This window comes from Thermobifida fusca YX (genome assembly GCF_000012405.1).
GTDB lineage: Bacteria > Actinomycetota > Actinomycetes > Streptosporangiales > Streptosporangiaceae > Thermobifida > Thermobifida fusca.
Window position 1 is genome coordinate 687329 of the sequence record NC_007333.1, and the last position, 57671, is coordinate 744999.

At 67.2% G+C, this 57671-nt stretch carries 44 protein-coding genes and 3 tRNA genes (2 of these 47 running past the window's edge); 33 read left to right on the forward strand and 14 right to left on the reverse strand.

Going from position 1 to position 57671, the window contains the following annotated elements; translation table 11 throughout:
- The 10 genes from mnmA to gatA form a co-directional block, all read left to right on the forward strand.
- A protein-coding gene (gene mnmA / locus TFU_RS02980; RefSeq protein WP_011291044.1) for a tRNA 2-thiouridine(34) synthase MnmA crosses the window boundary here: on the forward strand, positions 1-148 show its end. Its footprint begins 944 nt before the window's first position; the window shows 148 of its 1092 coding nt (coding positions 945-1092); the start codon falls outside the window, past its left edge; its stop codon occupies positions 146-148.
- 100 nt (positions 149-248) lie between these two features.
- Positions 249-806 (forward strand): DedA family protein, encoded by a 558-nt coding sequence (locus TFU_RS02985; protein WP_011291045.1) that lies wholly within the window; start codon positions 249-251, stop codon positions 804-806.
- Positions 807-1045: 239 nt separating this feature from the next.
- Entirely contained in the window at positions 1046-1723 is a 678-nt protein-coding gene (locus TFU_RS02990) for a vWA domain-containing protein (protein ID WP_041427670.1), read from the forward strand.
- 16 nt (positions 1724-1739) lie between these two features.
- Positions 1740-2786 (forward strand): hypothetical protein, encoded by a 1047-nt coding sequence (locus TFU_RS16015; RefSeq protein ID WP_011291047.1) that lies wholly within the window; start codon positions 1740-1742, stop codon positions 2784-2786.
- The gene (locus TFU_RS15705; RefSeq protein WP_011291048.1) at positions 2783-3865 is read left to right on the forward strand and encodes a serine/threonine protein kinase; all 1083 of its coding nucleotides are present in this window, start codon (positions 2783-2785) and stop codon (positions 3863-3865) included. The genes TFU_RS16015 and TFU_RS15705 overlap by 4 nt, the downstream gene beginning before the upstream one ends.
- A gap of 438 nt (positions 3866-4303) precedes the next feature.
- On the forward strand, positions 4304-5332 hold the full coding sequence (locus TFU_RS03005) for a methionine synthase (protein WP_011291049.1): 1029 nt from the start codon (positions 4304-4306) through the stop codon (positions 5330-5332).
- Positions 5333-5348: 16 nt separating this feature from the next.
- On the forward strand, positions 5349-7544 hold the full coding sequence (ligA, locus tag TFU_RS03010; RefSeq protein WP_011291050.1) for an NAD-dependent DNA ligase LigA: 2196 nt from the start codon (positions 5349-5351) through the stop codon (positions 7542-7544).
- Between the two features lie 334 nt (positions 7545-7878).
- Positions 7879-9981: a putative bifunctional diguanylate cyclase/phosphodiesterase gene (locus TFU_RS03015; RefSeq protein ID WP_011291051.1), complete on the forward strand. Its 2103-nt coding sequence runs from the start codon at positions 7879-7881 to the stop codon at positions 9979-9981.
- Positions 9982-10023: 42 nt separating this feature from the next.
- The gene (gene gatC, locus TFU_RS03020) at positions 10024-10323 is read left to right on the forward strand and encodes an Asp-tRNA(Asn)/Glu-tRNA(Gln) amidotransferase subunit GatC (RefSeq protein WP_011291052.1); all 300 of its coding nucleotides are present in this window, start codon (positions 10024-10026) and stop codon (positions 10321-10323) included.
- Complete coding sequence (gatA, locus tag TFU_RS03025) at positions 10320-11816, forward strand: Asp-tRNA(Asn)/Glu-tRNA(Gln) amidotransferase subunit GatA (protein ID WP_011291053.1); 1497 nt, start codon at positions 10320-10322, stop codon at positions 11814-11816. The genes gatC and gatA overlap by 4 nt, the downstream gene beginning before the upstream one ends.
- 158 nt (positions 11817-11974) lie before the next feature.
- Here the strand turns inward: gatA and TFU_RS03030 are convergent, their stop codons facing one another.
- Together TFU_RS03030 and TFU_RS03035 are read right to left on the reverse strand one after the other, a co-directional pair.
- A complete protein-coding gene (locus tag TFU_RS03030; RefSeq protein WP_011291054.1) occupies positions 11975-13219 on the reverse strand; it encodes a thioester domain-containing protein in 1245 nt (414 codons plus the stop codon).
- Positions 13220-13772: 553 nt separating this feature from the next.
- Positions 13773-14939, reverse strand: a complete 1167-nt coding sequence (locus TFU_RS03035; RefSeq protein WP_011291055.1) for a thioester domain-containing protein — start codon at positions 14937-14939, stop codon at positions 13773-13775.
- A gap of 361 nt (positions 14940-15300) precedes the next feature.
- On the opposite strand from TFU_RS03035, the gene gatB reads away from it, so the two are divergent.
- The 9 genes from gatB to cimA all read left to right on the forward strand — a co-directional run bounded on the left by gatB (position 15301) and on the right by cimA (position 30540).
- Positions 15301-16854 carry an Asp-tRNA(Asn)/Glu-tRNA(Gln) amidotransferase subunit GatB gene (gene gatB / locus TFU_RS03040; protein ID WP_011291056.1) on the forward strand — a complete coding sequence of 518 codons (1554 nt, stop codon included), beginning with the start codon at positions 15301-15303 and terminating at the stop codon, positions 16852-16854.
- A gap of 412 nt (positions 16855-17266) precedes the next feature.
- Positions 17267-19972: a putative bifunctional diguanylate cyclase/phosphodiesterase gene (locus TFU_RS03045; protein WP_011291057.1), complete on the forward strand. Its 2706-nt coding sequence runs from the start codon at positions 17267-17269 to the stop codon at positions 19970-19972.
- Positions 19973-20314: 342 nt separating this feature from the next.
- A complete protein-coding gene (locus tag TFU_RS03050; protein ID WP_011291058.1) occupies positions 20315-22084 on the forward strand; it encodes an acetolactate synthase large subunit in 1770 nt (589 codons plus the stop codon).
- Positions 22085-22097: 13 nt separating this feature from the next.
- Positions 22098-22622: an acetolactate synthase small subunit gene (ilvN, locus tag TFU_RS03055; RefSeq protein ID WP_011291059.1), complete on the forward strand. Its 525-nt coding sequence runs from the start codon at positions 22098-22100 to the stop codon at positions 22620-22622.
- Positions 22623-22741: 119 nt separating this feature from the next.
- Positions 22742-23737, forward strand: coding sequence for a ketol-acid reductoisomerase (ilvC, locus tag TFU_RS03060; protein ID WP_011291060.1), 996 nt, complete (start codon positions 22742-22744; stop codon positions 23735-23737).
- A 239-nt stretch (positions 23738-23976) separates the two neighbouring features.
- Positions 23977-25563 (forward strand): phosphoglycerate dehydrogenase, encoded by a 1587-nt coding sequence (serA, locus tag TFU_RS03065; RefSeq protein WP_011291061.1) that lies wholly within the window; start codon positions 23977-23979, stop codon positions 25561-25563.
- A gap of 703 nt (positions 25564-26266) precedes the next feature.
- A complete protein-coding gene (locus TFU_RS03070) occupies positions 26267-27331 on the forward strand; it encodes a 3-isopropylmalate dehydrogenase (protein ID WP_011291062.1) in 1065 nt (354 codons plus the stop codon).
- 209 nt (positions 27332-27540) lie between these two features.
- Complete coding sequence (locus TFU_RS03075; protein WP_011291063.1) at positions 27541-28662, forward strand: branched-chain amino acid aminotransferase; 1122 nt, start codon at positions 27541-27543, stop codon at positions 28660-28662.
- A gap of 294 nt (positions 28663-28956) precedes the next feature.
- Positions 28957-30540: a citramalate synthase gene (cimA, locus tag TFU_RS03080; RefSeq protein WP_011291064.1), complete on the forward strand. Its 1584-nt coding sequence runs from the start codon at positions 28957-28959 to the stop codon at positions 30538-30540.
- 67 nt (positions 30541-30607) lie between these two features.
- On the opposite strand, the gene TFU_RS03085 is transcribed toward cimA, so the two are convergent.
- The 3 genes from TFU_RS03085 to TFU_RS03095 all read right to left on the reverse strand — a co-directional run bounded on the left by TFU_RS03085 (position 30608) and on the right by TFU_RS03095 (position 33937).
- A complete protein-coding gene (locus tag TFU_RS03085) occupies positions 30608-31381 on the reverse strand; it encodes a DUF3152 domain-containing protein (protein ID WP_011291065.1) in 774 nt (257 codons plus the stop codon).
- Positions 31382-31507: 126 nt separating this feature from the next.
- Positions 31508-31846, reverse strand: coding sequence for an antibiotic biosynthesis monooxygenase family protein (locus TFU_RS03090; RefSeq protein ID WP_011291066.1), 339 nt, complete (start codon positions 31844-31846; stop codon positions 31508-31510).
- 300 nt (positions 31847-32146) lie between these two features.
- A complete protein-coding gene (locus TFU_RS03095) occupies positions 32147-33937 on the reverse strand; it encodes a glycoside hydrolase family 6 protein (protein ID WP_011291067.1) in 1791 nt (596 codons plus the stop codon).
- A 574-nt stretch (positions 33938-34511) separates the two neighbouring features.
- Here TFU_RS03095 and TFU_RS03100 point away from each other — a divergent pair.
- The gene (locus TFU_RS03100) at positions 34512-35315 is read left to right on the forward strand and encodes a fumarylacetoacetate hydrolase family protein (protein ID WP_011291068.1); all 804 of its coding nucleotides are present in this window, start codon (positions 34512-34514) and stop codon (positions 35313-35315) included.
- A gap of 212 nt (positions 35316-35527) precedes the next feature.
- Here the strand turns inward: TFU_RS03100 and TFU_RS03105 are convergent, their stop codons facing one another.
- Complete coding sequence (locus TFU_RS03105; protein WP_011291069.1) at positions 35528-36847, reverse strand: DUF418 domain-containing protein; 1320 nt, start codon at positions 36845-36847, stop codon at positions 35528-35530.
- Between the two features lie 502 nt (positions 36848-37349).
- Between TFU_RS03105 and gltX the strand changes: the two genes are divergently transcribed.
- The 5 genes from gltX to TFU_RS03130 all read left to right on the forward strand — a co-directional run bounded on the left by gltX (position 37350) and on the right by TFU_RS03130 (position 40603).
- Positions 37350-38783, forward strand: coding sequence for a glutamate--tRNA ligase (gene gltX / locus TFU_RS03110; protein WP_011291070.1), 1434 nt, complete (start codon positions 37350-37352; stop codon positions 38781-38783).
- 132 nt (positions 38784-38915) lie between these two features.
- Positions 38916-38987, forward strand: a tRNA-Gln gene (locus tag TFU_RS03115).
- A gap of 62 nt (positions 38988-39049) precedes the next feature.
- Positions 39050-39122, forward strand: a tRNA-Glu gene (locus TFU_RS03120).
- 120 nt (positions 39123-39242) lie between these two features.
- Positions 39243-39318, forward strand: a tRNA-Glu gene (locus TFU_RS03125).
- A gap of 175 nt (positions 39319-39493) precedes the next feature.
- Positions 39494-40603 carry a PQQ-dependent sugar dehydrogenase gene (locus TFU_RS03130; protein WP_011291071.1) on the forward strand — a complete coding sequence of 370 codons (1110 nt, stop codon included), beginning with the start codon at positions 39494-39496 and terminating at the stop codon, positions 40601-40603.
- A gap of 32 nt (positions 40604-40635) precedes the next feature.
- On the opposite strand, the gene TFU_RS03135 is transcribed toward TFU_RS03130, so the two are convergent.
- Complete coding sequence (locus TFU_RS03135) at positions 40636-41310, reverse strand: IclR family transcriptional regulator (protein ID WP_038043346.1); 675 nt, start codon at positions 41308-41310, stop codon at positions 40636-40638.
- Positions 41311-41509: 199 nt separating this feature from the next.
- Here TFU_RS03135 and leuC point away from each other — a divergent pair, with 199 nt between their 5' ends.
- The 3 genes from leuC (at position 41510) to TFU_RS03150 (ending at position 44132) form a co-directional block, all read left to right on the forward strand.
- Positions 41510-42907: a 3-isopropylmalate dehydratase large subunit gene (gene leuC / locus TFU_RS03140; RefSeq protein ID WP_011291073.1), complete on the forward strand. Its 1398-nt coding sequence runs from the start codon at positions 41510-41512 to the stop codon at positions 42905-42907.
- Between the two features lie 30 nt (positions 42908-42937).
- Positions 42938-43525, forward strand: a complete 588-nt coding sequence (leuD, locus tag TFU_RS03145) for a 3-isopropylmalate dehydratase small subunit (RefSeq protein ID WP_011291074.1) — start codon at positions 42938-42940, stop codon at positions 43523-43525.
- Between the two features lie 325 nt (positions 43526-43850).
- Positions 43851-44132 carry an HU family DNA-binding protein gene (locus TFU_RS03150; RefSeq protein WP_011291075.1) on the forward strand — a complete coding sequence of 94 codons (282 nt, stop codon included), beginning with the start codon at positions 43851-43853 and terminating at the stop codon, positions 44130-44132.
- A 75-nt stretch (positions 44133-44207) separates the two neighbouring features.
- Here the strand turns inward: TFU_RS03150 and cofC are convergent, their stop codons facing one another.
- Entirely contained in the window at positions 44208-44861 is a 654-nt protein-coding gene (gene cofC, locus TFU_RS03155; RefSeq protein WP_081430389.1) for a 2-phospho-L-lactate guanylyltransferase, read from the reverse strand.
- Between the two features lie 171 nt (positions 44862-45032).
- Here cofC and TFU_RS03160 point away from each other — a divergent pair, with 171 nt between their 5' ends.
- The 4 genes from TFU_RS03160 (at position 45033) to TFU_RS03175 (ending at position 49372) form a co-directional block, all read left to right on the forward strand.
- A complete protein-coding gene (locus tag TFU_RS03160; RefSeq protein WP_011291077.1) occupies positions 45033-45785 on the forward strand; it encodes a lysophospholipid acyltransferase family protein in 753 nt (250 codons plus the stop codon).
- A complete protein-coding gene (locus TFU_RS03165; protein WP_011291078.1) occupies positions 45782-46792 on the forward strand; it encodes an NAD(P)H-dependent glycerol-3-phosphate dehydrogenase in 1011 nt (336 codons plus the stop codon). Before TFU_RS03160 ends, TFU_RS03165 begins: the two co-directional genes overlap by 4 nt.
- Positions 46793-46966: 174 nt before the next feature.
- Complete coding sequence (locus TFU_RS03170) at positions 46967-48187, forward strand: trans-sulfuration enzyme family protein (protein ID WP_011291079.1); 1221 nt, start codon at positions 46967-46969, stop codon at positions 48185-48187.
- A 69-nt stretch (positions 48188-48256) separates the two neighbouring features.
- Positions 48257-49372 (forward strand): D-alanine--D-alanine ligase family protein, encoded by a 1116-nt coding sequence (locus tag TFU_RS03175; RefSeq protein ID WP_011291080.1) that lies wholly within the window; start codon positions 48257-48259, stop codon positions 49370-49372.
- Positions 49373-49441: 69 nt separating this feature from the next.
- Here TFU_RS03175 and TFU_RS03180 read toward each other — a convergent pair whose 3' ends face one another.
- The 6 genes from TFU_RS03180 to TFU_RS03205 all read right to left on the reverse strand — a co-directional run bounded on the left by TFU_RS03180 (position 49442) and on the right by TFU_RS03205 (position 57299).
- Positions 49442-50251, reverse strand: a complete 810-nt coding sequence (locus TFU_RS03180) for an EI24 domain-containing protein (RefSeq protein ID WP_011291081.1) — start codon at positions 50249-50251, stop codon at positions 49442-49444.
- Between the two features lie 176 nt (positions 50252-50427).
- Positions 50428-52209: a thiol reductant ABC exporter subunit CydC gene (gene cydC / locus TFU_RS03185; RefSeq protein WP_011291082.1), complete on the reverse strand. Its 1782-nt coding sequence runs from the start codon at positions 52207-52209 to the stop codon at positions 50428-50430.
- Positions 52206-54020: a thiol reductant ABC exporter subunit CydD gene (gene cydD, locus TFU_RS03190; RefSeq protein ID WP_011291083.1), complete on the reverse strand. Its 1815-nt coding sequence runs from the start codon at positions 54018-54020 to the stop codon at positions 52206-52208. Before cydD ends, cydC begins: the two co-directional genes overlap by 4 nt.
- 23 nt (positions 54021-54043) lie before the next feature.
- Entirely contained in the window at positions 54044-55072 is a 1029-nt protein-coding gene (gene cydB, locus TFU_RS03195; RefSeq protein WP_011291084.1) for a cytochrome d ubiquinol oxidase subunit II, read from the reverse strand.
- Between the two features lie 9 nt (positions 55073-55081).
- The gene (locus TFU_RS03200) at positions 55082-56533 is read right to left on the reverse strand and encodes a cytochrome ubiquinol oxidase subunit I (RefSeq protein ID WP_011291085.1); all 1452 of its coding nucleotides are present in this window, start codon (positions 56531-56533) and stop codon (positions 55082-55084) included.
- Positions 56534-56723: 190 nt separating this feature from the next.
- The gene (locus TFU_RS03205; RefSeq protein WP_011291086.1) at positions 56724-57299 is read right to left on the reverse strand and encodes a DUF305 domain-containing protein; all 576 of its coding nucleotides are present in this window, start codon (positions 57297-57299) and stop codon (positions 56724-56726) included.
- 197 nt (positions 57300-57496) lie between these two features.
- Here TFU_RS03205 and TFU_RS03210 point away from each other — a divergent pair, with 197 nt between their 5' ends.
- Positions 57497-57671, forward strand: the 5' end (the start) of a protein-coding gene (locus TFU_RS03210; protein ID WP_011291087.1) for a DUF3105 domain-containing protein. The gene runs 506 nt beyond the window's last position; the window shows 175 of its 681 coding nt (coding positions 1-175); its start codon is at positions 57497-57499; the stop codon falls past the right edge of the window.

The following is a 57671-nucleotide window of genomic DNA, read 5'->3' on the forward strand; positions in this document are numbered from 1 at the left end:
GCGGGTCGAGATCCTGCTGGACGAGCCAGCGCTCGGCGTGGCGAAGGGGCAGGCAGCGGTGTTGTACGACGGCGACGTAGTGATGGGCTCGTCGACGATCGCTGAAACCTCCCGGGTGGAGCAGGCGGCAGCGAACCACGCCGAATGAGCGGGGCGAAAGTCCTAAAAGTTCTTTTCGTCCGACTCTGTCGCTTTAAGTTAGGTAAGGCATAGCATAGTTCTCCCTGGGAGTGTTGGGAGGGCTTTGCATGCCGTACGAGTTCCTGGAGGGCCGTCCCTTCTGGGTGGTCTACCTCTCCCTGCTCGGCATCGTCTTCGCGAGGGCACAGGCCACCTATTGGCTCGGTCGCGGGCTCGGCGCCGGAGTGCACCGCTCCCGCCTCGGCCAGCGCATCGGACCCCGTCTGGAGCATGCCGAAAACCTCATCAACCGGTACGGCCCTCCCGCGGTCACCCTCTCCTTCCTCACCATAGGAATCCAGACCGCGGTCAACCTCACCTCCGGGGCGATGCGCATGCGCTTCGTCCGCTACCTGATCGCGATGTTCGTGGGCTGCCTGGCCTGGGCCGCGATCTACAGCCTCGGCGGAATGGCAGTCCTCGCTGCCTGGTGGGGACTGTTCCTCCACTCGCCGTGGGCGGCCACAGCGGCGGCAGCAGCCGTCATCGCCGCGGTAGTGGGCGTGAAAACCTGGCGGAAGCGGCGCAGCGCGGCGGCGTTAAAAGAAGCCCTAGCGGCTCCCGTGGCGGACCGGAAGCGCGCCACCAGTCCGACTCTGGCTGTGGACAGGGAAGCGGATGTGTAGAGCTTGCCGCCATGTCCTTAATGTCCCATAGATTTCTCTATGGGAAGAAAAGTTCCGCGAGTTGTGCCTCATTCGTAGGTAAAAGTTCTCAAAACCGGGAATACTGATTCCGTAGGTCAGTGACAAAGGCACGACCCGGTCCTACGGTGACACCCTGCCGTATGTGTCCGTGGGGCCGACTCCTCACACCGAGGCTTTCCGTAACGGTTTCCGCATCACTGGAAGGGGTCGCACCACCCATGCAGGGTTTGACCTACGGCGTCGACATCGTCCTGTGCATTGATGCCACCGGAAGCATGAGCCCCATCATCGACCGGGTAAAAGAAAGTGCCTTGCGCTTTCATGAAGACTTGCGCAAGGTTATGGCGGCTAAGAGCAAGAACATTGACTCCCTACGGGTCCGCGTCATCGCCTACCGCGACTACTACTGCGACGCTCCAGAAGAGGCGATGGTCACGTCAGAGTTCTTCTCTCTTCCCCAGCAGGCCGCGGAATTTTCCCGGTTTGTTAACGGCATCGAAGCTAGAGGTGGCGGAGACGAACCGGAGACCGGTTTGGAAGCTCTCGCGTTGGCGATGCGGTCAGACTGGGATACCAAGAGTCGCAAACGCCGCCAGATCATTGTGGTCTGGACCGATGCGAGCGTCCACCCGCTTGAGAAGAACGCCGGAGACAAACCGGATGGCTATCCCCAGGATATCCCGGAGGACTTCGATGAACTGACCGACATGTGGGAAGGACAGGAGTACATGGATGCCAGCGCCAAGCGGCTCATCCTCTACGCCCCCGATGCTCTGGGATGGACTGAAATCGCTAATCACTGGGAAAACGTCATTCACTTCCCTTCTCAAGGCGGTAATGGGCTGGAAGAAGTGGACTACTCAACGATCCTCGACACCATTGCCAACAGCATCTGAGGTACGACCTGCACCAATGAAGACACCCCGGCTCTACTTGTCGTTTCAGATCGACAAAGAAGGGTCGGCCGAGGATGCGCCGCCGCTATGCGAGACTGTCGGAGAAATATCGTGCCTTGGTGTTTTCGATGGTCTCGGGGGTTCGGGTGCGGCGAGCTATCAGACACCCAACGGCAGGGTCAGTGGGGCTTACCTGGCGTCGCGGAAGGTCCGACAGGTCGTCCGGGACTGGATGCGACAGAACTGCACGACAGGTCTTCCAGCCGAGGGCAAGACTGTTGATCTCGAACAATACATCAAGAAAGAGCTGAGCGATTACGCTCACTCATTGTCCTCCTCTGGCGGTCGACTGCGTAGTTCCATGCTGCGTACGCTGCCCACCACGCTGGCGGTGCTCGCTGTGTCCGTGCGGGAAGAACCGCCGCTGCCAGATGGGACCCCCTCCAACTTAAAGCTCTCCTGCCGGTACTACTGGGCGGGTGACTCCCGGTGTTATCTGCTGACTCCAGAAAATGGGGTTCAGCAGTTGACGCGCGATAACCTCAAGGGCTCCCCGGACGCCCTGGAGAACCTCTCTACAGACGCACCCGTATCAAACTGCATCAGTGCCAATAAGCCTTTCCAAATTTTCAGCTCCGTGGTCAACGGGGTTGCCCCTGCGGTGTTCTTCACCGCGACCGATGGCTGTTTCGGCTACCTACCCAGCCCTCTCTTCTTCGAAGAAATGCTTCTGGAGACCATGGCTCAGGCCGCCACGGAGCAAGAGTGGGAAAGCCTGCTGCGAGACAGGGTGAAGCAGGTGACAGGCGATGATGCCACTTTTGCTGCGGTCTGCGTGGGGTTCGATGGATTCCTGCACATGCGGGAGAGATTCGCTTATCGACGGAAATTTATCGCGGACCTCGTCGCTCCGCTGCGCGCCTACCAGAACCGCTGCGAACAGCTGCGGAAAGAATTGGAAAAAGCAGAACAGGACTATGCTGCAAAACTCCACAGCTCATGGAGTTTCTACAAGACGGGATATGAGAGGATCCTTCCTCATCTTCCAGGGGGCGGGGCGTGAGCGAATTTATCGGGAAATACCGTATTATTACTGATTTCACCACGTCTGGTGGGGGGCAGTGCCGCTGGGCGTTCGCTGTTCATGGCGGAAAAGAGTATTTCATCAAGGAATTTCTCTCCCCTACCTATCCGCTGCCTGACTCGCCCGGTTCTAAAGCAACGAAAGAGCGTAAGCTCCGTAAATGTGAACAGTTTGAAAAACACCACCGAGAAATTACTAAGACCCTGAAGAGGCTCTCCAAGCCGGGGGGGAACCTGGTGATCACCCAGGACTTCTTCCGGCATGGCGCCAAGTATTACAAGGTGACGGAGAAGATCGACACCAGTGCGCTTAGCCTAGAAGAGATCGCCGCAGAGCCGATGGAGCGCCGTCTCCTGATGCTGATCACCGTCACCCACTCCCTGAAGATCCTGCACCAGGCGGGACTGGTTCACGGGGATATCAAACCTGAGAATATCCTCATCAAGGGCACAGTCAAAAACTACCACACCGCTAAACTCATCGACTTCGACAACGCCTTTTTTTCTGGAAAACCGGTACCCCCGGACGATATGGTGGGTGATCTCAACTATTACTCTCCCGAAACATTCGGTTACCTCAACGGAACAGTTATGGGAGAGCAGCTCACCACAGCCTCTGACATCTTTGCGCTCGGCCTTGTCGCCGTCCAGTTCCTCACCGGATCACTGGTGTCTTTCATTCCAGTGGAAGGAGCAGGACGTTATCCAGGAGAGTTGTGTGCGGCAGGAGCGTCCTACACCACTGGCTTGGAAGAAATATTCCCTCAAGCAGATTCCTTTGTCCGTAAAATGCTCTCGGCGGAACCAAGTAAAAGGCCGACTGTAGACCAAGTTTTCGATCATGTTAAAGAGCTGCGTTCGGAGGTGAAAAAGAGAGAAGACTTCATAACTACAACGATTGTCCCGAGGGCCTCGAGTGCGAAAAAATCTCGCTTGAAAGGCACTCTTCTCAAGAAGAGTGCCTCAACTTCTCGGGAAGCGGAACCTACCCCACGGAATGAGAAAAGAAGTCGACTGCGTGGCACACTTCTCGAGAAACGGGATTCGCCGCCAGCATGAGCACACTCTGCCCAGTCTGTGAAACGGTTAATGAACCGGGAGCTCAGCGCTGCATAGTCTGTGACGAATCGATAGAGCCGGTAGTGCAGAGGAGTGCAGAGCCTCCCTCTTCCGTGTTCGAGTTCTCCAAGAATACAGGGAAGGCGGTCGATTACGAGCCTCAGATTCGAGAGCGTGCCGCTCAGATCCTGGTCGGGATCAAAACGATTGCAACATTCTTGCGACAGACGTTGCAATTTCTTTATAAATTCTGGATGTGGATTTCTGTTTTATTTCTTATATTGTATGTGATTGCCTTTTTTATTGAGTTGCTGGGCATAGTGGCCAGTTTCCTCTTCTAGTGAGGCAGGACTCGGTGAGCAATCCTGCGGCTGAACTGCGACGGCGGGCAGCGCTTGACCCCAAAGACACGAAGCGAGTCGTCTACTCTGATGCCTCGTGAATGAGGAGCAGCGCCATCCCTGGCAACCGGAGGCCTACACCGGTATCGGATCCTGGCCCGGCACCGATCCGGGCGAAGCCATACGCACCATCCTCGGAGAGCTTCCCCACCTGCCGCACCTCCCGGAACTCCCGGGACGCGGCCCGGGAGCCGACATGATCGGCCGCACCGGGGCCCTGCTGGTGGAACTGCCGATCGAGGTGCAGCCCTCAGGGTGGCGGGTCACCCAGCGGGCAGGCCGCGACCTGACACGGGCCCGCAGCTTCCTCTCCTGGGACCTCGACGCCCTCGAAGAGCACACCTCCGGCTATACGGGTCCGCTGAAAATCCAGGCGACCGGGCCGTGGACCATGGCGGCCTCGGTAGAGCTCCGCAACGGCGAGAAGATGATCGCCGACCTCGGAGCAGTCGCGGACCTGTGCGAATCCTTCCGCGAAGGACTGCTCGCCCACCTTGCCGAAGTGCGCAAACGGGTCCCTGAAGCGACAATCCTGGTCCAGGTCGACGAACCGTCGCTGCCCGCCGTGCTCACCGGCTCAGTACCCACCGCGAGCGGATACGGGCGGCTGCGCGCCGTGGACCGAGTCCTCGTGGAAGAGCGGCTGCGCGCCCTGTTCTCCGCGATCGACACCGCCGGAGGGTATCCCCTCGTGCACTGCTGCGCCCCCCGAGTCCCCGTCGACCTGCTGCGCCGGTGCGGGGCCCGCGCCCTCAGCCTCGACGCCACCCGGCTCACCCGCGAATCCGATGAGGCCATCGGCACGGCAGTGGAGTCCGGGGTGGGACTCCTCCTCGGCGTAGTACCCGCGGTCGACAGCCGGATGTCACCCCCGGTCGATACGGTCGAACCAGTACGTGAACTGTGGCACCGCATCGGTTTCGACCCCGAACACGCGACCCGTGACGTGGTCATCACCCCCGTGTGCGGGCTTGCCGGAGCATCCCCCCGGCATGCCCGAGCCGCACTCGACCTGTGCCGCGAGGCCGCTCGGGTGCTGCGTGAGGAACCACGGCCCCGGCAGTGAACGAAAGGACGCGTGCGTGAGCGCACCAGACCCGACCTTCTCTGACGACGTCCCCGCTGACGTGCGGGAAAGGCACGCCCGGCTGAGCCAGGATCTCGACGACTACAGCTACCGCTACTACCTCGGCTCGCCGATCATCTCCGATGCCGAGTACGACCAGTTGATGGCGGAGCTGCGGGACCTGGAAGCCCAGTACCCGTCCCTGGTGACCCCTGATTCGCCCACCCAGAAGGTGGGCGCGCCCATCAGCAACGAGTTCGCTCCCGTAGAGCACCTGGAGCGGATGCAGAGCCTCGACAACGCGTTCAGCGACGCGCAGTTGGAGGCGTGGGCGCACCGGGTCAGCGCGGAAGTCCCGGTTGACGCGTTCCTGTGCGAGCTCAAAATCGACGGTCTCGCCGTGGCCTTGGTGTATGAGAAGGGGCGCCTGGTGCGTGCCGCCACCCGGGGAGACGGCCGGATCGGGGAGGACATCACCCTCAACATCCGCACCATCGACACGGTGCCGCTCCGCCTGGACGAGTCCCGCTATCCCGCGCCCGAACTGCTTGAGGTGCGCGGTGAAGTGTTCCTGCCGGTCAAGGCATTCGAACAGCTCAACTCCCGGCTCGCTGACGAAGGCAAGCCCCCGTTCGCCAACCCCCGCAACGCCGCGGCCGGGTCCCTGCGGCAGAAGGACCCGCGGGTCACCGCGTCCCGGCCGTTGAGCATGCTGGTGCACGGGATCGGCGCGCACCGCGGGGTGACCATCACCCACCAGTCGCAGTCCTACGAGCTGCTGGCCGCATGGGGACTGCCGGTCAGCGACCGGATCCGGGTGGTCTCCACCCTGGACGAGGTGCGCGAATATATCGCCTACTACGCGGAGCACCGCCACGACCCCGAATACGAGATCGACGGGGTCGTCGTCAAAGTCGACGATGTCTCCCTGCAGCGCCGCCTCGGCTCCACCAGCCGGGCCCCGCGGTGGGCGATCGCCTACAAGTACCCGCCCGAGGAAGTGACCACCAAGCTGCTCGACATCAAAACCAGTGTGGGCCGCACCGGGCGGGTGACCCCCTATGCGGTGCTGGAGCCGGTGAAGGTCGCCGGATCCGAAGTCGAGTTCGCCACCCTGCACAACGCCCAGGAAGTGGCCCGCAAAGGCGTGCTGATCGGCGACACCGTGGTGGTCCGCAAAGCCGGGGACATCATCCCGGAGGTCGTGGGCCCGGTGGTGGAGAAGCGCACCGGCACCGAGCGGCCGTTCGTGATGCCCACCGAGTGCCCCGAGTGCGGCAGCCCGCTCGGCCAGCAGAAGGAAGGCGACGTCGACCTGCGCTGCCCCAACACCCGCTACTGCAAAGGGCAGTTGCGGGAGCGGCTCGCGTTCATCGCCGGACGCAAAGCCCTCGACATTGAAGCCCTGGGCTACGTGGCGGCCACCGCCCTCACCCAGCCGTTGGAGCCGGCCGAACCGCCGCTGCGGGACGAAGGCGACCTGTTCAGCCTGACGGTTGAGCAGTTGCTGCCGATCCGCACGCTTGTCCTCGACCCGGACACCGCCGAGCCGAAGATCGACCCGAAGACCGGCAAACCCAAGGTGGTGAGCTTCTTCGCTAACCAGAAGGGCGAGCCGAAGAAGATCGTCGAGAAGCTGTTCCAGCAGCTGGAGGAAGCGAAGAAGCGTCCGCTGTGGCGCGTGCTGGTCGCCCTGTCCATCCGGCATGTGGGCCCGCGCGCTGCCGAGGACCTTGCCCGCCACTTCCGCTCCTTGGATGCTATTGCTCAGGCCAGTGAGGAGGAGCTGGAGGCAGTCGAGGGGATCGGTCCGACCATTGCCCGGTCCATCGTCGACTGGTTCTCCGTGGACTGGCACCGTGAGATCGTGGAGAAGTGGCGGGCCGCAGGGGTCCGCATGGAGGAGGAGGGCGCCGACGATGGTCCCCGCCTGCTGGACGGCATTACCACGGTGATCACCGGCACACTGGAGAAGTACAGCCGGGACGGAGCGAAGGAGGCGGTGCAGAAGCTCGGTGGCAGGGTCACCGGGTCGGTGTCCAGGAAGACTGACTTCGTCGTGGTCGGAGCAAACCCCGGTTCGAAGTACGACAAAGCTGTGAAGCTGGGGGTGCCGATCCTTGACGAGGCAGGGTTCGAGGTGTTGCTCACTCAAGGTCCGGAAGCGGCCAGGGCAGCCCGTCTCTCCGAGGATGAATCCGTCCTGAGCTGAGCATTCCCGGCCAAAAAGTCGGTCTGATCACCACCAGGACCTGATGTCAGTCTGCTAGGGGAGTAATACGATACGCGATCGAAAGGTCACCGCTGCGGTGTCGTTTGAAGCGGAAAGGGACACCCGCCACAACCATCGGTTTACTGAAAGTCTGCAATCAGCGACACTTGGTGACGAAACGGCGTAAGCTGACCAGCAGCGGTCCAAGCCGTTCGCGACCGTTTTCCGGGTCCGGACATGTCCGGAAAACCGTCGTGTCAGAACCCGTGCGGGGCGCGAAGGGCGGAGGGGAATTCGGCCGTCCGCGCGTTCCACGAACCATCCCGAGGACGTCATGAAAGATCCCACCAGCACCCGGGATGTCGGCCCCCGGGTCGGGACGCCGCTGTGGCTGTACTTCGCCAGTACCACGGTGGCCGGTTGCGTTCTCCTCGTCGTGTCCCTGATCTGGCTGAGGGCTGACCGACTCCAGGTGTTCGCTACCGAGCCGCTCGTGTGGGTCCTGCTGTGCATGGTGATCATCGGAGAGTTGCGTCCTATCGCCGCGCAGCGGCCCACGGGCGGGAACGCCCCTACGTCCCTGCCGTTCTCCTTCGCCCTCGTCATCTACCACGGCCTGCCGATCGCCGGGCTGGTCCAGGCCGTGGGCTCCCTCCTGGCAGGGGTCACGCGCGGACAGGAGCCGCACCGCATCGCGTTCAACATCGCCCAGTACACGCTGAGCTTCGGGGTCGCGGACGCTGTCATCCAACTGGCCTACCCCCGCACCCCCCTCGTGCCGTGGGTGCCGCAGGGGTCGGGGCTGGTGATGGTCGTCCTGGCCGCGGGCGCCTATTTCGTCACCAACCTGCTGCTGGTCGAGTGCGCGGTCGCCATGCACGAGCGCATCCCGCTGCACCGGGTGCTGATGAAGGACCTCGGCTACCGCCTCTTCGTCGCCGGGGTCCTCCTCAGCTTGGCGCCGCTCGTCGTCATCGCCATGGCGCACTCGATCTGGCTGGTGCCGCTGTTCTTCTTCCCGCTTGCCGCGCTGTACAGCAGCGCCTCCCTGTCGGTGAAGCGCGAATACCAGGCCAACCACGACGAACTCACCGGCCTGGCCAACCGCAAGCTGCTGATTCTGCGCACCCAGGAGGCGCTCAGCGAAGCCCAGGAGCGCCGGCAGTGCGTCGGACTCCTCCTGCTGGACCTCGACCGTTTCAAAGAAGTCAACGACACCCTGGGCCACCCCACCGGCGACCGGCTGCTGCAGACCGTCGCCTACCGCCTCACCCACAGCGTGCGCCCCGGAGACCTGGTGGCCCGGCTCGGCGGGGACGAGTTCGCGGTGCTGCTGCCCCAGGTGCGGGACGCGGCTTCGGCCCGCGAAGTCGCGGCGCGGCTGCGGGTCGCTTTGGCGGAACCCCTGCGCCTGGACGGGATGGACTTCGACCTGGAAGCCAGCATCGGCATCGCGCTCTACCCCGACCACGCCCCCGACTTCGAACTGCTGATGCAGCGCGCCGACGTGGCCATGTACGTGGCCAAGGAACAGCGCACCGGGGTGGAGCTGTACGCTCCGCACAAGGACCGGAACTCCGCGGCCCGGTTGAGCCTGTTCGGGGAACTGCGCCGCGCCCTCATCGAAAACGAGCTGGAGATGTTCTACCAGCCGATCGTCGCGCTGGCCGATGAGCGCGTGGTCGCGCTGGAAGCCTTGGTGCGCTGGCGGCACCGCCGGAGGGGGATCCTCCCGCCGGAGGAGTTCGTCCCCATGGTGGAACAGTCCTATCTGATGCGGAGCTTCACCCACGAGGTCATCGAGCAGACGTGCGCGCAGGCTGCCCGCTGGTGGAGCGAGGGCATCACCCTGCCCGTGGCGATCAACCTGTCTGCCCGGGAGCTGCTGGACCCGACCCTGCCGGAGAGCATCGAATCCGGGCTGCGGCGGTACCGGCTCCAGCCGAAGGCCCTGCGGCTGGAGATCAGCGAACGCGCCCTGGTCTCGGACGCGGAAGCGATCATTCCCGCCATCATGTCCCTTGCGGAGCTGGGAGTCACGGTCGCGTTGGACGACTTCGGCACCGGCTATTTCACCTTGGCCCGCCTCAACGGCCTGCCCGTCGGGGAAGTCAAGGTGGACGGGTCGTTCGTCCGCCACGTGATCGATGATTCCGACAGCAAGGTGGTCGTAGAAGCCGCTGTGGACCTGATGAACACGCTGGGACTGCGGGCTATCGCCGAAGGGGTGGAGAATGCGGAGCAGGTCGAAGCGGTCCGCGCCCTCGGCTGCTATGCGGCCCAGGGCCGGTACTTCACCCCGCCGCTGGATGCGGGTGCGGTCACCGGATGGCTGCTGGAGCATGGTGACTTGGCGATCTCGCCGTCGGCGAGCAGCACCGGGACATCCTGGCCGCACAGCGGAATGAGACCACCGACCACCCCGCAGCAGCCATAGGATTGACCTGTCCGAATCTGCCGAAGGAACGGTTTGCAATCCATGTCCGCCATCACCCGTGATGAGGTCGCGCACCTCGCCCGGTTGGCGCGGCTGGCGCTGCCCGAGGACGAGCTCGACCAGCTCGCTGCCCAGCTTGATGTGATCATTTCCGCTGTGGCCAAGGTGCAGGAGGTCGCCAAGGGCGACATCCCACCGACCTCGCACGCTCTGCCGTTGACCAACGTCTACCGTCCTGACGAGGTCAAGCCCGGCCTCACCCCCGACCAGGCGCTGGCGGAGGCTCCAGCGGTGGAGGACGGCCGGTTCCGGGTCCCGCAGATCCTGGGGGAGGAAGGATGACCGAGCTGCTCAAGCTGAGCGCTGCTGAACTCGGCGCGGCCATCGCTTCAGGGGAGACCTCCGCGGTCGAAGCCACCCAGGCCTACTTGGACCGGATCGCGGAAGTCGACGGCCAGATCCACGCGTTCCTCCACGTCGCCGCCGACAAAGCGCTGGAACAGGCCCGCGCGGTGGACGCCCGGCGCGCCGCAGGGGAGAAACTCGGCCCGCTGGCCGGGGTGCCCGTGGCGCACAAGGACGTGTTCACCACCAAGGACATGCCTACCACCGCGGCGTCGAAGATCCTCGAGGGCTGGCAGTCGCCCTACGACGCCACGGTCACGGAACGTCTCCGGGACGCCGGGCTCGTCATTCTCGGCAAGACCAACCTGGACGAGTTCGCCATGGGGTCCTCGACGGAGAACTCCGCCTACGGTCCCACCCGCAACCCGTGGGACACCGACCGGGTGCCCGGCGGGTCGTCCGGAGGCTCCTCTGCCGCAGTAGCCGCTTTCGAAGCCCCGCTGGCGACCGGAACCGACACCGGCGGCTCCATCCGGCAGCCCGCGGCTGTGTGCGGCCTCGTCGGCGCCAAACCCACCTATGGCACGTCGTCGCGCTACGGTCTGATCGCTTTCGCGTCCTCGCTCGACACGCCCGGGCCGATCGCCCGCAATGTCCTGGACGCGGCTCTGCTGCACGAGGCGTTCTCCGGGCACGACCCGCGCGACTCTACGTCGGTGAACGAGCCGGTGCCCCCGGTGGTGGAAGCGGCCCGACGCGCCGACGTTTCCGGAATGCGCATCGGCGTGGTCAAGGAGCTGTCCGGCGAGGGCTACCAGCCGGGTGTGATGCAGCGTTTCACCGAGGCTGTGGAGCTCTTCGAGTCGCTGGGCGCCAAGATCGTCGAAGTGTCCTGCCCGAGCTTCACCGCCGCGCTCGCGGCGTACTACCTCATCGCGCCCAGCGAGTGCTCGTCCAACCTGGCCCGCTTCGACGCCATGCGCTACGGCCTGCGGGTCGGCGACGACGGGACGCGGAGCGCCGACGAGGTGATGGCGCTGACCCGCGCCCAAGGGTTCGGTCCCGAGGTGAAGCGCCGCATCATCCTGGGCACCTACGCGCTGTCGAGCGGCTACTACGACGCCTACTACGGGTCGGCGCAGAAGGTGCGCACACTCATCAAACGGGACTTTGAAGCCGCGTTCCAGCAGGCTGACGTGCTGGTTTCGCCGACGACGCCGACTACGGCGTTCCGGCTGGGCGAGCGCATCGACGATCCGATGGCGATGTACCTGGCCGACCTGTGCACGATCCCGACGAACCTGGCGGGGAACGCTGCGCTGTCGGTGCCGTGCGGGCTCGCTCCGGAAGACAACATGCCGGTGGGCCTGCACATCATGGCGCCGACGCTGGCCGACGACCGCGCCTACCAGGCGGGTGCGGCCGTGGAGGCGGCCCTGCGGGACAAGTGGGGCGGCGACCTGCTGTCGCAGTGCGCCTACGCGGTCTAAACACGTCCTGAAGCCGCTGCAGCGCCTCCGGGAGCCTCCCGGAGGCGCTGTGTGTTGTGTGCGGGGCACGGCACCCCGCACACAGGAGGAAGGCCCCCGCCGCGGCTGCGGCAGGGGCCTTCGCGTCAGGTAGCGTCTCTCAGCAGAGTGGAGACGGATCAGGCGTCGTCAGCGTTGCTCTTGCGCTTGCGGGCCAGGTACATTGCGGCACCGCCACCGCCGACGGCGACGACCGCAGCGGCGATCAGACCGCCGAGCGCAGCACCGGTCACGGGCAGGCCGGGCTTGTCGTCAGCCGGAGGAGTGGGCTTCGGCGACTCCGTGGCAGGCGGGGTCTCGTCGTCGCCCGGGGTCGGGGTCTCGTCGTCACCCGGGGTCTCGTCATCGCCCGGGGTCTCGTCGTCACCCGGGGTCTCGTCATCGCCCGGGGTCTCGTCGTCCGAGGGGGCGGGAGCGGTCCAGGTGACCTTGACCTCAGCGCTGGCGGTGGTCTCGGCCTTGTCTGCGGTGATCAGGGTCTGGGTGGGCGGGTCGCCCTGCAGGCCCTTGAACAGGCGGCCGATCTCCACGGTCGCGGAGACGGAAGCGCTGACGGTGGCCTCGCCGTCCGCAGTGCCTTCCGGCACCAGCACGCTGAACTTGTCCTCGTTGCCGACCTCGGTGACCGGGTTGCCCTCGAGGTCAACGGTCTGGACGCCCTCCGGGCCGTTCAGGGTCAGCGGCACCGAGCTGGCGGTGGTGGAGACCGTGAACTCACCGATAAGGCCGCCGGACTCACCCGAAGCCTCGTTGGGGCTGATGGTCAGCGAGGCCGGAGCCTGCTGGATCTCGGTGGCGTTCTCGATGAGGTAGTTGTAGAGCTTCCAGACCTTCTTCGGGGTGCCCTTCTCCTTCAGGTTGACACCGTTGCTGAAGTGCCAGATCGCGGCCTGGGTGGCGGAGAGGGCGTCCTTGGCGGTGAGGTCCTTGATCCCGGTCCGCTCGCTGAGCTGGTCCGCGGAGAGCTCGGGGTAGGAGTTCTGGAGGATCCAGAGGACCTTGCCCGGCTGGGAGTTGGCGAACTCGCCCTCACCGGGGTATTCGCTCCAGTCCCCCTCCTCGTACTTCGCCTTGGACCGGATGGGGGTCTCGAAGTCGATGCAGTAGGCGGGGATCTTGGTGCCGTCGCTGAGGGTCAGCTGGAAGAGGACGGTGCCGACCGAACCGCGGTCGAACGACAGGGTGTGACCGCTCGCGACGTTGCCCGTGTACTGGGCGTCGGCACCACCGGAGTAGTGGTCAGCGAACGCGGGTGCGGCCGACATGCCGAAGGCGAGGAACGCGGCGGTCGCCGTACCGGCGACAGTGACCAGCGCGCGCCGCACACCGCGGGGTGTACGGGAGGAAGAGTCTGTGGTCAACAAGTCGTATCCCAGAGTTGTTGAGGGGGTGGACAGGCGATCCGACCGTGCGGGACGCCGCGTGCGGCCAGGGGTCGCACGGGGACCGCGTTTGAGGAAAGCAACTCGATCGTTGGTGCTTCGATGCGGGTGCCCGGTCGCAGCAGAGAGTGGACGTGTGGCGTCAGGCCGCTCACCAGACCACCGGCACCAAAGCCGCGGGGCGGTGGGTATCACCGCACGGCAGATAATAGCCGTCTTTATCCGATCTTTCTACGGTAGGAGAAAACCCCGGAAGTGCTTTTGGTTCTTGAGGTATCAACCATGAGGTGATATATGCACACAACCTTCCGCGGGTTTTTCTTTTCCCGCGGCGACCTGCGGTAATAGGAGTAATGAACCGGACATCTCCGGCGTGGGTCATCAATTTTTATGATGCCGGATAGTCTCCAGGGGAAGAGGACGCGCAGAACAGGTGTCCGGATTACCTAAAGTTGATGATTTTTCTGGGGAAAGCGGAAAGCTCTGGTCGGTCTCGGTCACCTCACTGTGTGTGCCGTCTCACGTGCGGGAAACGTCAGCGCCGCCTACGCCAGGTCACCAGGATCAGTACTGCGCCGAGGCCCAGCAGTGCCAGCGCGCCGGCCAGGACAGCACCCAGCCAGGTGCCGGTGAGGGGCAGGTCCGCTTCGATGCGCTTGTCCTCGGCGACGATCGGCGCGGCAGGCTCAGCAGGCGGCGTAGGGGCAGGCGCTGAGGCGGACTGCTCGGGGGCGGGGGCATCCGAGGGCGATCCGGAAGGAGACGCGGAGGCGGCGGAATCAGGCGCGTTCCAGCTCACGCGCGCCGCGACAGTCAGGGCAATGGTCGCCGTATCAGCGACGACCAAAGGCTGGGTCTGCACCCCGTCCTTACCCGTGTAGACCAGGCCGGGCAGGATTTCTGCCTGGTCGGTGCGCGCATACACGGTGGCCGTGCCCTCCTCGACGTCTGCGGGGAGCGCGAGGAGGATTTCATCGCCGTCACGGGCTTCAAAGACCGGGGAGCCGTCGGCGTCGACCAGCGCGGCTTCTCCAATCCCGTTCACGGTCAGCCGTACCGGTGCGTCACCCGTGGTGTGCACGGTCAGCGGGCCCAGCGAGGACGACGTCTCCCCGACGACCTCGGTCGGGACGAGCCCTAGCGGGGCGTCGGGTTCGGCTACGGGAGTCGCATGGTCCAGCAGGTACCGGTAGAGCGCGTGCACGTGTGCGGCACCGGAGTCCCCGAAACCAGGCGGACGCAACTGGATGCCGTTGCTGAAGTGCCAGATCGCCGCCTGGGTGCCCGCGATCGCCTGTTCGGCGCTCAGCCCGTCGATGCCGCTGTGCTCCGCCACTTCCTCCAACGGCAGCACAGGGTAGGAGTTGCGCACGATCCAGACGATCTTGCCGGCGTGGGCGGCCCCCGGAAGCTGCGGCCACTCCGCCATGGTGTAGGCAGCCGTGTAGTCGACGTTGCGGCTGACGTCCACGCAGTAGGCGGCCACCGTCGTGTCGTCGTCCACTCGGAGTTCGAACAGCGTGGTGGTGGCGGATTCCCCGTTGGTGAAGTGGACGTTCTCGCCAGGGGTCCCGTTGCGGTCGACACGTGCAATAGACGTGGACTCCGCGGCCGCGGGAAGCGAAGGCCCCCAGCAGGCGAGGAGGATGGCTGCGGTGGCGGCGCACAGTCCGGATCGCACGCGGGACAGCAGACTCGGCACGATGTCTTCCAGGCGAAAACAGCGGGTGGCGGGGAAGTGGCTCCCGGCGCGAGCTCAGGGCTGGCTGGCGCGGGGTCGGAACGGTCGAAGGAAAGCCTAACCTCTGGGGCGGGACCCGCTGGCGGTCCCGGCGAAACCGCTGAACAATCGTACGCTTCCCGTAATATCCCAGAAGCCTTCGCCGATGCGGCCCTAAAAAGTCATCCCTGTGTTCGGCCCTCGGTAGGCTCGGAAGGTGCCCGTCGGTGCGCTGCCCGGACGGCGGGCCACGAGGTGCTCAACGACAAGTGACCTGTTCGGTGGGGCAGCACCGGACGGGAACGGTTCGAAACGAAAAACAACGGAAGCGGGTTGTGCGGCGATGGGTAGCGCGGTGACGAGTGACCACTCCGCCAAGGGCGGTGCTACGGCGCTGATGCCCTACGACGAGGTACTGCGCGGGTACGAGCCGGTACTGGGATTGGAGACCCACGTCGAGCTGGGTACCCGCTCGAAGATGTTCTGCTCCTGCGCCACTACTTTCGGCGCCGAACCGAACACCCAGGTGTGCCCGGTGTGCCTGGCGCTGCCGGGTGCGCTGCCGGTGGTCAACAGCGCGGCAGTGGAGAGCGCGATCCGGCTCGGTCTTGCGCTGAACTGCTCTATCGCCGAGTGGTGCCGGTTTGCCCGGAAGAACTACTTCTATCCGGACATGCCGAAGAACTACCAGATCTCGCAGTACGACGAGCCGCTCTGCTACGACGGGTACCTCGACGTCACGGTGGACACCCCGGAAGGGCCGCGCGAGTTCCGGATCGGTATCGAGCGCGTCCACATGGAGGAGGACACCGGTAAGACGTCGCACGTGGGCGGGGCTGACGGCCGGATCCACGGCGCCGAGTACTCCACCGTCGACTACAACCGCGCGGGGATTCCGCTGCTGGAGATCGTCACCAAGCCGATCGAGGACGCCGGGGAGTGGGCTCCCCAGGTGGCCCGCGCCTATGTACGGGAGCTGCGTGACCTGATCCGCGCCCTGGGGATCTCCGACGTGCGCATGGAGGAGGGTTCGCTCCGCTGCGACGTCAACGTTTCGCTGAAGCCGCGCGGGAGCACGGAGTGGGGCACCCGGACTGAGACGAAGAACGTCAACTCGCTGCGTTCGATCGAGCGGGCGGTCCGCCACGAGATCGAACGGCAGGGCGGGGTCCTGTCCGCGGGCGGCCGCGTCGTGCAGGAGACCCGGCACTTCCAGGAGAGCACGGGAACCACTGTGGCGGGGCGCAGCAAGGAGGAGGCGCAGGACTACCGCTACTTCCCCGACCCTGACCTGGTGCCGGTCGCGCCCGACCGCGAATGGGTGGAGCAGCTCCGCGCCACCCTGCCGGAACTGCCTTCCGCGAAGCGGCGCCGGCTCAAGGCCGAATGGAACCTGACCGACAAGGAGCTGCAGGACCTCGTCAATGCGAACGCGGTCGACCTGGTCGAGCAGACTGTTGCCGCGGGCGCTCCCCCGGCTGAGGCGCGCAAGTGGTGGTTGAACGACCTGTCGCGGCGGGCCACGGAGACCGGTGTGGAGCTGAGCGAGCTGCCGATCACCCCGGCCCAGGTCGCCCGGGTCGTGGAGCTGGTTGCCGAGGGGTCGCTCACCAACAAGCTGGCCCGGCAGGTGGTCGACGGGGTGCTCGCAGGAGAAGGCGAGCCGGACGAGGTGGTGGAAGCCCGCGGGCTGCGGGTGGTCAGCGACGACGCTGCCCTGGGCGCGATCGTCGACCAGGCGATCGCGAACAACGCGGACGCCGCCGAGAAGGTCCGCAACGGCAAGATCGCCGCGGTGGGCGCCCTGGTCGGTGCGGTCATGCGGGAGACCAAGGGCCAGGCGGACGCGGGACGGGCACGGCAGCTCATCCTGGAGCGGCTGGGGGTCTCGGGCTGACGGAGGAGTGCTACGGCACGGGCCTCCACCGGGGATGACAGACATGTTGATCACCAAGAGTGATCAACATGTCACATATTCTCGCTATGCTCTCAACCTCCCCGTGACCTTGGTTGACTAGCGTGAGACAACCTGAAGAAGCCGTGAGAAGACCTCGCACCCCTATCGGGAGCGTGGTCTGCCTGGCCCCGCGGCCTTCGGGTGCGCAAGGTCGGGAGAGAGCGACGCAAGCCCGGCAGACCACCTGGACGTAGGTCCTGTCAGTGCACCGGGGCGCATCCCGGGACGTGAGCCCGAAGGACTCCACTGCCGTCAACGGAGGGGTGCCCATGGCTGCGGTCAACACCACCAGGAAAAGCCTCCGCAGAAGCGGAAGCGCCCTTCAGGGAGCCCTCCAGGCGAGGAGGGCGCCATGAAGGGCGGGACACGGGTATGGCTGAGCGCGATCCTGGGCTTGTTCATGAGCTACGTGTTGGGCACCCTCGTCCGTGTCGGTGAGGTGCCCTTGACTGTATGGGCGGGGACGTGGCCCACAGCGGTGGCGGCCGCAGGAGCGGCAGCTGCACTGCTCTACGCTGCCCGCGCCCGGATGCGCGTCGAGGGTGCGGACGGCGACGTCCCGGACAGTGCCGGGGCGCTGCGGCTGTTCGGGTTCGCTGCCCTGGCCTGGTGTGCGGGGTCAATCACTTACGGGGTCACCGGCCTCCTCAACGCGGGCGCGTTCTCACTGACCTTCGGCGACCTGTTCTCCCTGGTGGCGCTGCCCCTGTTCACGGTGGGCTTCCTGCGGTTCGCGCCGCTGCCGCGACGCCCCCGGGCCCTGGTCCGGCATGTCACAGACAGCTACGTGTGCGCCGCCGCGGTGTTCAGCACCGTGTGGCTGGTGCTCTTCCAACCGCTCTACCAGGAGCTGGGCGGCAATGCGGGGGCCATGGCGTTCGCGCTGGTCTATCCGGTCACGGACATCGCCGTGGTGTGCCTGCTGGCGCCCCTGGTCCTCACCTCACCGCACAGCACCCGGCGCGCGGTGCTGCTCGCGATGGGCGCGTTCGTCACCATCTGCGCTGCCGACCTCATCGGGGCGGTGGGCCGACTGTCCGGGGAGGCGGTCGCGGGAGGAATCGAGTACCCGGTGCGGCTGCTGGGCTTCCTGCTGCTGGGCGCGATCCCGGCAGTGGTGAAGCGGAAGCCGGGAACGGCGCCCCGGCGGATCACCGGACGCGGCCTCTACCGGGTCGCCCCGGAGATCGCCGCGGTCACCGCGTTGAGCACGGCGGCCGTGGTCATCACCATTGCCGGGCTGCGCGCGGAAGGCATCGCCCCGGTGCTCCCGCTCACCGCGGGATCCGCGGTCCTCGTCCTCCTGGTGCGCATGGTCGGCTTGATGGACGAGACCACCGTCTTGGCGCGAATCGTGCAGACCCGGGAGCGACACCTGCACGATCTGGCGGAGCACAGCGGCGACATCATCGTGATCCTGGAAGAGGACTGCCGGATCTGCTACATGAGCCCGGGGGCGGGCGCCATGTTCGGGTACCGCGACGGCGATCCGCTGCTCGCGGAGCCGGTCACGTCGCTCGTCCACCCCGAGGACCTGCCCGACTTGGCCGCTGCCGCCGCCGAGCTGCGGAACGGGGCGGAGAGCGCGCGGGTGCGCGCCCGGGTGCGTGCCGCCGACGGCACCTGGCGGCACACCACGTCCACCGTCTCGGTATACGAACGCCCCGGTGAGCCGGTCCGGTTCCTGTTGACCACGCGCGACATCAGCGCCCAGGTGGAGCTGCAGAAGCAGGTCGACCACCTGACTTTCCACGACGGGGTGACCGGGCTGCCGAACCGCGCCTACCTCGAAGAGCGGGTCCGGGAGGTGCTGAGCGGGCACGCTGAAGCGGAGGGCGGCCGGGAACAGCCGGAGGTCGCCGTCATTTTCCTGGACCTGGACGGGTTCACCGCGGTCAACGACTCTGCGGGGCACGCGTTCGGCGACTACCTGCTCGCCCAGGTCGGACACCGGCTGCGCGCAGTTTTGGACACGGGTGACACGCTGGCCCGGTGGGGCAGCGACGAGTTCGTGGCGCTGGTGGAGGACCGTCCGCGGGCCGACAGCGTGGTCGACTTGGCCGAGCGGATGATCCAGGTGATCGAGGGCGAGCCTTTCCCGGTGGCGGACCGCGACGTGATCGTGACCGCCAGCGTGGGGGTCGCGTTCGCGGAGCCGGGGATCGACGGGGCGGAGCTGCTGCGCAACGCGGACATGGCGATGGCGCGGGCCAAGGAGCACGGCGGCGGCCGCGTCGAGGTGTACGCGGCGCACATGCACGCCCAGGTGGTGGAGCGGCTCGAACTGCAGACCGAGCTGCGGCAGGCGCTCGCGGAGCACGCGTTTGTCCTGGAGTACCAGCCGGTCGTCAGCTTGGAGACTTCCCAGGTGACCGCGGTGGAGGCGCTCGTGCGGTGGCGGCGGGCGGACGGGTCGCTCGTGCCCCCGGAGGAGTTCCTCGGCCCTGCTGAGGAGTCGGGGCTCATCGTCCCGCTGGGCGAGTGGATCCTGCGGGAGGCCTGCCAGAAGGTCGCGGTGTGGCGCGCCACGACAGGGTTGGACATCGGCTTGTCAGTGAACGTGTCGGCCCGGCAGGTGCTCTCCGCGGGGTTCGTGCAGAGCGTGGAGGAAGTGCTCGCGGAGAGCGGGCTCAACGCGGAAGCGCTGACCGTGGAGGTCGACGAGGAGGTCCTGCTGGAGAACCCGGTGGTCGCGGCGGAGCACCTCACCAAGCTGCGCGAGCTGGGGGTCCGGCTGGCCGTGGACGACTTCGGGATGGGCCACGCGTCCCTGTCCCATTTGCGGCGGCTGCGCGTGGACGAGATCAAGATCGACCCGTCGTTCGTCCGAGACTTGGACGCCGATGAGACGGTGACCCTGTTGACGCGGACTCTCATCCGCCTGGGCCAGGACCTGGGGGTGCAGGTGGTCGCTGAGGGGATCGAACACCCGTGGCAGTTGCGGCGGCTGCGGGAGATGGGGTGCGCCTACGGCCAGGGGTTCCTGGTGGGACGGCCGATGGACGCTGCCGGGGTGGAAGCCTTGGTGGGCGGCGAAACGAACGCCGCCGCGCTGTGAGATTCCCGGCACAGTCCGTCCACGGCGGCCGGAGAATGCCGGCGCTTACCCCAAGAAAGTCCAGGTCAGACGGGTGTGGGGGAGAGGGTGCCCATCAGGCGCCCCCGGTTCGAATAGCGGAGTGTGTATCTCACATTGTGAGACGAATGGGCGTTCTGTTTGACGTGACACCCTCAGCTCGGTCATTGTTGTTGACGTGCAGAGCAACTTTCTGATTCTCGTACTTGGTCAGCGCGCAGCCCGCTGACCGAGTCGACGCTGCGCGCTCCCCTCAACCGCTACGCGGTGGGGGTTTTTTTGTTGCCAGTCACGCGTTACCCGCCCTCTCCGAAGGATCTAGTGATGACCGAGCAGATGACCGGAGCCCAATCGCTCATCAGGGCGCTGGAGCATGTCGGCGTCGATGTCGTGTTCGGAATCCCTGGGGGGGCGATCCTCCCCGCCTACGACCCGCTGTACGACTCCACCAAGGTGCGCCACATCCTCATGCGCCACGAGCAGGGGGCCGGGCACGCAGCCGAAGGATATGCCTACGCCACGGGACGACCAGGGGTGTGTATCGCCACCAGTGGCCCCGGCGCGACCAACCTGGTGACCCCGCTTGCAGACGCCTACATGGACTCGGTCCCCGTGGTCGCGATCACCGGGCAGGTGGCCAGCCCGGCGATCGGCACCGACGCGTTCCAGGAAGCCGACATCTGCGGCATCACCATGCCGATCACCAAGCACAACTTCCTGGTCCGGGACCCCTCCAAGATCGCCAGCACCATCGCCGAGGCCTTCCACATCGCCTCCACCGGCCGTCCTGGCCCGGTCCTCGTGGACATCGCCAAGGACGCGCTGCAAGCACAGACCCGCTTCGAATGGCCGCAACGGCCCGAACTGCCCGGCTACCGCCCCGTCACCAAACCGCACGGTAAGCAGGTGCGGGAGGCGGCACGGCTGATCGCCGAAGCCAAACGCCCCGTGCTCTACGTCGGCGGCGGAGTGTTCAAATCGGGTGCGTCCAAAGAACTGCGTGTACTGGCTGAACTGACAGGGATTCCGGTCGTCACCACCCTCATGGCACTGGGCACCTTCCCCAGCAGCCATCCCCAGAACCTCGGCATGCCGGGAATGCACGGCACCGTCGCCGCGGTCGGCGCCCTGCAGCGCGCCGACCTGATCGTGGCGCTGGGCGCCCGGTTCGATGACCGGGTCACCGGCAAGCTCAGCTCGTTCGCCCCCCACGCCACCATCGTGCACGCCGACATCGACCCGGCCGAGATCTCCAAGAACCGGTACGCCGACGTGCCGATCGTGGGCGACTGCCGGGAGGTCATCGCGGATCTGATCGTGGCGGTCCGTGCCGACCAAGCCGCCGGACGCCAGGGCGACTACACCGCGTGGTGGGAGCAGCTCAACCGAATGCGCGAGACCTACCCGCTGGGCTACACCGAGCCGGAGGACGGTTCGCTCGCCCCCCAGTACGTGATCAAGCGCATCGGCCAGATCGTCGGCCCCGACGCCACCTACGTCGCCGGAGTGGGCCAGCACCAGATGTGGGCTGCCCAGTTCATCGACCACCAGCGTCCCGGCTCCTTCGTCAACTCGGGCGGCGCCGGAACGATGGGCTTCGCCATCCCCGCGGCCCTCGGCGCCAAGGTCGGCGACCCCGATCGGGTCATCTGGGCGATCGACGGCGACGGCTGCTTCCAGATGACCAACCAGGAGCTGGCCACCTGCGCGATCGAAGGCATCCCGATCAAGGTTGCGGTGATCAACAACGGCAACCTCGGTATGGTCCGCCAGTGGCAGACCCTGTTCTACGACGGCCGCTACTCCAACACCAACCTGCACACCGCGCCCACCCCCGAAGACGGGAAGGTGCGCATTCCGGACTTCGTCCGCCTCGCAGAGGCGTACGGTTGTGTCGGGCTGCGTTGCGACCGCGCAGAAGACGTGGACGCCACCATCGAGAAAGCCATGGCCATCAACGACGTGCCCGTGGTGATCGATTTCACGGTCCACCACGACGCAATGGTCTGGCCGATGGTCCCGGCTGGAGTCAGCAACGACGACATCCAGTACGCGCGCGACATGGCGCCTGAATGGGACGACGAGGAAGAATAGGAGAGGTTGACGAATGAGTCTGCACACGCTGTCCGTCCTGGTGGAGGACACGCCTGGAGTGCTCGCTCGCGTAGCCTCCCTGTTCTCCCGTCGCGGCTTCAACATCCACTCCCTCACGGTGGGACCCACCGAATATGAGGGGCTGTCCCGCATGACAATCGTGGTCAACTGCGACCGCCATCCCCTGGAGCAGGTGACCAAGCAGCTCAACAAGCTGGTCAACGTCATCAAAATCGTCGAGATGGACCCCGAGGCGTCGGTGCGTCGGGAACTGCTGCTCATCAAGGTCAAAGCCGATTCGAGCAACCGTTCCCACGTGCTGGAGACGGCCCAGTTGTTCCGCGCCAACGTCGTCGACGTGAACCCGGACGTGGTGGTCATCGAGGCCACCGGGCAACCGGAGAAGCTCCAAGCGCTGATCCGTAACCTGGAGCCGTTCGGGATCAAGGAACTAGTGAAGTCGGGAGTGGTGGCTCTCGGCCGCGGTCCCAGGTCCATCACTGACCGGTCGCTGCGCGTGGTCGAGCGCAGCGCCTGACCCTGTATCCCGGGGATTCCCGCCGGGGATTCCACAAGTCCCGGCGCGGCGGCGTCCGGCCCGGTTCCGCCCGTCGCGTCGTACGGACGACAGATCTCTCAGCAAGGAGTTAAGCCGAAGTGGCAGCACAGATGTACTACGACGACGACGCAGACCTGAATATCATCCAGGGGCGTACCGTCGCCGTCATCGGCTATGGCAGCCAGGGGCACGCGCACGCGCTGTCGTTGCGGGATTCCGGCGTCGACGTGCGGGTCGGGCTCCCCGAGAGCTCGAAGAGCCGGGCCAAGGCCGAAGAGGACGGCCTGCGGGTCGTCACACCGGCGGAGGCGGCCCAGGAAGCCGACCTCATCATGATCCTGGTGCCCGACCACATCCACCGCGACCTGTACGCCAACGAGATCGCCCCGCACCTCAACGAGGGCGACGCGCTGTTCTTCGGGCACGGTTTCAGCATCCGCTACGGCCTCATCACCCCGCCGGAGGGTGTGGACGTGGCGATGGTCGCCCCCAAGGGCCCGGGCCACCTGGTGCGCCGCCAGTTCGAGGCCGGCCGCGGCGTTCCCGTGCTGGTCGCCGTGGAGAAGGACGCCTCCGGTTCGGCCTGGGACCTGGCCCTCTCCTACGCCAAGGCCATCGGCGGCACCCGCGCCGGTGCGCTGAAGACCACCTTCAAGGAAGAGACCGAGACCGACCTGTTCGGCGAGCAGGCCGTGCTCTGCGGCGGCGTTTCCGAGCTGATCAAGGCCGGCTTCGCCACCCTGGTCGAGGCGGGCTACCAGCCTGAGGTGGCCTACTTCGAGTGCCTGCACGAGATGAAGCTCATCGTCGACCTCATGTACGAGGGCGGCATCTCCAAGATGTACTGGTCGGTGTCGGACAACGCCGAGTACGGCGGCTACACCCGGGGTCCGCGCGTCATCACCGAGTCCACCCGCGAGGAGATGCGCAAGATCCTCCAGGAGGTCCAGGACGGCACCTACGCCAAGGAGCTGGTGGAGGAGTTCGACAAGGGCCGTCCGAACTTCCTCAAGCGGCGTGAGGCCGAGCAGGGCGAGCAGATCGAGAAGGTCGGCACTGAGCTGCGCTCGCTGATGAGCTGGCTGAAGAACTGATCCGGCTACGGCAGTCGCTCACGGGTCCCGGGTGTGTGACACTCCGGGACCCTCCTCGCGTGGAGGGGTGGTCCACACCAATCCCGGGACAGGGGGTCGGTTAAGCTGGATTCCTGTCACGGTAGAGCCACCCAGCGCTAGACTTCTCCTCGTTCTGGCGCCTGGCCGGAGCCGACGCCGGCAATGTCGTGGCTGCGACCGCAGTCGAACCCACACGCACTCCCTCTAAGGAATTCGTTGTGCCCAAGCCAGTCGTCCTGGTCGCGGAAGAACTTTCGCCCGCAGGAATCGCGCTGTTGGAAGAGGACTTTGAAGTCCGCCACGTCAACGGCGCCGACCGTTCCCAGCTCCTTCCCGCGCTCGCCGGAGTCGACGCGCTGATCGTGCGCAGCGCCACCAAAGTGGACGCTGAGGTGCTGGCCGCGGCGCCCTCCCTCAAGGTTGTGGCGCGTGCGGGCGTCGGACTGGACAACGTGGATGTCGAGGCCGCCACCAAGGCGGGCGTGCTCGTCGTCAACGCGCCCACCTCCAACATCATCAGTGCAGCGGAACAGGCCATCAACCTGCTCTTGGCCACGGCCCGCAACACTGCTGCTGCCCACGCGGCCCTCGTGCGCGGCGAGTGGAAGCGTTCCAAGTACACCGGCGTCGAACTGTACGACAAAACCGTCGGCATCGTGGGCCTGGGACGGATCGGCGTGCTCGTCGCCCAGCGGCTCCAGGCGTTCGGCACCAAGCTGATCGCCTACGACCCCTTCGTGCAGCCTGCCCGGGCCGCGCAGCTGGGGGTGGAGCTCGTCGAGCTCGACGAGCTGCTGGAGCGCAGCGACTTCATCACGATCCACCTGCCCAAGACGAAGGACACGATCGGCCTGATCGGCGAGGAAGAGCTGCGCAAGGTCAAGCCGACGGTCCGGATCATCAACGCTGCGCGCGGCGGGATCGTGGACGAGACGGCCCTCTACCACGCGCTCAAGGAAGGTCGTGTGGCCGGCGCTGGGCTGGACGTGTTCGCCAAGGAGCCTTGCACGGACAGCCCGCTGTTCGAGCTGGAGAACGTGGTGGTGGCTCCGCACCTGGGGGCCAGCACGCACGAGGCGCAGGAGAAGGCCGGGACCCAGGTGGCCCGGTCCGTCAAGCTTGCGCTCGCCGGCGAGTTCGTGCCGGACGCGGTCAACATCCAGGGCAAGGGCGTGGCCGAGGACATCAAGCCGGGGCTGCCGCTGACGGAGAAGCTCGGCCGTATCCTCGCCGCGCTCGCCGACGGTGCGATCACCCGGGTCGAGGTGGAGGTCCGGGGCGAGATCGTCGCCCACGACGTCAAGGTGATCGAGCTGGCCGCGCTCAAGGGCCTCTTCACGGACATCGTGGAAGAGGCTGTGACCTACGTGAACGCGCCTCTGGTAGCCAAGGAGCGCGGTATCGAGGTGAGCCTGACCACCGAGGAGGAGAGCCCCGACTGGCGCAACGTCATCACGGTGCGGGCCATCCTCTCCGACGGCCAGCGCGTGTCGGTCTCGGGCACGCTGACCGGGCCGCGCCAGTTGGAGAAGCTTGTCGAGGTCAACGGCTACACCATGGAGATCGCGCCCAGCGAGCACATGGCGTTCTTCTCCTACCACGACCGTCCCGGTGTGGTCGGCGTAGTCGGCCAACTGCTCGGACAGGCGCAGGTGAACATCGCCGGCATGCAGGTCAGCCGGGACAAGGAGGGCGGTGCGGCGCTGATCGCGCTGACCGTGGACTCGGCGATCCCCGACGAGACCCTCGAGACGATCTCCAAGGAGATCGGCGCCGAGATCAGCCGCGTGGACTTGGTTGACTGACCGGCAGCAGCGTGCCAGGGCCCGCTCCTTCGGAGGGGCCCTTTTCTTATGCCGGGCATCAGGGTGCTTTGTCCGGTATGGCGCTATTTTCCGGGCCCTGGACCGCCCTTTTAGTTGGGCGTCCGATATTCTGTCTTCCTAGCAGATAGCGTTGCGTGCCTGCTGGGCGACGGACCACGAGAACCGCCCGCGGCGCGAACGGTGTGCCACTACCTCACCCAGGACGTTGGCACTGCGGACCGGTCAGGTGATCCCACCGGAGGCGTTGTCACGCCGGACCCGTCCCCACTCCTCAAGCCCGGGAGTCCGGCTTCTCCACGCTCACCCATCGGGGCGTATGCCTGAACCCGATGGGTTCCCGGATCAGGAATCGAGGACTGACCATGGACGAAACCACGACTGCTGAAGCCAACGAGGCACGCGAAGCCGTGCAGCGCGCCCTGGACCGTCGGGACAACGGCGGCCCCACCGGCCACTGAGGGCCCGGTCCGTGCGCGGCCGACTCCCACTGGGCGGCGCGCCCTCCACCTGGGGGAAGGGTGCTGACCTCACCGACAACCCGCCTGCTTCGGTACTCTTGTCTCATCCCTGTTGTCGCTCGTCTCAACTCATGAGACACCGGGTCGCGTGTCCGCCGCTGGGAACCCGGCGTGTCGGCCGCACCGTGAAGACACCATCAGACTGAAGGCAGGCAAGGCTCCCTATGTCCGCTCGTACTGTGAAGCTGGCCGTGATCCCCGGTGACGGCATCGGGCCCGAAGTCGTTGCCGAAGGGCTCAAGGTCCTCTCCGCCGTCGCCCCCCGGCACGGACTCACCCTCGACACCACCGAGTACGAGTTGGGTGCCCAACGGTGGCATGCCACCGGTGAGGTCCTGCCGGACGCGGTCGAGGAGGAGCTGCGCCAGCACGACGCCATCCTCCTTGGAGCGGTCGGCGACCCCACGGTGCCCAGTGGAGTCCTGGAGCGTGGCCTGTTGCTGCGGTTGCGCTTCAACTTCTCGCACTACGTCAACCTGCGGCCGGTCCGGCTCTACCCGGGGGTGACCACCCCGCTGGCCGGTGTCGCACCCGAAGACATCGACATGCTGGTCGTGCGCGAGGGAACTGAGGGCCCCTACGCCGGCATGGGAGGCGTGCTGCGCAAGGGCACCCCCCACGAGATCGCCACCCAGGACAGCGTCAACACTCGTCTCGGTGTGGAACGCGTCGTCCGCTACGCCTTCGCCAAAGCCGCTGAGCGTCCCTGTCACAAGCTCACCCTGGTCCACAAGGACAACGTGCTGACCTACGCCGGCGAACTGTGGCAGCGCGTGGTCCGCGAGGTCGGCGCCGAATACCCCCAGGTCGAAGTCGACTACCTGCACGTCGACGCAGCCACCATGTTCTTCGTGACCCAGCCGCGGCGCTTTGACGTGGTGGTCACCGACAACCTCTTCGGCGACATCATCACCGACCTCGGCGCGGCCGTGGCCGGCGGTATCGGCCTGGCCGCTAGTGGCAACATCAACCCCGAGGGCGACTTCCCCAGCATGTTCGAGCCGGTGCACGGATCCGCACCCGACATCGCAGGACAGGGCAAGGCTGACCCCACGGCGACTATCCTGTCTGTCTCCCTCATGCTGGAACACCTGGGCTACGCCGACGCAGCAGCACAAATCGACCAGGCGGTAGCCGAGGACCTGCAGGAACGTGCTAAGAACGGTGGAGTCCGCTCCACCACCCAGATTGGCGACGACATCGCTCAGCGAGTAGCGGAGCAGGGCTAGGCGGACACCACCGCTCATGCCCTGCTGTTCACGCGCGGCGCGGCTGAGCACCAGTACCCCTTGATGCGACGGGCGCGCCCATGGCGCGCCCGTCGCCGTGTCCACGGTTTTGGGTCTGGCTCTGGCTCCGGGTGCGTCGTTTCCGTCACACTAGAGTCCTCGGGACGGCAGCGTCGCCGTTCCGACGTATCCGAGAGGATCGGCAGCACATGAGCAACGGCACCACCACAAGCGGGTTGACGTTCGATATTCGACTCTCCACCGAGCGGAAGACCCCGCAGGAGCGAGAGGCGATCCTGGAAAACCCCGGGTTCGGCAAAGTGTTCACCGACCACATGGTGACCATCCGCTACACCGCAGACCGCGGCTGGCACGATGCCCGACTCGAGCCCTACGGGCCGCTGTCGCTGGACCCGGCCACCTCAGTCCTGCACTACGCCCAGGAGATCTTCGAAGGGCTCAAAGCGTACCGCCACCCCGACGGCAGCATCGCCTGCTTCCGGCCGGAAGCCAACGCCGCACGGTTCAACTCCAGTGCGAAGCGCATGGCGATGCCGGAACTTCCCGAAGAACTGTTCCTGGGGGCGATCGACACCCTGCTCACCTACGACGGCGACTGGGTCCCCACCCAGGCTGACACCAGCCTGTACCTGCGCCCCTTCATGATCTCCACCGACGTCGGCCTGGGCGTCAACAGCCCGTCCAGCAGCTACCTGTTCGTGCTGATCGCTTCCCCGTCCGGCGGCTACTTCGCCAACGGGGTCAAACCGGTCACCGTGTGGCTGTGCGAGGACTACACGCGGGCTGCGCCCGGCGGAACCGGTGCGGCCAAGTTCGGCGGCAACTACGCGGCCAGCTTCCTGGCCCAGGCCCAAGCCGTCGAACAGGGCTGCGACCAGGTCGTCTGGCTGGACGCAGTGGAACACCGCTGGGTGGAGGAGATGGGCGGCATGAACCTCTTCTTCGTCTTCGGTTCCGGAGAGAACGCCCGCCTCCTCACCCCTGAACTGACCGGCACCCTCCTGCCCGGCATCACCCGTGACTCGCTGCTGAAGCTCGCCCCCGACCTCGGCTACCCGGTGGAAGAGGGGCGGATTTCTACCGACGAGTGGCGGGAGGCCGCGGCCAGTGGAGAGCTCACCGAGGTGTTCGCCTGCGGTACTGCCGCCGTCATTACCCCCGTCTCGCACGTGAAGAGTCGGCAGGGCGAGTTCCAGATCGGTGACGGCACCCCCGGCCCCATCACCATGCGCCTGCGGGAGGAGCTCGTCGGCCTGCAGTACGGCACCCGCCCCGACTCCCACGGCTGGATCCGCAAGTTCGGCCGCTAATGGGCGCGGGTGAGCGAACCGGCCATAAGCCCAGCACACCGGTGTGACGATCCTGGGGTTTCCCGAGCTACCCCCGCTCGGGAAACCCCAGGTGCATGTGGGGCCTGGGTGCACCCAGAGAACAAGATGTGGCACACTTGGTGCTATGCCGCCTCAGGCGATCATTATCGTGAGGCGCGCTGGCTGAAACGGACCCCGCCAGCGCGCAGACCTCTCGTGTCCACGAGAGGTCTTTTTTGTTGGCGGGAGCGGGTCGGCCACCAGGTGACACAGACCAGACCCGGGAGTTCCCACATGCTGGACGACAGTTTCCACGTATTCGACACGACCCTGCGTGACGGCGCTCAGCGCGAAGGCATCAACTTCACCGTCGCCGACAAACTTGCGGTCGCGAAGCTGCTCGACGAGTTCGGTGTGGGTTTCATCGAGGGCGGCTGGCCCGGCGCGAATCCGAAGGACACAGAATTCTTCCGACGGGCCCAAACAGAACTGTCCCTCAAACATGCGCAGCTCACCGCGTTCGGCTCGACCCGGCGGGCGGGAACCACGGCTGCGAAGGACCCCCAGGTGCTCGCGTTGCGCGACTCCGGGGCGCCCGTCGTCACCCTCGTGGCGAAGAGCGACGACCGGCACGTCGAACTGGCGCTGCGCACCACGCTCGAGGAGAACCTCGAGATGATCGCGGACACGGTCTCCTTCCTGCTGGGCCAGGGACAGCGCGTCTTCGTTGACTGCGAGCACTTCTTTGACGGGTACCGGCACAACCCCGAATACGCACTCCGTGTGGTGCGCACCGCGGCCGAGGCGGGGGCCTCCGTGGTGGTGCTGTGCGACACCAACGGCGGCATGCTGCCGTCCGACGTCTTCCAGATCGTCAGCGAAGTCCGCGAAGCCACCGGGGCCCGGCTGGGCATCCACGCCCAGGACGACTCGGGGTGCGCCGTGGCCAACACGCTGGCCGCGGTCGACGCGGGCGCCACCCACGTCCAGTGCACCGCCAACGGGTACGGGGAGCGGGTCGGCAACGCCAACCTGTTCTCGGTCGTCCCCGCCTTGGTGCTCAAACGCGGCCGCAATGTGCTGCCCGAAGGCTGCCTGCGCGAGATGACCCGGGTGTCCCAGGCTATCGCCGAGATCGCGAACATCGCTCCAGCCACCCACCAGCCCTACGTCGGCATCTCCGCCTTCGCCCACAAGGCCGGGCTGCACGCTTCTGCGATCAAGGTGGACCCGGACCTCTACCAGCACATCGACCCGGCGCTGGTCGGCAACGACATGCGCATGCTGGTCTCCGACATGGCCGGGCGGGCCTCGGTGGAGCTGAAGGCGAAAGAGCTCGGCGTGGACTTGTCCGGCGACCGCGAGACCCTGGGCCGGATCGTGGAGCGGGTCAAGGACATGGAGATGGCCGGGTACAGCTTCGAAGCGGCCGACGCCTCCTTGGAGCTGCTGCTGCGCGAAGAGATCGGCCAGCCGGTGCGGTACTTCGAAGTGGAGTCGTGGCGCACTATCTCCGAGCGGCGCCCCGACGGGTCCAGCGCCAGCGAGGCCACGGTGAAGCTCTACGTCAAGGGTGAGCGGGTGGTGGCAACCGGGGAAGGCAACGGTCCGGTCAACGCCCTGGACCGGGCACTGCGCTCGGCGCTGGAGAGCGTCTACCCCGACCTGGCCACGATGGAACTAGTCGACTACAAGGTCCGCATCCTGGAGGGCACGTCCGGAACGGACGCGGTCACCCGGGTGCTCATCGACTGCAGTGACGGGCAGGGCGAGTGGACGACGGTCGGAGTGGGTGAGAACGTCATCGAGGCGTCGTGGACGGCGCTGGAGCAGGCCCTCACCTACGGGCTGCTGCGCCGCGGCTACACCCAGCAGTGACGTGGCGGGCAGCCGGGACAGGGCGCTGCCCGGCTGCCCTTGCCGCGCGGGCGGCCCCTGACCCTGGTCAGGGGCTCACCCACCCGTTCTTCTCACACCCCTGCAGCCCGAACGTCTGCTGCTGCATGACTGGCGCGGGTTCCCCGGGGGCAGGGCAGTCCACGTGGCCGTAGCCGAGCGCGTGGCCGACTTCGTGGTTGATGACGTAGGCGCGGTAGGTCTCCAGGTCGCCGTCGAAGTGCGGCACGCCGGACACCCAGCGGTTCTGGTTGATCATCGCGCGTTCCCCGGAGAAGCAGGAGACGTAGCCGTTGGTCTGCAGTGGCGCGCACTGCTGGTCTACGGTCTCGGGGGAGGCGAGGGTGACCCGGAAGTCCACTGGTTCTTCGTCGACCCGCTGGAAGGCCAGCGTGCCGTCGTGGGTCCAGCTTCGGGGGTCGCTGAGCACGTGCTCGACCGCTGCAGCGAAGTCGGCGGGGTCTCCGGGAAGCCCTTCTTCGACCTCCACCAGGTAGCGCAGGAGCGTGCCTTCGCCGACGACCTCCCCGTCACCTTCGACGACCCGCAGTTCTCCGCTTGCGCTGGGCACCTCTTCGACCACGGAGCGCAGCAGTGGGGGTACCGGGGACGGCGAGGGCTCCGGCGTCATGGGAGAACTGCTGCCCTGCGAGGTGGCGGGGACCACGGATGCCGGGTCCGACGGTTCCCACGGGAGCACGTTGGCCGAGACCATCCCCACGCCTGACAGCGCGACAATCAGCCCCGCGATAGTCCCCACTGGCAGTTGACGCCGTCGATGTCGACCGGTACGGCGTGGTCGTCCTGCCTTCTGCGCAGTCATGGACACGATCGGCCTTTCTCAAGAATCGCAAATTCCATCATTGCAGATCAAAAGGGGTGCGGGGGAGAAGAAAAGGGATGAAGGGGGTGGGCGGCCCCCGGTAAAGAACCGAGGGCCGCACCGGGATCAGTCCTGGGCCTGGACGTGCTGGACGACTTCGAAGGACCAGAGTTCACTCGCGGACGCGGCCGGGCCGCCCTGGCTGCTGCGGCGGGAGTCTTCAGAGGCCTGGGCGTGTCCGCGCTGGAAGGCCTCGCTGTTCAGCCAGTTCTGGTAGTCCTCTTCGGAGCGCCAGCGCGTGTAGACGATGTACTTGTCGGTCCCGTCGACGGGACGCAGCAGTTGGAACTCCTCAAAGCCGGGCTGGTTCTCCACGAGGCCTGCGCGCTTGGCGAAACGCTCCTCCAGGGTGGCGCCGGCACCGGGAGGAACCGTCAGCACATTGAATTTCACCACACTGGCCATGGTGATACCTCTCGTTGATGGTGGGTTGGGTTCCGGCCCACGAAGCCATAGGCCGGACTGCGGCCCAACCTAATGCAGGGATGGGAGAGGACCGTTTCGGGGCAGTCTTTCTCGGCGTTTCCGGGTGCTAGGGCGACGTGACCGACATCGCCGGAATAGGCCGACCCGTGCCCCTTGCGGCTGGGGCACGGGTCGGCATAAAAGCGGCGCCCGCCCACGGGGAGTGGACGGGCGCCGTCTCCGGCTAGGAGGTGCTGATCAGTTCCTCGTTGAGGCTGTCAGCCGTTGCCTCACTCCGCTTTACAGAGGCGGGTAGGCGTTGGCCAGCAGCTCGCGGAACTGGGCAGAGAACCAGTGGCCGGAGATGGGGGCGTTGGGCAGCGCACCCGAGGGGTTGTTGCCGTTGCGGGCGTTGCCCTGGTAGGTCGGGTCGCACATGCGGTCGAAGCCCTTGCCCTCGTCGTTCGGGATCTCCTCGCTGGCGCCGTCGGACTCACCCGGGGGCTTCACCCAGACGTAGGCGTCAACACCGGGAGCCGGGTTGACCGTGGGCCGCTCGCCGAGGCCCGCACCGGCCTGGTTGCACCAGTTACCGGGGTGGATACGGCGGTCGATACGGCTCTCGTCAACGTAGGTGTTGAGGTCGGTGGAGGAGCTCGGTCCGGTCGGACGGTTCGGGCCACCCCAGCCGTTGCGGGAGGTGTCGATGAGCATACCGATGTCGGACCGGAAGCCCTTGGCGATCAGGGCCTGACGCAGGTCCTGGACGAAGGAGAGCTCGTCGACGTACTGGTTCCAGTCAACCCACTTGGACTGGCGGATGAGCTGGCCGTTAACGGTGCCGTTGACGTCCAGGTACGGCTCCACAGTGGCCGAGTAGTTGGCCGTGTTGGAGATGAAGCCGTGCACGTAGTCCACGGTGGAGCCGGAGGCGTTGGCGGCCTCGTAGAAGATGTCCACCGAGGGGCCGAAGTTGGAGTCCCAGCCGATCCAGCCGTGGTGGGCGGCGTCGATGTAGTTGTAGACGTTCGGGATCTCGCCCAGCTTGCGGAGGGCGTAGCCGACACCGTTGACGTAGCCGCCGTTCTGCTTCATGTAGGCGCAGAGCTCGGTGCCGCCGTTCCCGCCCACGTTGGTGACGAGGTTGGGCAGGGAGTCGATCTCGATGATGGCGACGATCCGCAGGTTCTCGTAGTCTGCGAAGTCCCACATGATGTCGGCGATCGGGTCGATGTACTCGCTCTTGTAGCGGTCGAGTTCATCGGGACCCAGCTCACCGTTGGAGGCCAGCGCGGCGCAGTCGCGGCCGGGCAGGTTGTAGATGACGACCTGGATGGTCAGCGGGTCGCCACCGGACTGGCGGACGGCCTCCTCCAGGTGGTCGCGCAGACCCATGGAGCCGGTGGTCGGGCTGTCGTTGCCCTCGATGGCGCCGATACGGTCCAGCCAGACAGCGGTGGACTCGTTGGCGACCGCGGAACCGCCCGGCTCAGCGGCGGCCTTGGCCGACCAGACCGGGTTCACGTACAGCTTGGCGCCCTCGAACGGGTTGTCGACCTTCTCGCCGGGGTTGGTGGGCGGGTTGGTCGGGCCGCCCGGCTCATCCGGGTCTGTGGGGCTGGGGGAAGGGCTGGGGGAGGGGCTGGGCTCGGGGTCGGGGTCGTCCGAGCCGTCGCAGGTAACCCCGTTCAGCTTGAAGGAGGAGGGGATGTCGTTGCTGCCCGAGTAGGAGCCGTTGAACCCGAACTCAACCGTTCCGTTGGCCGGGATGGAGGCGTTGTACGGGGCGTTGCTGACCGACACGTGCTGCCCGGACTGGGTGTAGGTCCCGTTCCACAGGTTGGTCACCTGCTGGTTGCCGGGGAAGTCCCACTCCAGGGTCCAGCCGTTGATCGCACTGCCGAGGTTGGTGATGGTGACGTTGGCGGTGAACCCGGTACCCCAGGAGTTGACCGTGTAGTCCACCGAGCAGCCGGCGGCGTTGGCCGGAGCAGCGAACGCCACCATGGAGGCGCCAAGCGCCAGTCCAGAGGCGGCTGCCAGGCCGCGCCGCATCCACGAACGTCTGTTCGTGGCACGAACTTTACTCATATCGGTGTCTTCCTTGGTTGGAGGATGTTCTCTCGCAAGGGGATGGTCGAGAACCGGACGCTGCAGTGTTCAGCCGACCGGTCGGCGTGGTTGCGCGGACGACGGCCGGGCGCCCCGGAGGGGAGCGGGGGATGGTGAACACTGCTGCCTCCGTTTGAGCGCTGGGAGAGTGGCGTCGGACGGTTGGTTGTGTGGGAGTTCTCCCGAAGGCTGGGAGCGCTCCCACTTAGGGACTTAAAGCAGGGTCGAAAATGCGTGTCACACGACGAGCCCTACCGTGACGCCATTCACGTCCCAGTGTGACTAGCGGCACGGGAGCGCTCCCAAAAGAGAGTAGCCACTTCATGACCGGTTGTAAATACCGCGTTAAATGGGCTTTTGTGACGGGGGTCGGAAACAGGCCGTGGCGGAGCCATCTCGCGGGGTGCTTTCCCCCCTCCGACGGGACGCGCAAGGATGGTGACGGAACGGAACAGGAAACGGTCTCAGGGCTCGCGCAAGAAAAACGGACCGAAATTCGGTTCTCGGTAGCCTGGGGGAACTAACCGCACCTGAAATGATGAGGGGGAATCCCGTGCGTATCGCGAGATTCTCGGCCGGTGATGACGTAGGTTTCGGCTTGGTCGATACCGACGATGAGGGCAACCAGTTCGTCACCCGGATGAAGAGCCACCCGTTGGTGGGGCCGATCCAGCTCACCGGAGAACGCACCAAACTCGAAGACGTGCGGCTGCTCTCCCCGATCCTGCCCACCAAGATCGTGTGCATCGGCAAAAACTACGCCGACCACATCGCGGAGATGGGAGGCAGCGCTGAGGACGAACGGGACCCCAAGGAGCCGGTCGTCTTCCTCAAGCCCTCCACCGCCGTGGTCGGGCCCAACGACCCCGTCTTCCACCCGAAACTCTCCTCGCGGGTGGACTACGAGGGAGAACTGGCTGTGATCATCGGCCGGCTCTGCCGGGAGGTGCCGGCCGAACGCGCCAAGGACGTCATCTTCGGCTACACCATCGGCAACGACGTCACCGCCCGCGACCTGCAGCAGGCCGACCACCAGTGGACCCGCGCCAAGGGGTTCGACTCGTTCTGCCCGCTCGGACCGTGGATTGAGACCGGGCTCAGCGTTGAGGAAGCCTCGCAGCTGCGCATCACCACCACCGTGGACGGGGAGGTCCGCCAGGACGGCAACACCGGGCAGATGATCCACAGCATTCCCGAGATCATCTCCTACGTGAGCTCTTTCATGACGCTCCTGCCGGGGGATGTGATCCTCACCGGCACCCCCGCAGGGGTCGGACCGGTCCGGGTAGGCCAGCGGATGACCGTGGCGATCGACCGGATCGGGGAACTGAGCAACCCGGTGGTGGCCCGCGACTGAGCCGCTGCCGGCCCGCAGCACTGCGGGGAGGCGCACCGTCGTGCGGTGTGCAGGAAGCCCGCACCGACACACCGCATCCGCAGGAGCAGCCGGGGCCGCGCTGTCCGTGGATGCCCCTCGCCGCCGCAGGCCTCACACGCGTCGGACCCGTGGCCCCATCGTGCCTTGCGGAGGCACCCGTCTGGGCCACGGGTCCAGGGCGACGACGCCGACTAGCTGTAGGAGGCGCGGTAGGAAAGCCGCCGGAGCAGGACCTCCGCGGGACCGCGCTGGCCAGCCCGTTCCTGCAGGTAGGAGAGGAGCACCGTGACCAGCCACACCCCGGTGGCGAACAAGGCCATGGTGGCGCTGTGCAAGTGGGCGCCCAACCCCAGGCCCCAGGCCGTCAGGACGGGGGCGCAGAGCACCGACTGGGCGAGGTAGCACGACAGAGAGCGTTTGCCCACCGCGGTGAGAGCCGTGAGCACGGGGCCGCGGCTGGTGCGGCGGCTGAGACGGTGCGCGATGAGGCCGAACAGGGCGACGTAGCCTAGCCCGGTAGCGATCCCCGTCGTCGAAGCGATCGAGGCCACTGCGACGCTCTCCTCCGCAGACAGGGACAGGATGCCGACGTGGTCCAGAGCGTGCAGCAGTCCGGTGAGCCAGCCCAGCGGGATGCCCACGGCAGCGGTGATGCGCAGCAGGCGCAGGTGGTTGCCGGGCTCCTCCAGGATGCGGCGGCGGGCAGCCCAGAAGCCCAGCAGGATCGCGATCGGGACACTGATGGTCAGCAGTCCTTGGCCGACCACCAGGAAGGCCCAGACCTGGATCCGGAGCACCATGGAGGCGAGGTAGTTCTCTTCGGCGTTGAGCTCACTGGACGGGAACCACGAGGGGGAGCCGGACTCTGCGGGCTCTGCGGGCGCGGCGCCTTCCGGCGCGACGATGAAGGCCAGCACGGACAGCGCGGTCAAGGCCGCGAGGAGCCCGGTGAAGATGCCGGACCAGACGAGCAGGGTCCGGTCGGTGCGGCGGAGGAAGAGCCAGCCGAAGATGAGACCGGCGAAGCCGTAGGCGCCGAGGACGTCCCCCAGCCACAGCAGTGCGGCGTGGACGAAGCCGAACACCAGGAGCCACAGGTTGCGACGGCGTAGCAGGGCGCGTACGTCCCGCTCCGTAGCTCCAGCGGCCCGCTGCCGGAGCCACAGTTGCACCATGCCGTAGCCGAATAGGAAGGCGAATATGGGGTAGGTACGAGCGTCCACCGCGGTGATGAGCACGCCTTGCACGATCCGGTCGAGGAGCGAGCCGTCGGAGGGGTGGATGCTCAGCTCGCCGGGGCTCGCGGCCCACAGGTACCAGGTCGAGTTGGCGAGCACGATGAGCAGCAGCATGAAGCCGCGTGCCAGGTCGGGCGCCAAGGCGCGCTCCCCGGGGCGGACCGGGCCTCTCAGCGACGGGGGAGCAGGCTGGGCGGGAGCGGTCGACTCCCGGGGCTCGTGGGTACCCGCGTCGTCGGATGTCGGTGGTCCGGTGGGGTCGTGTCCGGTCATGATTCCCCTTCCCCCGTCGGTCAGACGGCAGCTATTGTCTCCGAGCTAAACGGACATAGCGGGCGCACGTTCAGAAATCCATTTTTATATAGATTGCGGCGGCGTGTCCCGGTCTAGGGAAGCCTTCGCGGAGGACAGCGGCCGCTTGGAGCGCTATCGATGCTGGTCACAGCGGTGCAGTGGGACGCTGGCGCAGTTCTGATTGCGGAGGAGAGAAAACAGGGAAACCGAGGAGAAAACGATTCTGTTGCGCCTGCGGATAACCGAGAGGCCGCAGCGTTTTCTTGATGTTTTCTGACAATTTCCGTTCCGGTGCCCCGCTGGCACCACGTGTCACCTACTCCGAGACAGGAGCGGTGGCCAACGACCGCGGCCGCGGCATCCCGACGCTGAGGACAGGCCCAGCCCTGGCTTGCGGGCCGCCGCACCGCCCGGAGGCGGGACACCGCGGGCAGTTCGTTGCATACCGGCGCGGGCGACGCCCCTCGATAGGCTGAACTCCGTGACTGACAAGGCTATTCGTACCCGCTTCGCGCCCTCTCCGACAGGGATGTTCCACGTGGGCGGCGCGCGTTCGGCGCTGTTCAACTGGGCGCTCGCCCTGCAGCAGCCGGAAGGCAAGTTCGTGCTCCGGATCGAGGACACCGACGCCGCGCGCAACCGCCCCGAATGGACCGAGGGCATCCTGCGCGCCCTGTCCGCGCTGGGAATCGACGAACGCGACCCGCACTTCGAAGGGCCCTACTTCCAGTCGGCCTACGCCGACAAGCACCGGGAGGTCGCAGAGGAGCTCTACCGCAAGGGCCGCGCCTACTACTGCGACTGCACCCGGGAACAGATCCAAGAGCGGCGGGGCAACCCCCACCTCGGCTACGACGGGTACTGCCGGGACCGAGGGCTGGAGCCGGGGCCGGGCCGGGCCCTGCGCTTCCGGGTACCCGAGGGCGGGCCCACCGTCGTGGACGACAAGATCCGCGGCCGGGTGGAGTTCGACCACAGCGCGATCGAAGACTTCGTGATCGCGCGCTCGGACGGCTCCCCGCTGTTCGTCCTGGCGAACGTGGTGGATGACGTGGAAATGGCCATCACCCACGTGGTCCGCGGCGAAGAGCACCTGTCCAACACGCCCAAGCAGCAACTGCTTTGGGAGGCGCTGGGCCAGACTCCGCCGGTCTGGGCCCACCTGCCGGTGATCGTCAACGAGAAACGGCAGAAGCTGTCGAAGCGCCGCGACAAGGTAGCGCTCGAGGACTACCTCGCCGAAGGCTACTTGCCCGAGGCGATGGTCAACTACTTGATGCTGCTGGGCTGGGGCCCGGGCGACGACCGGGAGATCATGCCGTTCTCCGAAATGGTGCCGCTGTTCCGGCTGGAGGACGTCAACAGTTCGAGCGCGTTCTTCGACGAGAAGAAGCTGCGCGCGTTCAACGGCGAGTACATCCGCGCGCTCGACACGACCGAGTTCGTGGAGCGGTGTGCGCCCTGGCTGGGATCGGAGAAGGCGCCCTGGCCGGCGGAGAACTTCGACGCCCAGGTGTTCGAGGCCGTGGCGCCGCTGGCGCAGACCCGGATCTCGGTCCTCAGCGAGATCGTCTCCTACGTGGACTTCCTCTTCCTGGACCGCCCCGTGGAGGACGAGAAGAGCTGGGCCAAGGCCATGAAGCCGGGGGTGGGTGAGGAGATGCTCACCGCGGCCTTGGAGCGGTTCTCCGACCCGAACCTGGAGTGGCGGGCCGAGCCGCTCAAGGCTGCCTTGGAGGAGGTTGCCGCGGCACAGGGGCTCAAGCTGGGCAAGGCCCAGGCGCCGGTCCGTGTCGCCGTCACTGGACGCACGGTGGGGCTCCCCCTGTTCGAGTCGCTGGAACTGCTGGGCCGGAGCCGGGTCCAGGAGCGTCTCCGCGCGGCGTTGGAGAAGCTCAAAGCTGCTGGTGAGTGAGCCCGGGGTGGGGCGGTGGAGCGCCGCCCCACCGGCTTTGCCGGGTATCCGTTCGCACCTGCGCAAAATGTTCGCTAGAGTTATGCATGGCCGCGGGGAGCGGATCCAAAGGAACCGGTCCCTCGTGAGCACTGGGGTATGGTGTAATTGGCAGCACGACTGATTCTGGTTCAGTTAGTCTAGGTTCGAGTCCTGGTACCCCAGCGGTGGTCCTCCTCGGAAGATTTTCCGCGTTGAACCTCCACCACGGCTTTGAGTTGTCCACGGCCCCCGTCGTCTAGCGGCCTAGGACGCCGCCCTCTCAAGGCGGTAACGCCGGTTCAAATCCGGTCGGGGGTACTCGACAGAAGAGACTCTCACGCGGAGTGGGAGTTTTTTTCTGCGATGGGGACCTCGAGTCCCGCGGAACACTGCCCCGGCAAGACCGACGGTGCCGTTCCAGGACGCTCTCAGCCCGCAGCCCCCGTCGTCTAGCGGCCTAGGACGCCGCCCTCTCAAGGCGGTAACGCCGGTTCAAATCCGGTCGGGGGTACCACACGGGGAAGCCCCGCCTCACGTGAGGCGGGGCTTCCCCGTTTTCTCCCTCCCTGCCTCTCAGGTGGCGCAGGAAGCCGCACCTGTGCCGCGCAGCCGGGTCTCGGGACGTGTGAGGGCGCGTCCACCGGGCACAGGCCCGAAGAGCGCAGCGCGACACTGGAGAGGGCACAGCCATGGGGAGACGAGTGTGGGCAGCAGCGGCCGTGCTCCTACTGGCCGCGGGATGCACCACGGATACGGGGCAGGCCCCAGGCCCTGCGACCCCGTCCGCCGCACAGTCCACGGAAGGCCACGCCAGCGTGGGGGAGGCGACCACGGTCGCCTCCGGGCTGCACGTGCCCTGGGCGGTGGCGTTCCTCCCCGACGGCGCGGCACTGGTTTCAGAGCGCGATTCGGGGCGCGTCCTCCGAGTTGCTCCGGACGGCGCCGTCGCCGAGGCGGGGACCGTACCGGGAGTCGTCCCGCAGGGGGAGGGCGGTCTGCTCGGGCTCGCGGTCTCCCCGGACTTCGCCACAGACTCGCTGGTCTACGCCTACCTCACCACCGAATCAGACAACCGGATCATCCGCATGCCCTACGACCCGGAACGCGGATTCGGCACGGCAGAGGTCGTCGTGGACGGTATCCCCAAAGCCGACCTGCACAACGGCGGGCGGATCGCGTTCGGCCCCGACGGGACGCTGTACGCGGGAACCGGTGACGCGGGCCGCCCCGAGCTGGCCCAGGACACGGACTCCCTGGCCGGGAAGATCCTGCGGATGACCCCGGACGGCGCGCCCGTTGCCGACGCCCCTTTCGGCAACCTCGTGCACAGCTACGGGCACCGCAATGTGCAAGGACTGGCCTGGGATGAGGACGGCACCCTGTACGCCACCGAGTTCGGGCAGAACACGGTCGACGAGGTGAACGTGATCGTCAAGGGCGGCAACTACGGGTGGCCGGAGGTGGAGGGGATCGGCGGTGCTCCCGAGTACACCGACCCGGTGGTCACCTGGAGCACCGAGGAGGCGTCCCCCAGCGGGGCAGCGATCGCGGGCGGGGCGCTCTGGGTGGCCGCACTGCGCGGCGAACGCCTGTGGCGGGTACCGCTCACCGGGGACGCCGCAGAGCCGGTCCGGGCCCCGGAAGCGCTCCTCGTCGGCGACTACGGCCGGCTGCGCGCGGTCGAAGCTGAACCGGGCGGGCAGGCGATCTGGGTGACGACCAGCAACCGGGACGGCCGGGGAGACCCGGACGCCGACGACGACCGGATCCTGCGCCTTCCGCTGGACACCGGGTCGTAGTCCTTGGCCGCGGCCGGTCCAGGCAACCCGGGTCAGGTGTGGCGCAGCGCTTCGCTGATCTTGTTTGCGGCCGCGAGTACAGCGGGGGCGTGCAGCCGGCCTGGGGAGCGGGTCAGCCGTTCCAGCGGACCGGAGACGGAGACCGCGGCGATGATGCGCCCGCTCGGCGCGAAGACCGGCGCGGACACGGAGGCGACCCCCGGCTCCCGTTCGCCTACACTCTCTGCCCACCGGCGGCGGCGCACCTGGGCCAGGGTCGCCGCGGTGAAGTGCGCGCCGCGCAGCGTGCGGCGGATCCGCTCAGAGTCCTCCCAGGCCAGCAGGACCTGGGCGGCTGAGCCCGCGGTCATGGGAAGCTCACTGCCCACCGGGACCGTGTCGCGCAGTCCGCTCATGCGTTCCGCGGCGGCCACGCACACCCGGACGTCCCCTTGACGGCGGTACAGTTGCGCGCTTTCCCCCGTGTGGTCGCGCAACTGGGCGAGGATCGGGGTGGCGACGGCCAGCAGCCGGTCCTCCCCGGTGGCGATGGACAACTCGGTGATCCGGGGCCCCAGGATGAAGCGCCCTTGGCTGTCCCGAGCGACCATGCGGTGTCGCTCCAAGGCGACCGCCAGCCGGTGCGCTGTAGGCCGTGACAGTCCCGTGAGCCGTACGAGCTGGGCGAGGGACGCGGGACCGGATTCCAGGGCGGTGAGGACGGACATGGTCTTGTCCAGCACACCTACCCCGCTGGATGGGCTAGAGTTGTCCATGGCTTGATATTGCCGTCTCGCTATTTGGAATGCAAATCCGCCAGCCCGTACGTGCGGACCGCGCGGGGAGGATGTCCGCGCCGGTCGCCGAGGGGATCGGCGTACGGCGGCGAGAACCCCACGACAATCATCGAGACGCGAGGAGGCGTCCATGGCCCGCACGATGGCCGAAAAAGTCTGGGAGGAGCACGTCGTCAGGCGAGCCGAGGGTGAACCCGACCTGCTCTACATCGACCTGCACCTCATCCACGAGGTGACCAGCCCTCAGGCGTTCGAAGGGCTCCGCCTGGCCAACCGGAAGCTGCGCCGCCCGGACCTCACCATCGCCACCGAGGACCACAACGTCCCCACCGAGAACATCTTCCTGCCGATCGCTGACCCGGTGTCGCGCACCCAGGTCGAAACCCTGCGCAAGAACGCCGCGGAGTTCGGGGTGCGCCTCCACCCGATGGGCGACATCGACCAGGGCATCGTGCACGTCATCGGCCCGCAGCTGGGCCTCACCCAGCCGGGGATGACCATCGTCTGCGGCGACAGCCACACCAGCACGCACGGCGCGTTCGGCGCGCTGGCCTTCGGCATCGGTACCAGCCAGGTCGAGCACGTCATGGCCACCCAGACGCTGCCGATGACGCCGTTCAAGACCATGGCGGTCAACGTCGAGGGCAAGCTCAAGCCGGGGGTGACCGCCAAGGACATCATCCTCGCCGTGATCGCTCAGATCGGCACCGGCGGCGGCCAGGGCCACGTGATCGAGTACCGGGGCGAGGCCATCCGGTCGCTGTCCATGGAAGCCCGCATGACCATCTGCAACATGTCGATCGAGGCGGGCGCCCGGGCCGGCATGATCGCCCCCGACCAGACCACTTTCGACTACCTCAAGGGCCGTCCGCACGCCCCCAAGGGCGAACTGTGGGACCAGGCCGTCGAATACTGGAAGACCCTGCCCACCGACGAAGGCGCAGTGTTCGACAAGGAGGTCTTCCTCAACGCCGACGAGCTCAGCCCGTTCGTCACCTGGGGCACCAACCCCGGACAGGGCGTCCCCCTGGACTCGGTCGTCCCCGACCCCGAGTCCTTCACCGACCCGGTCGAGCGTGCCGCCGCCGAGAAGGCCCTGGCCTACATGGACCTGAAGCCCGGCACCCGGATGCGGGACATCAAGATCGACACGGTCTTCCTGGGCTCCTGCACCAACGGTCGGATCGAGGACCTGCGCGCCGCCGCCGAGGTCCTCAAGGGCCGCAAGGTGGCCGACGGGGTGCGGATGCTGGTCGTCCCCGGCTCCCAGCGGGTCAAGCAGCAGGCCGCGGCCGAGGGCCTCGACGAGATCTTCAAGGCTGCTGGCGCCGAGTGGCGTGAAGCGGGATGCTCGATGTGCCTGGGCATGAACCCCGACACGCTCAAGCCCGGGGAGCGCAGCGCCTCCACCTCCAACCGCAACTTCGAGGGCCGGCAGGGCAAGGGCGGCCGCACCCACCTGGTGTCGCCGCTGGTCGCCGCCGCCACCGCGGTGCGCGGCACGCTGTCCTCTCCCGCCGACCTGTAGCCCGCCCGCGACTGTCGAGGAAACGTCACCATGGAGAAGTTCACTGTCCACACCGGCCGTGCGGTTCCGCTGCGCTACAGCAACGTGGACACCGACCAGATCATCCCCGCCGTCTACCTCAAGCGGGTGACCCGCACCGGGTTCGAAGACGGCCTGTTCGCCGCTTGGCGTACTGACCCCGACTTCGTCCTGAACAAGCCGGAGTACAAGGACGGCACCATCCTCATCGCCGGACCCGACTTCGGCACCGGCTCGTCGCGTGAGCACGCCGTGTGGGCGCTGCAGAACTACGGGTTCAAGGCCGTGCTCTCCTCACGGTTCGCCGACATCTTCCGCGGCAACTCCCTCAAAGGCGGTCTGCTGACCGTGGTGCTCCCGCAGCCGGTCATCGAGCAGTTGTGGGAGATGGTCGAGGCCGACCCCGCTACCGAGATCACCGTGGACCTGGTGAATCGCGAGGTGCGCGCCAAGGACATCGTCGAGCCGTTCGAACTGGACGACTACACCCGGTGGCGCCTCATGGAAGGGCTCGACGACATCGACCTGACCTTGCGTCACGTCGACGCGATCGCCGAGTACGAGAAGCGCCGCAAGCCATGGCTTCCGGTCACCCAATAGGACCTGATGCGACCGACGATGACCCGGAATTCGCGGCGGAGTGGGAATTTTACCGAGATTTGGCAAAGCGGCTTAAAGATGCCCATCGCAAAGCCAATGCTCTTCCGGAATCCGTCCGAATTCCGGTGATTCGTAAGCTTTTAATGGTGACAGAGCGGGTCAAAAGAGACCCAGTTCAAGCTTCAGAACGCCTAGATCGCATGCTGGCTGAGCTGGGTCAGACGGCGAAAGAAACCCCGACACGCTGATCAGATCGGCGTTGAGTGTTTGTACCCGGCCACGGTTTCCCCTAGTTTCAAGCGAGCAAGGGGGAACCGGAGGAACTATGAACAAACGTGATCTGATCGACGCAATCTCGGGGCGGTTGGGGGACAAGAAGACCGCCACCGAAGCCGTCAACGCCGTGCTGGAGACCATCCAGCAGACTGTCGCCAAGGGTGACAAGGTGGCCATCACCGGGTTCGGGGTCTTTGAGAAAGCCCAGCGGGCGGCCCGGACCGCGCGAAACCCTTCCACCGGCGCCACCATCCACGTTCCGGCGAGCTACGTTCCGAAGTTCCGTCCCGGAGCTGACTTCAAAGCCTTGGTGAACAACGGCAAGAAGTAACCACCACGACACTCGGCCACAGCCGTTGCCCGGGAGCCCGTCAAGGCCCCGGGCAGCGGCGTCTTTCTGCCCGGATCAGCCGCCGGTCCGCGCCAGACCCAGCGAGTCCAGCAGGGCAGCCGTGTGCGGGCCCACACCGAGCCGTGCCGCAGCCCACAGGTCCTCCGGAGTGTCCACGTCGTGCCGGACCGTGGGCACCCCCGCCAGTTCGAGCTCCACCGCACCGCTCTGCCGGTGCCGGAGCCGCGACCACCCCTCGAACGCGGGAGCGAACACCGCCCGCGGCAGAGCGCTGTACACCGTGGTCCCCACCCCGTGGGCGTCCGCGAGAAAAGCGTTGGGGTAGGTTGCCGCTGCGGCCAGCACCTGGGAGAGTTCCGCTGGGCGCAGTGCCGGAAGGTCAGCGGAGAGCGCGCACACCCCCGCGTCCGGATAGGCCAGGCGGGCCCGGGCCGCACCGTGCCGCAGCGCGGCGTTGAGCCCCGTGCCCGGCTCCCCGGTCACCACGTGCGCCCCGAACCGTTCCAGTGCCGCGGCTGCCGTGGCATCCTCGGTGACCACGAAGATCGCCGCCACTTCGGGGGTGGCCGTGACCGCGCGTACCGTGTCGCAGGCCACGGCCAAGGCCATCTCCGGTCGGCGTTCGCCGGCGAACTCGGCGAGTCGGGACTTGGCCATGGACAACCGCTTCACCGGTATCACCACCGACCAGCGCTGACGTGTGTCCACAGCGTCACCATCCCCCCGCCCGGTCGATCGGAACCGGTAGAAGAGAGTATGTCCCAGCCAGAAAACGGGGGAACGGGCCCTTCCCATAGCCCGGACAATGGAGTGCTGGAAGATGACGCGGACACCCGCGACGGGGCGGGCGCCCAACATCAACCGATCGGAGGAGTCCACATGAAACGCCGCGAGTCGCGCTGGCTGAAAGCGGTCGCCGTCACCGTCGTGCGCCCCCTCATCGCCGCGGTCACCAAACCCACCTGGCGCGGCCAAGAGCACATCCCCCGGGAAGGCGGGGTGATCATCGCGGCCAACCACCTGTCCGTGGCGGACCCGCTGACCGTGGCGCACTTCCTCTACGTGGCCGGGCGCCGCTGGCCGACGTTCACCGCGAAGGAAGGGGTCTTCCGCATCCCCATCGTGGGACCGGCGGTGCGCAAGCTCGGCCAGATCCCCGTGCACCGCGGCACCACTGACGCGGCTAAAGCACTGCACGAAGCGGAGGAGGCGCTCACCCAGCACGGTGCTGCGGTGATCTTCTACCCGGAAGGCACCTGCACCCGGGACCCCAACCTGTGGCCCATGGTCGCCAAGACCGGGGTGGCGCGGCTCGCGTTGCGTACCGGTGCCCCGGTGATCCCCGTCGCCCACTGGGGGGAGCAGCACCTCCTGCCCTACGGCACCGCAAAGCTGCGGCTCTTTCCCCGCACCCCCGTCGAAGTAGTGGCTGGGCCGCCGGTGGACTTGTCCCGCTACCGGGAGCAGCCGTTGACCGCGACCACGCTGCGTGAGGCGACCGCGGAGATCATGACCGCCATCACGCGGCTCCAGGCCGAGATCCGCGGCGAAGAGCCGCCGCTCGAACCGTACGATCCCAAGAAGGCGCGCGGACAGAACCTGGGACCCAACAACAGCGAGGGCGCGAAGTGACCAAAGTGGCGGTGCTCGGCAGCGGTTCGTGGGGAACAGCCTTCGCGAACGTGGTGGCCGATGCGGGAATCGCGGAGACAGTCCTGTGGGGCCGACGGCCCGAAATCGTCGAGGCGATCAACACGAAACACGAGAACCCCGACTACCTGCCAGGGATCACCCTCAACCCCCGGCTGACCGCTACGACCGACGTGGCCGAGGCGATGGCGGGCGCCGACTTCACGGTGATCGCCGTCCCGGCGCAGACGCTCCGCACGAACCTGGCCGCCTGGTCTGAGGCACTGGACCCCGGCACGGTTGTCGTCAGCCTGATGAAGGGGATCGAGGTCGGCACCTGCCTCCGGATGAGCGAAGTCATCGCGGAGGTGCTGGAACTCCCCGACCACCGCATCGCGGTGCTGTCCGGCCCCAACCTGGCGCGGGAGATCGCGGAACGGCAGCCCGCCACCGCCGTGGTCGCCTGCACGGACGAGCAGACTGCTGTCCGTTTGCAGCACCTGTGCAAGTCCCCCTACTTCCGCCCCTACACCAACACCGACGTCATCGGCGTGGAGCTGGGGGGAGCGGTCAAGAACGTCATTGCGCTGGCGGTGGGCGTGGCCGTGGGCATGGGTTTCGGGGACAACGCCAAGGCTGCGCTGATCACCCGGGGCCTGGCGGAGACGGTGCGGCTCGCGGTGGCGCTCGGCGCCGACGAGCACACGCTTGCCGGGCTGGCCGGCCTGGGGGACCTGGTGGCCACGTGCAGCTCTCCGCTGTCCCGCAACCGCACATTCGGGGAGAAGCTGGGCTCCGGGATGACCGTGGACGAGGTGATCGCGGAGACGAAGCAGACCGCGGAAGGCGTCAAGTCCTCCACGTCGATCCTGGAGCTGGCGCGCGCCCACGGCGTAGAGATGCCGATCACCGAGGCGGTGGTAGCGATGATGTACCACGGCCTGCCGCCCGCTGAGGCGCTGCTGGCGTTCATGTCCCGCAGCGCCAAACCGGAACGCTACGGGGTCTGAGCCGGGCATAGGCTGCACCTTCGCGGAGGCAGGCGGTGCCTGCGGTGCGGGGCTGCCGGGCTTCACGCAGGGCCGTGCCCGCGGCCTGTCCCCCTCCTCCCTGCAACCTTCGCTGTCGTTATCCGGTTTTATGTCATGGGGGCGTATTCGGGAGCAGCGTTCCAAGGAGGCGACATGGCACAGCACTACGGCGAACACACCAGGGCGGTCCGCGCGGCTGCCGCAGCCCCGGCACCGGGCACTCCGATGCGCATCCCGGTATACCGCGCCTCCACCTACGCTTTTGCGACCTCCCGCGACTATGCCGCGAGCCTGACCGGCGATGGGCAGTACGCCTATGCGCGCATCGACTCCCCCAACAGCGACGCGTTCGCCGCGGCAGTCGCCGCCCTCGAAGGAGCACACCTGGAGGGTGAAGTCCACGGGCAGGGGTTCGCCTCCGGCATGGCCGCGATCAGCATCACCCTGCTGGCCCTCACCCATGCCGGAGCCCACGTTGTAGCCTCCCGCGCCCTCTACGGCAACACCTACAAACTGCTGGACGTCGTGTTGCGCCGGTTCGGGGTGGCCGTGGACTTCGTGGACATCACCGATCCGGCCGCGGTGCGCGCTGCGTTCCGCCCCGAGACGGTGCTCGTCTACACCGAGACGCTGGCCAATCCGACCATGACCGTGTCGGACCTGCCCGTGCTCGCCGCGCTCGCCCACGAGGCGGGGGCGCTGCTCGTGGTGGACTCCACTTTCGCCTCCCCCGTGGTGTGCCGTCCCCTGGAGCACGGCGCCGACATCGTGCTGCATTCGGCCACCAAATACCTTGGCGGGCACTCGGACGCGACCGGGGGAGTGGCGGTGGGCCGCCCCGACCTGCTGGCCCGTATCCGTGAAGCCCGCATCGACTTGGGGCCGCACCTGGCCGCCGATGAGGCGTTCCTGCTCCACCGCGGTTTGGAGACCCTGCCGCTGCGCATGGCCCGCCAGTGCGCGACCGCAGCCGAGTTCGCCGCTGCTCTCGCCGAGCACCCGGCCGTGGCCCGCGTCGACCATCCGAGCCTGCCCACCCACCAGGGGCACGTACTGGCCCGGAAACTCTTCGACACCGGGCCTGAAGGCCCCCGCTACGGCGCGGTCGTCACGGTCACCCCGCGCGGGGGCCGGGAAGCGGGCATCGCGTTCGCGGACCGGCTCCGCCTGGCGACGATCGCCCCCTCCCTGGGCGGGACCCACACCGTCGTCAGCCACGTCGCCTCCACTACCCACCGGCAGATGAGCGACGAGGCCCTGCACGCAGCCGGGATCGACCCGGGAGCAGTGCGGTTCTCCATCGGCGTGGAAGACCCTGCCGACCTGATCGCCGATGCCCGGCAGGCCCTCGACGGACTGCCGGTCAAAAAGTGACAAATCCCGTGTTTCCGTGGGCCGCGACCATTGTCACGGGTGGGGTGGAGCGGGATAAGGTCAAGCATCATGGGTGAGCAGCGAAAGATCCGGGTTGCCGTCATCTTCGGCGGACGCAGTTCCGAACACGAGATCTCCTGCGTGACCGCGGGAAGCGTGATGTCCGCCATCGATACCGACCGCTACGACATCCTGCCCATCGGAATCACGCGGGACGGTGACTGGAGGCTGGTCACCGCGGATCCCAGCGAGTTGGCAATCGTTGACGGCAAGCTTCCGGCCGTGCCCGACAGCGGCGCGCGACTGGCCCTGGCCCTCGACACGCCCGGCGCTTTCCTGGAGGTCGCCCCGGACAGCCTGCCGCGGCTCGTCGGCCAGGTCGACGTGGTGCTGCCGCTGCTGCACGGCCCCTTCGGGGAGGACGGCACCATCCAAGGGCTGCTGGAACTCGCCGGAGTCCGCTACGTGGGTGCCGGAGTGTTCGCCAGCGCCGCTTCCATGGACAAGGTCTTCATGAAGGCGCTGCTCACCGCGCAGGGCCTGAAGACCGGCCCGTATCTTGCGGTCAGTGACCGGGCGTGGACCCGCCACCGCAAACGCGTGCTGGACAACATCGCCGCGCTCGGCGGGGTGGTGTTCGTCAAGCCTGCCCGCGCCGGGTCCAGCATCGGCATCAGCCGGGTGCCCGACGCCACCGACACCGCCGCGGTCACCGAAGCCATCGAGGCCGCACGCGCCCACGACCCGAAGGTCATCGTGGAAGCCGGGATCCAGGGCCGGGAGATCGAATGCGGCGTGTTGGAGAGCCTGGACGGCGGGGAGCCTGACGTGTCGCTGCCCGCGGAAATCCACGTGGCCGAGGGGTACGACTTCTACGACTTCGAGGCCAAGTACCTCTCCAACAGCGGTCTGAGCATCCCCGCGGACCTGCCTGACGAGGTGACCCAGCGGGTGCGGAAACTCGCCGCGGAAGCGTTCGACGCGCTGGGCTGCGAAGGACTGGCCCGCGTGGACTTCTTCTACGGCGACGACGGGGAGATCTACATCAACGAGATCAACACCATGCCGGGCTTCACGCCGGCTTCGGCGTTCCCGCAGATGTGGGCGGCGAGCGGTCTGGACTACCCGGCGCTGGTGGACCGGCTGATCCGCACCGCGCTCGTGCGTCGCACCGGCCTGCGTTAGTCCTGCCGCAGCGCAAAGAGCCCCGGGACACCGCTGTCGTGCCGCCGGGGCCCGCGCCTCACTCCGCCCTCACGGGCGGGAAACACCGTTCGGGTGGCGGGAAGGTTCCGTTTCCGCCTGCGGTGTGAGTGAGGGCGGAAGCAGACTGCGGGCCAGGATGGTGCCGCCCGCCGTGGCCGCCGGGAACACCAGGACTGCCACGAACGGGATGGACAGCAGCAGGAAGGCGGGCACAGCAAAACCGAGGGACAGCAGCCGGCGCCGCCGCAGTCCCGCGAACCGGTCCCGGAGCCGGACCAGGCCGCGCCGGTCGAACGCCGAGCCGATGAGTTCCGCGCCCAGCAGCCAGCCGCCGACCAGGGTGGAGAGCACCGGCACGACCGTCTGGCCCACGACGGGAATGAACCCGGCGAAGAACAGCGGGATCGCCGCGGCCACGGAGAGGGAGATCAGGGCCAGCGAGATCCGCAGCGCGCGCAGGAGTGACCGCAGCAGCGGTTCGTCTGGTGCCTTGGGGGCGTTGCCCAGCTCCTCCTCGACCTCTTCGGCGATCATGTCGTAGAGCGGGGAGCCGAGGGCGAGCGTGACCGTGGTGAACCCGATGACCATGAGCAGCACGGACGCGGCCACGACGACGATGCCGAGGATGACGCGCACCGTCGTGGCCCAGCCGGGCGCCCAGTCCGCGGCGAACGGTGTCATCCAGGTGGTGAGGTCGTCGAGGCGCACCAGCAGCGCGATCAGCGCGATGACGAACAGGATGGACGTGAGGAAAGGCGGCAGCGCTCCCAGGAAGAACAGTTTGGGCCGCCGCAGGATCATGCTGAACCCGCGGAGGAGCGTGCCGATGCCGGTGAAGATTTCGCGCAGCAGAGTCACGGGGCGACAATAACGGGGGACGACAGTTCAGCCACCAGCGGGGCTCGCAGACACCCATCAACCCCGGCACGGTGGGCATGACGGTCTCAACCGTAGCGGGACCGGCCTTGGGGTGCGAACCCTGTCCCCGCGGACCCGCCCGGCCGTACCGGGCAGCCCACCGCGGCCGCCCCGGGTCAGCGCACAGCCCGCAGTCCGCCGCGCGGCGGGTCGCCCAAGCCGTGGGCGTTGCGGTACCAGCCTTTCTCCGCCAGCAGTTCGTCGTGGGAGCCGCGCTGCACCACCCGGCCGTCGACGATCACATAGATCTCGTCCATCTCCTCCAGCCGCGCCAGGTCGTGGGTGATGAGGAGCGTGGCATAGCCCGCGGACGCCGCCAGCAGGTCGTCGAGGACCGCATCCCGGGTGTCCGGGTCCAGATGCGCGGTGGGCTCGTCCAGCACCAGGATGCGGGGCTGCGCCAGCAGTGCCCGGGCCAGGGCCAGCCGCTGCCGCATGCCCCCGCTGAGCCGGGCCCCGTGCGCGCCGACCTCGGTGTCCAACCCGTCAGGCATGGTCGCGCGGATGTCGTCGGCCAGCCGGGCCCGCTCAAGGGCCGCCCACAGTTCCGCATCGTCCGCGCCGGGCCGGGCCAACCGCAGGTTCTCGCGCAGCGTGCTCGCGAAAATGTGCGGGTCCTGGGGCACCCCGCTGATGAGGCGGCGCACCTCGTCCACGGGGTAGTCGGTGATGTCGGCACCGTCGAGGGTCACCGTGCCCGCATCCGGGTCGCGGAACCGGAACAGCACCGAAGCCAGAGTGCTCTTTCCTGATCCGCTCGGCCCCAGCACCGCGATCCGCTTGCCCGGAGCAAGGTCGAGGTCCACGCCGTCCAGTGCCCACGGCTCGTCGGGACCGTAGCGGACGCGCAGGTCCCGCACCCGGAGGGTGGCCGCCTGGTCGGGCAGCCCAGACTGTTCGGGAGCGGCCGCGGCTTTCACTTCGGGTTCGGTGTCGAGCACGTCGAACAGGCGGGCGCCTGCCGTGCGGATCGCCTCGAGTTTCGCGGCGACTGCGGGCAGGGGCGCGACGATTTCGAAAGCAGCCAGCGCGGTCAGCACCACGACCGCGAACGCGATCGCGTCCAGGGTGCCTCCCGCGACCGCTGCGACGCCCAGCAGCAGAGTGGCCCACACTGTCAGCCCTGCCACGAGCGCGCTGGCACCCGTGCCGAGGCCCAGCACCGCGGCGTCCCGCCGCGCCAGGCGGGTGAGTTCGGCGTCGGCCCGCTCCACGCGGCGCACCGCCTGCTCCATAGCCCCATAGGCCACCAGGTCCGGGGCCCCGTAGAGCGTGTCGACGAGGGCGCTGGAGAGTTCTCCCCGCGCTGCGGCCTGGTGGCGCCCCGACGTGCGGCCCAGCGCGGCCGCGAACAGCGGCACCGCCAGCCCGCCGAGGAGCAGCCCGGCAGCGAGCAGCAGTCCGCCGGGCACGAACAGCACAGTGCTCAACAGGACGACTGCGCTGCCGACGGCGAGGGCGGACAGCGGCGGGGTGAGGCCGCGCACCAGCAGGTCCTGGGTGGCGTCGGTGTCGTTGACGAGCCGCGACACCAGGTCACCGGAGCGGAAGCGGCGCACGGGTTCGCTGCGGGCCAGCCGCTCGTAGACCCGCACACGCACCTCGGCGAGCGTGCGGAACGCCGCATCGTGGGTGACGAGGCGTTCCAAGTAGCGGGCCACCCCCCGGGTCACGCCCAGGGCCCGGGTGGCGACCACGGCGACCCCGAGCGCGGTGATCGGCGGGTGCGTGGCCGCGGTGGCCAGCAGCCACGCGGACACGCTCAACAGGCCGACGCCCGCACCGGTGGCCAGCGCCCCCAGCAGCACTCCCAGCACGAACCGGGTGGTGCGCGGGCGGGCCAGCGCGATCATCCGCAGCAGTGGCCGACAGGCAGGTTTCGGTGCGGGAAGGTTCATAGTGGGGCTCCGATCCGACCGCCAGCAAGGTGCACGGTCTCGTCCACCAGTTCCGACCATCCGGTGTCGTGCGCGACGATGACTCCGGTGCGGCCCTCCAGGAGGCGGGCGACCGCGCGGCGGACCGCAGCGGCATGGTCCGGGTCGAGGTGGGCGGTGGGCTCGTCCAGCAGCACGATCGGCGCGTCGCGCAGGAAAGCGCGGGCCAAGGCGATCCGCTGGCGTTGTCCCGCGGACAGGCGCGTGCCACGCTCTCCGAGCCGGGTGCCGTAGCCCAACGGCAAGGTGGAGATGAAGTCGTGTGCTTCCGCGAGTTCCGCGGCGCGCCGCACTTCGGCGACGCTCGCCTCGGGTTTGCCGAGCCGGATGTTCTCGAGGACCGTGGTGTCGAACAGGTAGGGGTGCTGGGGCACCCAGGCGATGAGCTGCCGCCACAGGTCGGCGGGGATGTGGCTGAGCGGCGCACTCCCCGTCCCGCCGGGGCGTTCCACGAGGATGGCGCCTTCCGTGGGTTCGACGAAGCGGAGCAGCAGCGCCAGCAGGGAGCTCTTCCCGGACCCGCTGGGACCGGTGAGCAGGAGCCGCTGCCCGGGGCGGATGACCAGGGAGACCTGGGAGAGCGCGGGCAGGTTGCGCCCCGGGTAGGTGAGGGAGACGTTGGCGAACCGGATCTGCGGGGCGGTGCAGCCGTTGTCGAGGCAGGGGCGCACCAGGGCGCGGGAGGCGGTTTCCCGGGCCGGGGCGGAGTCCGCTTCGGGTTGCGTCCTGGCCTGGTCGGCGCGTTCGTCCAGCACGGCGAAGACCTGTTCCGCCGCGGCCACCCCTTCCATGCTGGCGTGGAAGCGGGCCCCCACTTCCCGCAGCGGCAGGTACGCCTCGGGGGCGAGGATGAGGACGAGCAGCGCGGTCTGGTAGTCGAGCAGCCCGTACATGAGACGCAGGCCGATCTCCACGGCCACCAGGGCGACCGCGATCGTGGACAGCAGTTCCAAGACCAGCGCGGACAGGAACGCGATCCGCAGGGTGCCCATCGTGGCGTGCCGGTGCTCGTCGGTGATCCGGCGGATGATCGCGGCCTGGGCTTTGGCGCGCCGGAACACGGCGAGAGTGGGCAGCCCTTCGACCACGTCGAGGAAGTGGCCGCCCAAGCGGTTGAGGAGCCGCCACTGGCGCTGGGTGCGGGCCTGGGTGTGCCAGCCGACCAGCGCCATGAAGATCGGGATGAGGGGCAGGGTGAGGGCGATGACGAGCGCGGAGATCCAGTCGGCTTGGGCGACGACGGCGAGGACAGCGAGGGGGACGAGGACCGCGAGCACCAGTTGGGGAAGGTACCGGGCGAAGTAGTCGTCCAGTGCATCGAGGCCACGGGTGGCGAGTGTGGCCAGTTCCCCGGCCCGCGGGGTGCCCGTCCCCTCGCCGTCGGCGGGACCGCTGGCCCCTGACAACCAGACCGGTCCCGGTGCCGGCCCTCCCCGGGGCGGTTCGGGAGAGCCGGGGACCGCGACGCCGGTGACGTGGGCGATGAGGCGTCGGCGGAGCTGGGATTTGGCGCGGGCCGCCGAGTGCAGGGCGGCGGCTTCGGTGCCGTAGGACACCGCTGCCCTGCCCAGGGCGATCGCGGCGACGGCAGCGATCGCCCAGGACAGTTCGGTGAGCCCCTCGCCCGCGGCCGCGCCGGAGATGACACGGGCGATCAGCCAGGCTTGGGCGAGGACGAGCCCGGTCGTGGCGACCCCGCACAGCACGGTGACGGCGAGGTGGACCCGGACCGCGCTAGCGGTGCGCACCAGCCGAGGGTCGAGGGGTTTCATACAGCGGCTTCCTCACGGAGTGATCAGGCGTCGCCGGGGCGTCCGGCGGGGACAAGGGTCGGCTCAATGTGTTCCCGGGTGATGCGCTTGCGGAACACCCAGTAGCTCCAGCTCTGGTAGCCGAGCACCACGGGGAGGAAGATCACCGCCACCCAGGTCATGACGGACAGCGTGTAGTCGGCCGACGCCGCGTTCTCCACGGTCAGGCTGTACGCCGGGTTGGTGGTGGAGGGCAGCACGTTCGGGAACAGCGAGCCGAACAGCACTACCGTAGCGACGGCGATGGTGGTGGCGGTTGCGGTGAACGACCAGCCTTCCCGGCCCCGCAGGGCGAGCGCCACGGCCGCAACCAGGGTGAGAGCGGCGATAGCGACGAGCGGGAGCGTCCACGTCGTCCCGTAGGAGACCTGGGTCCACAGCAGGAATCCGGCCGCAGCGGGCACCGCGACCAGCGCGATCATCGGCACGGCGCGGCGCGCCTGGAGCCGCACTTCACCGCCGGTCTTGAGGCTGAGGAACATGGCGCCGTGCAGGGTGAACAGGGACAGCGTGGTCAGTCCGCCGAGCAGCGCGTACGGGTTGAGCAGGTCGAGCAGGTTGGCGGTGACGATGTGGTCGGCGTCCATCGGCACACCGCGCACGATGTTGGCGAAGGCCACCCCCCACAGCAGGGCGGGGATGGCGCTGCCCCAGAAGATCGCCTGGTCCCAGCGGGCCCGCCACTGCACGCTGTCGACCTTGCCGCGGTATTCGAAGGCCACGCCGCGGACGATCAGGGCGAGGAGCACGAGGAACAGGGGCAGGTAGAAGCCGCTGAACAGGGAGGCGTACCAGGCGGGGAAGGCGGCGAACATCGCGCCTCCCGCGGTGAGGACCCACACCTCGTTGCCGTCCCACACCGGGCCGATCGCGTTGATCATGACGCGGCGGTCGGTGTTGGTCTTGCCGAGGAAGGGCAGCAGGATGCCGACGCCGAAGTCGAATCCTTCGAGGACGAAGTAGCCGATCCACAGCACCGCGATGGCGGCGAACCAGAGAGTTGGAAGATCCATGCCGGGCTCCTAGTAGACGAACGCGGGGACAGGGGCGTCGCGGTCTTCATCCGAGTCGTCGTCCTGCGGGGGCACCACGTGGGTGGGCCCTGCCTTGACGTAGCGCCACAGCAGCCCGGCCTCGATGACGGCGAGCACGCCGTAGACGAGCGTGAACAGGGCCAGGGAGAGCGCCACCTCGGTCAAGGAGACACCGGGTGAGACGCTGGCCGCGGTGAGGAGCTCCCCGACGACGGTCCACGGCTGGCGGCCCATCTCGGTGAGGATCCAGCCGCAGATGTTGGCGGCGAGAGCCGCGGGCAGGCCGAGGATGGCGGCCCAGTACATCCAGCGGTGCTTGGGCAGCCGGCCGCGGCGGGTGAGCCACAGGCCGATGAAGCCTACGGCGACTCCGGCCAGGCCGAAGCCCATCATGAGCCGGAACGACCAGTAGATGACCGGGACGTTCGGCACGTACGATCCGGGACCGAACTGGGCTTCGTAGCGTTCCTGCACGTCGTTGATGCCCTGGACGTTGCCGTCGAGGCTGTTGGTGGCGAGGATGCTCAGCAGGTGCGGGATCTGGATGTTGATGTGGTTGCGTCCGTCGACGACGTCGCCGACCGCGAAGATCGAGAAGCCCGCGCCGTCTTCGTCTTCCCACAGCGCTTCCGCGCTGGCCAGCTTCATGGGTTCGTCTTGTGCCATGAGCTGAGCCTGGTGGTGGCCGGAGAAGGCGACGAGGATGCCCGCGAGAGCGGTGACGGCCAGGCCGGCGCGCAGGGTCTTGCGGAACAGTCCGTGTTCGCTGGGGTGCGGGGCCTGTCCGGGGGTGCCGGTGTCACCGTGGAAGCGGGCGCGCATGAGTTTGAAGGCGCTGACCGCGACCACGAACAGGCCTGCGGCGATGAACGACCCGGCGACGGTGTGGAGGTAGGTGGACCAGGCCTGGTCGTTGGCGAGCACCGCCCAGATGTCGGTGAGTTCCGCGCGTCCGGTTTCGGGGTTGACCTGGTAGCCCACCGGGTGCCGCATCCAGGCGTTGGCGGCGAGGATGAAGTAGGCGGACAGGTTGGTGCCGATGGCCGCTGCCCAGATGGTGGCGAGGTGGATCTTGCGGGGCAGCTTGTCCCAGCCGAAGATCCACAGGCCGATGAAGGTGGACTCCAGGAAGAAGGCGAGGAGGGCTTCCATCGCCAGCGGGGCGCCGAACACGTCACCGACGAATCGGGAGTATTCGCTCCAGTTCATGCCGAACTGGAACTCTTGGACGATGCCGGTGACCACGCCCATGGCGAAGTTGATGAGGAAGAGCTTCCCGAAGAATTTGGTCGCCTGCAGGTATTCGTGCTTGCCGGTGCGGTACCAGGCCGTCTGCAGGCTGGCGACGATGACGGAGAGTCCGATCGTCAGCGGGACGAATAGGAAGTGGTAGACGGTGGTGATGCCGAATTGCCACCGAGCAAGGTCTAGTGCGTCCATACCGCCTCTCCGAAAGCCGGAACGGCCCCGTGGCCCGTACTACCTCGCAGTCTACTACTACAAGTTGTAGTTCTACGATGTGTAGTAGATCGCAAAACCCTGCAACGACCGGGGAAAACAGCAATCCGGCCCTGCCCGGCAGACCGTGCCGTCCGCCAGACAGGGCCGGATGACGCGAGGCGCGCGGCCGCTATTCGAGCGGCTCAGCGCCCCTTTCCACCAGCATCTCGTTCATCAGGTCGATCTCGCTCTCCTGGGCGTCGATCATGCCCTGAGCCAGCGAGATCACCTTCTCGTCAGTGGCGAATCTCACCGCCGCCTCGGCCATGTCCACCCCGCCGCGGTGGTGTTCGATCATCAGCTCCAAGAACAGGACCTCCGCCTCCAGGCCGGTCGCCTCCCGCAGCTGCGCCATCTGCTCGTCCGTGGCCAGCCCGGGCATCCGGTCCGGGACTTCGCCGCTGCCCCCGCCGCCGTGGTCGTGCCCGGCCATCCAGGCCATGGGCGGCTGGTTGCTGCGCATCGGCAGATCCCACGCGGCCAGCCACCCGTCCATCCGCCCGATCTGCCCCTGCTGGGTGACGGCCATGTCGTAGGCGACCGTCTTCAGCTTGGGGTCCTCAGTCTTGTCGTAGATGATCAGCGCCATCTCCACCGCCTGGGCGTGGTGTGCGCTCATGTCGCGCAGGAAGCCCACGTCAGCGGAGGTGTCCAACGGCCTGTCGGACCGGTTGGTGAACAGGAAAGTCGCCGCTGCGGTCAGCACGACCAGAAAGAGGACGACCGGCAGCGGAACACGTCGCGATACCCACGGTAGTGGGCCTGTTACGGCTCTGGCATCGCCTTCGTTACCCAACGGAACCATCCTGGGGGGAAATTGCGTTAAGGGTGCGTATGTTCCCTAGTGGAGCATAAGTGACAAAATTTACAGTCCTCATCGAGGACAACCACGAGGAGTAACGGGTGGGCAAGAGTTCAGCGGAACGGCGCCGCCAGGTAGCCCTAGAAATGCGTGCACGGCGGGAGCGCGAAGCCCGGAACCGCAAGATCACCAAGATCGCCGCGATCATCGCGACGGTCAGCCTGGTGGCGGGAGGAATCGGCTACCTCTTCTACCTCGACTACCGCGACCGCAACA

Bases quoted from the DNA above. Each gene is read 5' to 3' on its own strand.
- TFU_RS02985 (WP_011291045.1), top strand. From the start codon at position 249: ATGCCGTACGAGTTCCTGGAGGGCCGTCCCTTCTGGGTGGTCTACCTC.
- TFU_RS02990 (WP_041427670.1), top strand. From the start codon at position 1,046: ATGCAGGGTTTGACCTACGGCGTCGACATCGTCCTGTGCATTGATGCC.
- TFU_RS16015 (WP_011291047.1), top strand. From the start codon at position 1,740: ATGAAGACACCCCGGCTCTACTTGTCGTTTCAGATCGACAAAGAAGGG.
- TFU_RS03015 (WP_011291051.1), top strand. From the start codon at position 7,879: ATGAAAGATCCCACCAGCACCCGGGATGTCGGCCCCCGGGTCGGGACG.
- gatC (WP_011291052.1), top strand. From the start codon at position 10,024: ATGTCCGCCATCACCCGTGATGAGGTCGCGCACCTCGCCCGGTTGGCG.
- gatA (WP_011291053.1), top strand. From the start codon at position 10,320: ATGACCGAGCTGCTCAAGCTGAGCGCTGCTGAACTCGGCGCGGCCATC.
- gatB (WP_011291056.1), top strand. From the start codon at position 15,301: ATGGGTAGCGCGGTGACGAGTGACCACTCCGCCAAGGGCGGTGCTACG.
- TFU_RS03045 (WP_011291057.1), top strand. From the start codon at position 17,267: ATGAAGGGCGGGACACGGGTATGGCTGAGCGCGATCCTGGGCTTGTTC.
- TFU_RS03050 (WP_011291058.1), top strand. From the start codon at position 20,315: ATGACCGAGCAGATGACCGGAGCCCAATCGCTCATCAGGGCGCTGGAG.
- ilvN (WP_011291059.1), top strand. From the start codon at position 22,098: ATGAGTCTGCACACGCTGTCCGTCCTGGTGGAGGACACGCCTGGAGTG.
- TFU_RS03070 (WP_011291062.1), top strand. From the start codon at position 26,267: ATGTCCGCTCGTACTGTGAAGCTGGCCGTGATCCCCGGTGACGGCATC.
- TFU_RS03075 (WP_011291063.1), top strand. From the start codon at position 27,541: ATGAGCAACGGCACCACCACAAGCGGGTTGACGTTCGATATTCGACTC.
- cimA (WP_011291064.1), top strand. From the start codon at position 28,957: ATGCTGGACGACAGTTTCCACGTATTCGACACGACCCTGCGTGACGGC.
- TFU_RS03085 (WP_011291065.1), bottom strand. From the start codon at position 31,381: ATGACTGCGCAGAAGGCAGGACGACCACGCCGTACCGGTCGACATCGA.
- TFU_RS03090 (WP_011291066.1), bottom strand. From the start codon at position 31,846: ATGGCCAGTGTGGTGAAATTCAATGTGCTGACGGTTCCTCCCGGTGCC.
- TFU_RS03095 (WP_011291067.1), bottom strand. From the start codon at position 33,937: ATGAGTAAAGTTCGTGCCACGAACAGACGTTCGTGGATGCGGCGCGGC.
- TFU_RS03105 (WP_011291069.1), bottom strand. From the start codon at position 36,847: ATGACCGGACACGACCCCACCGGACCACCGACATCCGACGACGCGGGT.
- TFU_RS03130 (WP_011291071.1), top strand. From the start codon at position 39,494: ATGGGGAGACGAGTGTGGGCAGCAGCGGCCGTGCTCCTACTGGCCGCG.
- TFU_RS03135 (WP_038043346.1), bottom strand. From the start codon at position 41,310: ATGTCCGTCCTCACCGCCCTGGAATCCGGTCCCGCGTCCCTCGCCCAG.
- leuC (WP_011291073.1), top strand. From the start codon at position 41,510: ATGGCCCGCACGATGGCCGAAAAAGTCTGGGAGGAGCACGTCGTCAGG.
- leuD (WP_011291074.1), top strand. From the start codon at position 42,938: ATGGAGAAGTTCACTGTCCACACCGGCCGTGCGGTTCCGCTGCGCTAC.
- TFU_RS03150 (WP_011291075.1), top strand. From the start codon at position 43,851: ATGAACAAACGTGATCTGATCGACGCAATCTCGGGGCGGTTGGGGGAC.
- TFU_RS03160 (WP_011291077.1), top strand. From the start codon at position 45,033: ATGAAACGCCGCGAGTCGCGCTGGCTGAAAGCGGTCGCCGTCACCGTC.
- TFU_RS03170 (WP_011291079.1), top strand. From the start codon at position 46,967: ATGGCACAGCACTACGGCGAACACACCAGGGCGGTCCGCGCGGCTGCC.
- TFU_RS03175 (WP_011291080.1), top strand. From the start codon at position 48,257: ATGGGTGAGCAGCGAAAGATCCGGGTTGCCGTCATCTTCGGCGGACGC.
- cydC (WP_011291082.1), bottom strand. From the start codon at position 52,209: ATGAACCTTCCCGCACCGAAACCTGCCTGTCGGCCACTGCTGCGGATG.
- cydD (WP_011291083.1), bottom strand. From the start codon at position 54,020: ATGAAACCCCTCGACCCTCGGCTGGTGCGCACCGCTAGCGCGGTCCGG.
- cydB (WP_011291084.1), bottom strand. From the start codon at position 55,072: ATGGATCTTCCAACTCTCTGGTTCGCCGCCATCGCGGTGCTGTGGATC.
- TFU_RS03200 (WP_011291085.1), bottom strand. From the start codon at position 56,533: ATGGACGCACTAGACCTTGCTCGGTGGCAATTCGGCATCACCACCGTC.